The 56,701-nt window shown below is 73.6% G+C and carries 51 protein-coding genes (2 of these 51 running past the window's edge); 31 read left to right on the top strand and 20 right to left on the bottom strand.

Annotation, left to right across the window (positions count from 1 at the left end; all coding sequences use genetic code 11):
• The 3 genes from KSK32_RS09705 to eccCa all read right to left on the bottom strand — a co-directional run.
• Positions 1 to 430 carry the 5' portion of a phosphatase PAP2 family protein gene (locus tag KSK32_RS09705; RefSeq protein WP_216930561.1) on the bottom strand. Its footprint begins 365 nt before the window's first position, so the window shows 430 of its 795 coding nt (coding positions 1–430); it begins with the start codon at positions 428 to 430; its stop codon lies beyond the left edge, outside the window.
• A gap of 40 nt (positions 431 to 470) precedes the next feature.
• On the bottom strand, positions 471 to 1,763 hold the full coding sequence (mycP, locus tag KSK32_RS09700; RefSeq protein WP_254187746.1) for a type VII secretion-associated serine protease mycosin: 1,293 nt from the start codon (positions 1,761 to 1,763) through the stop codon (positions 471 to 473).
• Between the two features lie 109 nt (positions 1,764 to 1,872).
• Complete coding sequence (gene eccCa / locus KSK32_RS09695) at positions 1,873 to 5,811, bottom strand: type VII secretion protein EccCa (protein ID WP_216930558.1); 3,939 nt, start codon at positions 5,809 to 5,811, stop codon at positions 1,873 to 1,875.
• Between the two features lie 104 nt (positions 5,812 to 5,915).
• Here eccCa and eccD point away from each other — a divergent pair, with 104 nt between their 5' ends.
• Positions 5,916 to 7,298, top strand: a complete 1,383-nt coding sequence (eccD, locus tag KSK32_RS09690) for a type VII secretion integral membrane protein EccD (protein WP_216930556.1) — start codon at positions 5,916 to 5,918, stop codon at positions 7,296 to 7,298.
• A 55-nt stretch (positions 7,299 to 7,353) separates the two neighbouring features.
• Here the strand turns inward: eccD and KSK32_RS09685 are convergent, their stop codons facing one another.
• The gene (locus KSK32_RS09685) at positions 7,354 to 7,860 is read right to left on the bottom strand and encodes an inorganic diphosphatase (protein WP_013288994.1); all 507 of its coding nucleotides are present in this window, start codon (positions 7,858 to 7,860) and stop codon (positions 7,354 to 7,356) included.
• A 505-nt stretch (positions 7,861 to 8,365) separates the two neighbouring features.
• On the opposite strand from KSK32_RS09685, the gene dacB reads away from it, so the two are divergent.
• The 3 genes from dacB (at position 8,366) to tilS (ending at position 12,005) form a co-directional block, all read left to right on the top strand.
• A complete protein-coding gene (gene dacB, locus KSK32_RS09680) occupies positions 8,366 to 9,781 on the top strand; it encodes a D-alanyl-D-alanine carboxypeptidase/D-alanyl-D-alanine-endopeptidase (RefSeq protein WP_216935951.1) in 1,416 nt (471 codons plus the stop codon).
• Positions 9,782 to 9,847: 66 nt separating this feature from the next.
• Complete coding sequence (locus KSK32_RS09675; protein ID WP_216930554.1) at positions 9,848 to 10,915, top strand: zinc-dependent metalloprotease; 1,068 nt, start codon at positions 9,848 to 9,850, stop codon at positions 10,913 to 10,915.
• Between the two features lie 160 nt (positions 10,916 to 11,075).
• A complete protein-coding gene (gene tilS, locus KSK32_RS09670; RefSeq protein WP_216935950.1) occupies positions 11,076 to 12,005 on the top strand; it encodes a tRNA lysidine(34) synthetase TilS in 930 nt (309 codons plus the stop codon).
• 245 nt (positions 12,006 to 12,250) lie between these two features.
• Here tilS and KSK32_RS09665 read toward each other — a convergent pair whose 3' ends face one another.
• Positions 12,251 to 13,210, bottom strand: coding sequence for a GlxA family transcriptional regulator (locus KSK32_RS09665; protein WP_216930552.1), 960 nt, complete (start codon positions 13,208 to 13,210; stop codon positions 12,251 to 12,253).
• A 150-nt stretch (positions 13,211 to 13,360) separates the two neighbouring features.
• On the opposite strand from KSK32_RS09665, the gene KSK32_RS09660 reads away from it, so the two are divergent.
• The 4 genes from KSK32_RS09660 (at position 13,361) to folE (ending at position 17,326) form a co-directional block, all read left to right on the top strand.
• The gene (locus KSK32_RS09660) at positions 13,361 to 13,498 is read left to right on the top strand and encodes a hypothetical protein (RefSeq protein WP_018786602.1); all 138 of its coding nucleotides are present in this window, start codon (positions 13,361 to 13,363) and stop codon (positions 13,496 to 13,498) included.
• A gap of 99 nt (positions 13,499 to 13,597) precedes the next feature.
• Positions 13,598 to 14,173 (top strand): hypoxanthine phosphoribosyltransferase, encoded by a 576-nt coding sequence (gene hpt, locus KSK32_RS09655; RefSeq protein WP_013288988.1) that lies wholly within the window; start codon positions 13,598 to 13,600, stop codon positions 14,171 to 14,173.
• Positions 14,174 to 14,609: 436 nt separating this feature from the next.
• Positions 14,610 to 16,622 (top strand): ATP-dependent zinc metalloprotease FtsH, encoded by a 2,013-nt coding sequence (gene ftsH, locus KSK32_RS09650; RefSeq protein ID WP_018786603.1) that lies wholly within the window; start codon positions 14,610 to 14,612, stop codon positions 16,620 to 16,622.
• Between the two features lie 86 nt (positions 16,623 to 16,708).
• The gene (gene folE / locus KSK32_RS09645) at positions 16,709 to 17,326 is read left to right on the top strand and encodes a GTP cyclohydrolase I FolE (protein ID WP_018786604.1); all 618 of its coding nucleotides are present in this window, start codon (positions 16,709 to 16,711) and stop codon (positions 17,324 to 17,326) included.
• 51 nt (positions 17,327 to 17,377) lie between these two features.
• Here the strand turns inward: folE and KSK32_RS09640 are convergent, their stop codons facing one another.
• On the bottom strand, positions 17,378 to 18,079 hold the full coding sequence (locus KSK32_RS09640) for a hypothetical protein (protein ID WP_216930550.1): 702 nt from the start codon (positions 18,077 to 18,079) through the stop codon (positions 17,378 to 17,380).
• Positions 18,076 to 20,658, bottom strand: coding sequence for an FtsK/SpoIIIE domain-containing protein (locus tag KSK32_RS09635; RefSeq protein ID WP_216935948.1), 2,583 nt, complete (start codon positions 20,656 to 20,658; stop codon positions 18,076 to 18,078). Before KSK32_RS09635 ends, KSK32_RS09640 begins: the two co-directional genes overlap by 4 nt.
• A gap of 213 nt (positions 20,659 to 20,871) precedes the next feature.
• Between KSK32_RS09635 and KSK32_RS09630 the strand changes: the two genes are divergently transcribed.
• Positions 20,872 to 21,432, top strand: a complete 561-nt coding sequence (locus tag KSK32_RS09630; RefSeq protein WP_216935946.1) for a hypothetical protein — start codon at positions 20,872 to 20,874, stop codon at positions 21,430 to 21,432.
• A 3-nt stretch (positions 21,433 to 21,435) separates the two neighbouring features.
• Here KSK32_RS09630 and KSK32_RS09625 read toward each other — a convergent pair whose 3' ends face one another.
• Genes KSK32_RS09625 through KSK32_RS09595 form a run of 7 tightly spaced genes read right to left on the bottom strand, consistent with a single transcriptional unit; the run spans position 21,436 to position 29,850 of the window.
• Positions 21,436 to 22,035, bottom strand: coding sequence for a hypothetical protein (locus KSK32_RS09625; RefSeq protein ID WP_216930548.1), 600 nt, complete (start codon positions 22,033 to 22,035; stop codon positions 21,436 to 21,438).
• A 10-nt stretch (positions 22,036 to 22,045) separates the two neighbouring features.
• Positions 22,046 to 23,221 (bottom strand): M23 family metallopeptidase, encoded by a 1,176-nt coding sequence (locus KSK32_RS09620; protein WP_216930546.1) that lies wholly within the window; start codon positions 23,219 to 23,221, stop codon positions 22,046 to 22,048.
• The gene (locus KSK32_RS09615) at positions 23,218 to 23,778 is read right to left on the bottom strand and encodes a hypothetical protein (RefSeq protein ID WP_216930544.1); all 561 of its coding nucleotides are present in this window, start codon (positions 23,776 to 23,778) and stop codon (positions 23,218 to 23,220) included. Before KSK32_RS09615 ends, KSK32_RS09620 begins: the two co-directional genes overlap by 4 nt.
• Positions 23,775 to 25,754 (bottom strand): MFS transporter, encoded by a 1,980-nt coding sequence (locus tag KSK32_RS09610; RefSeq protein ID WP_216930543.1) that lies wholly within the window; start codon positions 25,752 to 25,754, stop codon positions 23,775 to 23,777. The genes KSK32_RS09615 and KSK32_RS09610 overlap by 4 nt, the downstream gene beginning before the upstream one ends.
• A 1-nt stretch (position 25,755) precedes the next feature.
• Positions 25,756 to 29,109, bottom strand: coding sequence for an ATP-binding protein (locus KSK32_RS09605; RefSeq protein ID WP_216930541.1), 3,354 nt, complete (start codon positions 29,107 to 29,109; stop codon positions 25,756 to 25,758).
• A 49-nt stretch (positions 29,110 to 29,158) separates the two neighbouring features.
• A complete protein-coding gene (locus tag KSK32_RS09600) occupies positions 29,159 to 29,521 on the bottom strand; it encodes a hypothetical protein (protein ID WP_013288977.1) in 363 nt (120 codons plus the stop codon).
• Between the two features lie 14 nt (positions 29,522 to 29,535).
• On the bottom strand, positions 29,536 to 29,850 hold the full coding sequence (locus KSK32_RS09595) for a hypothetical protein (RefSeq protein WP_216930538.1): 315 nt from the start codon (positions 29,848 to 29,850) through the stop codon (positions 29,536 to 29,538).
• Between the two features lie 358 nt (positions 29,851 to 30,208).
• On the opposite strand from KSK32_RS09595, the gene folP reads away from it, so the two are divergent.
• From folP to KSK32_RS09560, 7 genes are all read left to right on the top strand, one after another.
• Complete coding sequence (folP, locus tag KSK32_RS09590) at positions 30,209 to 31,150, top strand: dihydropteroate synthase (protein WP_289256526.1); 942 nt, start codon at positions 30,209 to 30,211, stop codon at positions 31,148 to 31,150.
• Positions 31,147 to 31,506 (top strand): dihydroneopterin aldolase, encoded by a 360-nt coding sequence (folB, locus tag KSK32_RS09585; protein WP_216930536.1) that lies wholly within the window; start codon positions 31,147 to 31,149, stop codon positions 31,504 to 31,506. Before folP ends, folB begins: the two co-directional genes overlap by 4 nt.
• Positions 31,503 to 32,030: a 2-amino-4-hydroxy-6-hydroxymethyldihydropteridine diphosphokinase gene (folK, locus tag KSK32_RS09580; RefSeq protein WP_216930534.1), complete on the top strand. Its 528-nt coding sequence runs from the start codon at positions 31,503 to 31,505 to the stop codon at positions 32,028 to 32,030. The genes folB and folK overlap by 4 nt, the downstream gene beginning before the upstream one ends.
• Before the next feature lie 85 nt (positions 32,031 to 32,115).
• Positions 32,116 to 32,604, top strand: a complete 489-nt coding sequence (locus tag KSK32_RS09575; RefSeq protein WP_216935944.1) for a DUF3180 domain-containing protein — start codon at positions 32,116 to 32,118, stop codon at positions 32,602 to 32,604.
• A gap of 113 nt (positions 32,605 to 32,717) precedes the next feature.
• Positions 32,718 to 33,944, top strand: a complete 1,227-nt coding sequence (locus KSK32_RS09570; protein WP_216930532.1) for an ABC transporter permease — start codon at positions 32,718 to 32,720, stop codon at positions 33,942 to 33,944.
• Positions 33,945 to 34,004: 60 nt separating this feature from the next.
• The gene (locus KSK32_RS09565; RefSeq protein ID WP_018786620.1) at positions 34,005 to 34,307 is read left to right on the top strand and encodes a hypothetical protein; all 303 of its coding nucleotides are present in this window, start codon (positions 34,005 to 34,007) and stop codon (positions 34,305 to 34,307) included.
• Between the two features lie 83 nt (positions 34,308 to 34,390).
• Positions 34,391 to 34,882, top strand: a complete 492-nt coding sequence (locus KSK32_RS09560; protein ID WP_216930530.1) for a hypothetical protein — start codon at positions 34,391 to 34,393, stop codon at positions 34,880 to 34,882.
• Positions 34,883 to 34,928: 46 nt separating this feature from the next.
• Here KSK32_RS09560 and KSK32_RS09555 read toward each other — a convergent pair whose 3' ends face one another.
• On the bottom strand, positions 34,929 to 35,522 hold the full coding sequence (locus KSK32_RS09555) for an NAD(P)H-dependent oxidoreductase (protein WP_216930528.1): 594 nt from the start codon (positions 35,520 to 35,522) through the stop codon (positions 34,929 to 34,931).
• A gap of 120 nt (positions 35,523 to 35,642) precedes the next feature.
• Here KSK32_RS09555 and KSK32_RS09550 point away from each other — a divergent pair, with 120 nt between their 5' ends.
• On the top strand, positions 35,643 to 36,023 hold the full coding sequence (locus tag KSK32_RS09550; protein ID WP_216930526.1) for a helix-turn-helix domain-containing protein: 381 nt from the start codon (positions 35,643 to 35,645) through the stop codon (positions 36,021 to 36,023).
• A gap of 76 nt (positions 36,024 to 36,099) precedes the next feature.
• On the opposite strand, the gene KSK32_RS09545 is transcribed toward KSK32_RS09550, so the two are convergent.
• Together KSK32_RS09545 and KSK32_RS09540 are read right to left on the bottom strand one after the other, a co-directional pair.
• Positions 36,100 to 36,801, bottom strand: a complete 702-nt coding sequence (locus KSK32_RS09545) for an SDR family NAD(P)-dependent oxidoreductase (RefSeq protein ID WP_254186991.1) — start codon at positions 36,799 to 36,801, stop codon at positions 36,100 to 36,102.
• Positions 36,802 to 36,905: 104 nt separating this feature from the next.
• On the bottom strand, positions 36,906 to 37,904 hold the full coding sequence (locus tag KSK32_RS09540; RefSeq protein WP_216930522.1) for an ABC transporter ATP-binding protein: 999 nt from the start codon (positions 37,902 to 37,904) through the stop codon (positions 36,906 to 36,908).
• Positions 37,905 to 37,906: 2 nt separating this feature from the next.
• On the opposite strand from KSK32_RS09540, the gene KSK32_RS09535 reads away from it, so the two are divergent.
• The 4 genes from KSK32_RS09535 (at position 37,907) to KSK32_RS09520 (ending at position 42,476) form a co-directional block, all read left to right on the top strand.
• Complete coding sequence (locus KSK32_RS09535) at positions 37,907 to 38,596, top strand: ABC transporter permease (protein WP_216930520.1); 690 nt, start codon at positions 37,907 to 37,909, stop codon at positions 38,594 to 38,596.
• Positions 38,593 to 39,315, top strand: a complete 723-nt coding sequence (locus KSK32_RS09530) for an ABC transporter permease (RefSeq protein ID WP_216930519.1) — start codon at positions 38,593 to 38,595, stop codon at positions 39,313 to 39,315. Before KSK32_RS09535 ends, KSK32_RS09530 begins: the two co-directional genes overlap by 4 nt.
• 154 nt (positions 39,316 to 39,469) lie before the next feature.
• Positions 39,470 to 40,474 (top strand): glycine betaine ABC transporter substrate-binding protein, encoded by a 1,005-nt coding sequence (locus KSK32_RS09525; RefSeq protein WP_216930517.1) that lies wholly within the window; start codon positions 39,470 to 39,472, stop codon positions 40,472 to 40,474.
• 124 nt (positions 40,475 to 40,598) lie between these two features.
• Complete coding sequence (locus KSK32_RS09520; RefSeq protein WP_216930515.1) at positions 40,599 to 42,476, top strand: hypothetical protein; 1,878 nt, start codon at positions 40,599 to 40,601, stop codon at positions 42,474 to 42,476.
• Positions 42,477 to 42,534: 58 nt separating this feature from the next.
• On the opposite strand, the gene KSK32_RS09515 is transcribed toward KSK32_RS09520, so the two are convergent.
• Complete coding sequence (locus KSK32_RS09515; protein ID WP_216930512.1) at positions 42,535 to 43,704, bottom strand: NADH-quinone oxidoreductase subunit D; 1,170 nt, start codon at positions 43,702 to 43,704, stop codon at positions 42,535 to 42,537.
• Complete coding sequence (locus KSK32_RS09510) at positions 43,701 to 44,783, bottom strand: SAM-dependent methyltransferase (RefSeq protein ID WP_216935942.1); 1,083 nt, start codon at positions 44,781 to 44,783, stop codon at positions 43,701 to 43,703. Before KSK32_RS09510 ends, KSK32_RS09515 begins: the two co-directional genes overlap by 4 nt.
• Positions 44,784 to 44,976: 193 nt before the next feature.
• Here KSK32_RS09510 and KSK32_RS09505 point away from each other — a divergent pair, with 193 nt between their 5' ends.
• The 7 genes from KSK32_RS09505 to KSK32_RS09475 all read left to right on the top strand — a co-directional run bounded on the left by KSK32_RS09505 (position 44,977) and on the right by KSK32_RS09475 (position 51,685).
• Positions 44,977 to 45,906: a Rossmann-like and DUF2520 domain-containing protein gene (locus tag KSK32_RS09505; RefSeq protein ID WP_216930505.1), complete on the top strand. Its 930-nt coding sequence runs from the start codon at positions 44,977 to 44,979 to the stop codon at positions 45,904 to 45,906.
• Positions 45,906 to 46,748 carry a pantoate--beta-alanine ligase gene (gene panC, locus KSK32_RS09500; protein WP_216930503.1) on the top strand — a complete coding sequence of 281 codons (843 nt, stop codon included), beginning with the start codon at positions 45,906 to 45,908 and terminating at the stop codon, positions 46,746 to 46,748. Before KSK32_RS09505 ends, panC begins: the two co-directional genes overlap by 1 nt.
• Before the next feature lie 30 nt (positions 46,749 to 46,778).
• Complete coding sequence (gene panD / locus KSK32_RS09495; protein ID WP_216930501.1) at positions 46,779 to 47,207, top strand: aspartate 1-decarboxylase; 429 nt, start codon at positions 46,779 to 46,781, stop codon at positions 47,205 to 47,207.
• Between the two features lie 170 nt (positions 47,208 to 47,377).
• Positions 47,378 to 48,271 (top strand): septum formation family protein, encoded by an 894-nt coding sequence (locus KSK32_RS09490; protein ID WP_216930499.1) that lies wholly within the window; start codon positions 47,378 to 47,380, stop codon positions 48,269 to 48,271.
• Positions 48,272 to 48,332: 61 nt separating this feature from the next.
• Positions 48,333 to 50,024, top strand: coding sequence for an L-aspartate oxidase (locus KSK32_RS09485; protein ID WP_216930497.1), 1,692 nt, complete (start codon positions 48,333 to 48,335; stop codon positions 50,022 to 50,024).
• Positions 50,021 to 50,917: a carboxylating nicotinate-nucleotide diphosphorylase gene (gene nadC, locus KSK32_RS09480; protein ID WP_216930495.1), complete on the top strand. Its 897-nt coding sequence runs from the start codon at positions 50,021 to 50,023 to the stop codon at positions 50,915 to 50,917. Before KSK32_RS09485 ends, nadC begins: the two co-directional genes overlap by 4 nt.
• Positions 50,918 to 50,926: 9 nt before the next feature.
• Positions 50,927 to 51,685: a type III pantothenate kinase gene (locus KSK32_RS09475; protein ID WP_013288955.1), complete on the top strand. Its 759-nt coding sequence runs from the start codon at positions 50,927 to 50,929 to the stop codon at positions 51,683 to 51,685.
• Between the two features lie 52 nt (positions 51,686 to 51,737).
• On the opposite strand, the gene KSK32_RS09470 is transcribed toward KSK32_RS09475, so the two are convergent.
• Positions 51,738 to 52,484: a class I SAM-dependent methyltransferase gene (locus KSK32_RS09470; protein WP_216930489.1), complete on the bottom strand. Its 747-nt coding sequence runs from the start codon at positions 52,482 to 52,484 to the stop codon at positions 51,738 to 51,740.
• 93 nt (positions 52,485 to 52,577) lie between these two features.
• Here KSK32_RS09470 and lysS point away from each other — a divergent pair, with 93 nt between their 5' ends.
• The 3 genes from lysS to KSK32_RS09455 all read left to right on the top strand — a co-directional run.
• Complete coding sequence (gene lysS, locus KSK32_RS09465; RefSeq protein WP_216930487.1) at positions 52,578 to 54,086, top strand: lysine--tRNA ligase; 1,509 nt, start codon at positions 52,578 to 52,580, stop codon at positions 54,084 to 54,086.
• Positions 54,087 to 54,206: 120 nt separating this feature from the next.
• Positions 54,207 to 54,557, top strand: a complete 351-nt coding sequence (locus KSK32_RS09460) for an Lsr2 family protein (protein WP_013288952.1) — start codon at positions 54,207 to 54,209, stop codon at positions 54,555 to 54,557.
• Positions 54,558 to 55,063: 506 nt separating this feature from the next.
• Positions 55,064 to 56,701: the 5' portion of an ATP-dependent Clp protease ATP-binding subunit gene (locus KSK32_RS09455; protein WP_216930486.1), read on the top strand. 900 nt of this gene lie beyond the right edge of the window; 1,638 of the gene's 2,538 nt are visible here — the first part of the coding sequence; it begins with the start codon at positions 55,064 to 55,066; its stop codon lies off the right edge, out of view.

Raw genomic sequence — 56,701 nt, 5'->3', positions numbered from 1 at the left:
CGAGCAGGTCCGGCCGGTCCCGGCCGACGAGCAGCTTGAGCAGCGCGCCGAGCAGCCCGCCGGCGACCATGGTCACCACCACCCAGACCGCGAGCCGGGGCGCCCCGCGCCGGACCAGCCAGACCACCAGCACGACCGCTGCCACCCGCAGCGGGCCGGGCCCGAACACGTGCGTCCAGACCGTCATCACACCGACCCAGGCGGGATGGTCCCGCGCGTACCCGTGGAACACCTCGGCGATCGAGGCGTCCAGCCGCTGCAGGGGCGGCCAGGTGCCGAGCACCAGCAGCGCGAGCAGGGCGAACGGCACCAGCACCAGGAACGCCGCGACGACGGTCAGGGTGAGCCGCAGGCCCAGCGAGTGCTCGGGGTCGAGGCGGCGGCTCCGCCACGACCGGTGCGCGACGGTCGCCCCGGTGCTGGTGTCCATGGGGCTTCCCCTACCCACGGCAGGGCGGGATCAGACCGGTTCAGCGACGGGTCTGCCGGAACCGGCGAACCATCAACGCGGTGCCGGTGACGAGCGCGACGAACAGGGCCAGGCCGGTCCAGAGCCGCTCCGGGGCGGAGGCGTCCGTCTGCCCGGCCGGCCGGGCGGTCCAGCCGTCCGAGGAACGCCCGACCGGGTCACCGCCCCGGCCCGCCGCGGCGGCCCGGGTGTCCCGCCCGTCCCCGGGCGCCGGGCCGAAGCCCACCACACCGGGAGAGGCGTTGTCGTCGAGCGGGTTGTGGCCCACCGCCGGCACGTCGCCGGTGAGCGCGGCCACCGGGTCGACCAGGCCGTAGCCGAACCGGTCGTCCCGGCCGGTCGGTCCGAGATCCCGGGCGGTGGTGATCAGCCGGTTCACCACGTCGCCGGCCGGCATCTTCGGATACCGCGCGCGGACCAGGGCGGCCGTCGCGGCGACGAGCGGCGCGGCGAAGCTCGTCCCCTGCACCCGCCAGTAGCCCTGCGGGCGCGCGCCGTAGAGCCCGGTGGCCGGAGCGCTGAGCACGGTCTCGTGACCCGTGATCGAGCCGGACCAGAGGTTCTCGGTCGTCCGCTCCAGCCCGGCGACCGCCAGCACACCCGGCTCGCGGGCCGGGTACCAGACCTCGGTGGTCGTCGAGGTGGCCAGGTTGCCGGTGCAGGCGACCACCACCACGTCCCGGGCGAACGCGTAGTCGAGCGCCGCGGCCAGGGCCGGGTTGTCGCTGCTGCCGCCGAGCGACAGGTTGACCACGCGGGCGCCGTTGTCGACCGCCCAGCGCACCGCCTTCGCGATGATCAGCGCGTCGTCGTAGCGGTTCTCGGCGTCGAGGACCCGCACCGGAAGAATCTTGGCGTCCGGTGCGAGCCCCACCACGCCCCGGTCGTCGTCGGCCCGCCCCGCGATCAGCCCGGCCACAGTGGTGCCGTGCCCCACCGGGTCCGGGCCGTCCGAGCCGTCCGGCGTCACCAGATCCAGGCCGGGCAGCACCTGACCGGCCAGGTCGGGGTGGGTGCCGTCCACACCGGAGTCGATCACCGCGACCACCACGCCGCGCCCGGTCGAGGTGCGCCACGCGGTCTTCGCCCGCAACTCCTCCAGTTGCCACTGCTCGTCGCGCACCTGACCGGTGCGAAGCAGGCGGTCGGGGGCCACCCAGGGACGCGCCACTGTGGCCGGGGCGGCGGGCGCGGCATGGGCCGGCGGCGCCAGCGGAGCGGCGACGGCGGCCACGGCCGACACGGCGGCGAGCAGCGCGCGTCCGGCGCGACGCCGGGGCGGCCCACCGGGCAGTCCCTGCCGATCCCCTGTCACATTCCCCAGCCGTTCGGTCGCGTCAGACACATGCTGCACGGAGATTACCGGTTGTCCCGACCGTCACGGGGCAACTCCGCGAGGCGGATCACCCGGGCGGGAGATGCGCCAACTGCACCAGGCGCACCCCCTCCCGGCGCGTGACCATCCGCGCCCGCCCCGGGGGCAGCGGCCCGGCCTTCACCTGACCGACGAGCGCGCCCTCCTCCGGGCCGCCCGACATCACCAGCCCGGCCGTCGACAGCTCGCGCAGCCGCTGCACGATCGGCTCGTACGCGGTCCGCCCGGCACCGCCGGTACGCCGCGCCAGCACCAGGTGCAGTCCGACGTCCCGCGCGTGCGGCAGGTGTTCCTCCAACGCCCGCAACGGATTCGTCGGGCCGCCCGCCACCAGGTCGTAGTCGTCCACGAGCACGAACAGCTCCGGCCCCTTCCACCACGACCGGCTGCGCAGCTGCGCCGGGGTCACCTCCGGCCCCGGCTGCCGCCCCTGGAGGTAGCCGGCGGCCGACTCGATCAGCTCGGCGGTGTGCGGCGCCGCCGTGCCGTACCCGATCAGGTGCGGCGTCTCGATCACGCCCATCAGGCTGCGCCGGTAGTCCACGAGCATCACCCGGGCCTGCTCCGGGGTGAACCGGTTGACGATCGAGGTGGCGAGCGCGCGCAGGAACGACGACTTGCCGCACTCGGCGTCGCCGAAGACCAGGAAGTTCGGCTCGGTGGCGAAGTCCAGCACCACCTGGGACAGGTCCGCCTCGGCCACGCCGACCGGGAACGCCAGCCCGCTCGTCGCGCTCTGGTCCAGCTCGGCGTACGGCAGCACCGGCGGGAGCAGGCGCACCCGGGGCGCCGGCGGACCGGTCCACGCACCGGCGACCACCTTGACCAGGTCGGCGGTCTCCGCGCCGAGCCCCTCGACGCGGGGTTCGGCGGTGAGGAAGTGCAGTCCGCCCGCCGTGATGCCGCGGCCCGGACGCTCGTCCGGCACGGTGGCCGCCAGCGCCCGCTTGACCACCACCGAGTCCGCCGGGTCGCCGAGACGCAACTCCAGCCGGGAGCCGAACAGGTCGCGGATCGCCGGGCGGAAGTCCGACCAGCGCAGCGCGCTCGCCACCACGTGCACCCCGTACGCCAGGCCCCGGGTGGCGAGCTCAGTGACCAGCGGTTCCAGGTCCTCGTACTCGCCGCGCAGCGTGTTCCAGCCGTCCACCACCAGGAACACGTCCCCGAACGGATCCGGCGCGCCCGCCGCCCGCCGCCGTCGCCACGCCGCCATCGACTCCACACCGGCCTCGGCGAAACGCCGCTCCCGCTCCGCCAGCAGGCCGGCGACCTCGCCGACGGTACGGCGCACGGCGGTGCCGTCGGTCCGCCCGCTGACGCCGCCCACGTGCGGCAGGTCGCGCAGCGTGCCGAGCGTCCCGCTGCCGAAGTCGAGGCAGTAGACCTGCACCTCGGCCGGGGTGTGGGTGAGCGCGAGCGCGCAGACCAGGGTGCGCAGCAGACTGGACCGGCCGCTACGGGTGGTGCCGACCACCGCGACGTGCCCGGCCGCGCCGTCCAGCGCCAGCCAGAGCAGGTCGCGCCGCTGCTCGAACGGCTTGTCCACCACCGCCACCGGCACCTGGAGCGCCCCGTGCAGCTCCGGATTCGCCACCGTGAGCCCGCGTACCGCGTCGGCGCCGACCGGGCCGAGCAGCTCGTCCAGGGCGGGCGAGGCGTCCAGCGGCGGCAGCCACACCTGGTGCGCGGGCGGGCCCTGCCCGGCCAGCCGGTCCACGAGCAGGTCCAGCAGCGTCTCGCCGCCGTCGTCCTCGGCGGGCGGCACGACGGGCGCGGGCGGCTCCGGCACCGGGACCAGGTGGGTGGAGAACGCGAGCACGCGTGCCTCACCGGCACCGGACGCGCCCGCCGCGCCACCGCGGCGACGGACCGCGCCGGACACGTACGCGGCCTTGAACCGGACCAGCGGATCGGTGCCCGAGCGCAGGTAACCGTGCCCCGGGCTGCGCGGCAGCTCGTGCGCGTCCGGCACGCCCAGCACCGTCCGGGACTCCAGCGCCGAGAACGTCCGCAACCCGATCCGGTACGACAGGTGCGTGTCCAGCCCGCGCAGCCGCCCCTCCTCCAGCCGCTGGCTCGCCAGCAGCAGGTGCACCCCGAGCGACCGGCCCAGCCGCCCGATCTGCACGAACAGGTCGATGAAGTCGGGCTTGGCCGACAGCAGCTCGGAGAACTCGTCGCAGATCAGCAGCAGCGACGGCAGCGGGGCCAGCGGCGAGCCGGCCGCCCGGGCCCGCTCGTAGTCGCGCACGCTCGCGAAGTTGCCGGCCCGGCGCAGCAGCTCCTGCCGGCGCATCAGCTCCCCGTTGATCGCGTCCACCATCCGGTCCACCAGCGGCAGCGCGTCGGCCAGGTTGGTGATCACGGCGGCGGTGTGCGGCAGCCGCTCGAACGGCGCGAACGTGGCGCCGCCCTTGAAGTCGACGAGCACGAAGTTGAGCTGCTCCGAGCTGTGCGTGGCGGCGAGCCCGAGCACGAGCGTGCGCAGCAGCTCCGACTTGCCCGAGCCGGTCGCGCCGATCAGCAGGCCGTGCGGGCCCATGCCGTCCTGCGCCGACTCCTTCAGGTCGAGGTCGATCGCCCCGCCGTCGGCGCTCACCCCGATCGGCACCCGCAGCCGGTCCCGCGCGGCCCGGGGCGCCCAGCCCTGCTCGGCGGTGAAGCTCTCCGGGTCGCCGAGACCCAGCAGCTCGGGCAGGCCCAGCTCGGCGCCGGGCGGCGCATCGGGCCCGCGTACCGTGCCGGCGAGCCGCAGCGGCGCGAGCCGCCGGGCCACCGCCTCGGCGTCGGCGGGCGCCAGTGCGTCGGCGGCGCCCACCTCGGCGTGCCCCTCGGCGGAGTGCGAGTGCAGCCGGCCGTCGACCAGGTCGAGCAGGAGCGCGTACCGGTCGAGCAGCCTGGGCGGCGGAGTGTCCAGGTCGAGCACGGTGACCGCGTCGATGCCGCCGTCACCGGCCAGGTCGGTCGCGCCGGTCAGGTCACCGCCGTCGAGCACCACCACGACGTGCGGCCCGTCGGTCGCCGTGCCGTGCGGGCTGAACCGGGACCGGGCGCCGAGCACGTCGTCGAGCAGCCGTTCCAGGTCGGCGGCGGAGCTGGTGACCAGCCGCACCGGGCCCAGCGCGTCGGTACGCGCCGGATGGTGGGCGTGCGGCAGCCACTTCACCCACTCCCAGGCGGTCCGGCGTTCCGGCCCGGCGCAGACCGCGATCAGCAGCTCGTCCGGCGCGTGGAAGACGGCGAGCTGGGTGAGCACCGCCCGGGCCAGTGCCTGCGCGGCGGGCGATCCGGCGCCGCGTACCGGGCCGGCCGGCCCGCGCACGAAGACCCGGGCGAAACTGCGCAGCGACAGCGCCACCGGCAGGTCCGGCACCACCGAGTACGCGTCCAGGAAGCGCCGCAGCGCCCCCGCCGTCATGGGTTCCAGCTCCTCCAGCGGACGGGTGACCGGCGGGACCAGCGGGGTGGCCAGCGTCTGCGGGCCCACGCCGACCCGGACCACGGCGAAGTCCGGGTCGCCCGGCCGGCGTTCCCAGACCCGGTGACTGTCGACTGTCGACCAGAGCCGCCCCGGCTCGGGATGGCGGTAGGACAGCCCGGCCCGCTGGGCGCCGACGGTCTCCCGCACCCGGCGGCGGAGCGTGGCCAGGTGGCGCAGGTACTCCCGGCGGGCGGCCATCAGCTCGGACTTCTTCGGCCCCGCGCTGCCCCAGGTGGTCACCAGCATCGCCAGCGAGGAGAGGCCGAACATGCCGCCCACCACGTACGAGTAGGCACCGCCGCCGCGGCCGAACATCATCGCCATGGCCACCGTCCCGCCGAGCATCGGCAGCACCATCAGCGCCTGCTGCCAGCGCCCACCGGCCGCGGCGGGGATCTCCGGCGGCGCCTCGACGGGCAGCTCACCGACCGGGATCTCCGGCGCCGGGCGGCGTGGTGGCCGCTTGATGACGACAGTGGACACTCACCCTCCCCGGAAGTGGCTCTGGGTAACCCGAGCCTGGCTCATGGTAGGTAAAGTCCTCTCGTCCGTCAGCCCACTCCCTCCGCCCATATGGAGATGCCTCGATGACAAGCGGGCTCGCCCGGGTCACGATCAGCGCGCCCAGGCGGCGAGTCGACGTGGCCCTACCGGAGCAGGTCCCCCTGGCCGAACTCTTGCCCGAGGTGCTCCGGCACGCCGGGGAGGGTCTGGCCGACGACGGGGAGCGGCACGGCGGGTGGGTGCTGCGCCGGACCGACGGCGCCGTGCTCGCCACCGCCCAGGCGCTGCTGCCGCAGGGCGTCCGCGACGGCGAGGTGCTGCATCTGGTGCCGGCTCGCGCGCAGTGGCCCGAACTGGAGTACGACGACGTGGTCGAGGCGATCGTGGACGGCGCCCGGCGTCGAGGCGCCGCCTGGTCGGGCCACGCCACCCGGGCCGCCGCGCTCGCAGGTGCCGCCGTACCCCTTGCGGTCGGGCTGGTCGCCGTGGTCGCGGGCGGGCCGGGCGCGCGTGGCTGGCCGGTCGCCGCGGCGGTCGCCCTGATCCTGGTGCTCACCGCCATCGCCGCGTCCCGGGCGTACGGCGACGGCCCGGTCGGCGCCACGCTCGGCGGGTACGCCCTGCCGTGGGCCGCAGTGGCCGGAGCGCTGGCCGTCACCTCCGGCGACCCGGTCGGCCCGATCCCCGGCCTGCGCTGGATGGGCGCCCCCGAACTGCTCGTCGGCTCGGTGGCGCTGCTACTGGCGGCGATGCTCGGCCTGCTCGGCGTGGCCAGCCGGTCCCGCGTCTCGGTGGCCGGGGTGACTGTCGGATCGACAGGCGTGGCGGCCGCGCTCGGCGGGCTGCTGCTCGACCCGGACGGCACCGCCGCCGTCCTGCTCGCCGTGCTGGTGTTCGCGCTCGGCGGGCTGCCGCTGCTGGCCATCCGGGTCGGCAAGCTGCCGCTGCCCCCGCTCACCCTGCCCAGTCCGGCCGGCACCCGGGACCTGCCGGACCGGGGGCGGGTGCACGCGGCGGTGGCCCGTGCCGAGGAGGTGCTCACCGGGATGCTGCTCGGCCACGCGGTGCTCGCCGTCGGCGCGGTCGCCGTGCTCGTCTCCGTCGGCCGGACCGCCGGGCTGCTGCTCGCCGCCGTCGCGTGCGGGGTGCTGCTGCTGCGCTCCCGCCTGTTCGTGGCGGTACGGCACCGGGCGCCCGCGATCGTCGCCGGGCTGACCGGGTTCGCCCTGCTCGGCGTGGTGCTGGCCGACCGGGCCGGTCCGGGTGGCCGCCTCGCGCTCACGGTGGGCGGGCTGGCCCTGGCCCTGACGGCGGTCATCGCCGGGGCCACGTACGCCCGGCGTCCGGTCTCCCCGTACCTCGGCCGGCTGGCCGACCTGACCGACACCGCGCTCGTGGTCGCGGTCGTGCCGGTGGCCTGCGCGGTGCTCGGCCTCTACGACCGGGCCCGCGACCTGCTGGTTTGAACACGCGCAGGCCCGGGTCGCGTTTCGCGACCCGGGCCTGCGGCAGGTGTGAGCGTCAGTGCAGCGTCTCGCCGCGCTCCTCGGCCTCCTTGGCGCGCCGGTACGACGCGGCGATCTCCGCCTCGGCCTCGACCCGGCCGACCCAGGTCGCGCCCTCGACCGACTTGCCCGGCTCCAGGTCCTTGTAGACCTCGAAGAAGTGCTGGATCTCCAGCCGGTCGAACTCGCCCAGGTGGTGGATGTCCCGCAGGTGCTCCTGACGCGGATCCTCGTAGGGCACGCAGAGAACCTTGTCGTCGCCGCCCTTCTCGTCCGTCATCCGGAACATGCCGATGGTGCGGCAGCGGATCAGGCAGCCCGGGAACGTCGGCTCCGGCACCAGCACCAGCGCGTCCAGCGGGTCGCCGTCCTCGCCCAGGGTGCCCTCGATGAACCCGTAGTCGGCCGGGTACTGCGTGGAGGTGAAGAGGGTGCGGTCCAGCCGGATGCGGCCGGTCGCGTGGTCTACCTCGTACTTGTTGCGGTGACCCTTGGGGATCTCAACCGTGACGTCGAAATCCATCTTCCACGCTCCCTCGTCTGCCCACGCTGGCTAACGGAAACCAGCGGCTCACCCCCGGCGCGGGGTGAACGCCCCCCGTCGGCTCCGGCCGCCGCATAGTGTTCGGACCGAAGTAGTGTCGCCCAAGGCGATTTCGAGCGGGGAGGAGGGGGCCGTGGGGAGGGAAGATTCACACTACCGCCCCGAGAGGGTTGACGGGCGTGGGTCCGCCGGTTCCGGTTCCGGCGGTGCCACCGGGCGGGTGTCCGTCCCGGGGGCGAACGTGCCTCATCGTCCCTCTCCGCCCGCCGGGTCCGCCCGCTTCGGCCCGCCGCACCACGGTTCCGGCCCGGCGAGCGGTTCGGCCCGCGTCGGCCCGCCGCACGACCCGACGGCGCCGGTGAGCCGGCCGGGCGCGCCCGGCCCGATCCCGGTCAGCCCGCCGGTCCCGCCGGTCGGCGCCGCGCCGCCCGTACCCTCCGGGCCGCCCCCGGGCCGACCGCGACGCGGCCGGCGGCTCGTCGCGGTGCTCGCCTGCGTGCTCGTGCTGGCCCTGGCGGTGGCCGGGCTCGCGGTGCTGCGCCCCGGCCCGATTGCCGGCTGGCTGGGCGACGACGACAGCACGGGCCCGGCGGCCGCCGCCTCGCCCGAGCCCTCCCCGCCGGCCGTGCTGGCCGGGCCGGACGGCAACGCCCCGCTGCCCACCGGGGCCGGCATCCGCTCCGCCCTGGACCCGCTGGTCCGCGCCGCCGCGCTCGGCGACCGGGTGCACGTGTCGGTGGCCGACGTGAGCACCGGCCGGGCGCTCTACGGCAGCGGCCAGGACACTGCCACAGTGCCCGCCTCGGTGACCAAGCTGGCGACCGGCGTGGCGGTGCTCGCGGCACGCGGCACGGCCCACCGGATCCCGACCCGGGCGGTGGCCGGGGCCAACCCGGGCGAGGTGGTCCTGGTCGGCGGCGGTGACCCCACGCTCGCCGTGGACAAGAACGGCTTCTACCCGGGCGCGGCCCGGCTGGACGACCTCGCCGCCCAGGTGCGCGACGCGCTCGGCGGCACCGCCCCGACCAAGGTGATCGTCGACTCGTCGCTGTTCAGCGGCCCGGTCTTCGAGCCCGGCTGGGACGCCGACATCCCCACCGGCGGCTTCGGTGCGGCGATCACCGCGCTGATGACCGACGGCGCCCGGAAGAACGCGGCGGAGGCGCGGCGCACCGCCGAGCAGACGAACCACGCCGCCGAACGGGTGCCGCAGCCCGACCTGACCGCCGGCCGGCAGTTCGCCAAGCTGCTCGGCCTGACCGGCGGCGCCGCCCAGGTCGCCCGGGGCACCGCACCGGCCGCGTCCGGCGCCACCGGTACGGCCCCCGGTGCCGAGCTGGGGAAGGTCGAGTCCCTGCCGATGATCCGGCTGGTCGACATCATGATCAGCGACAGCGACAACGTGATCGCCGAGGCGATGGCCCGCCAGGTGGCGCTCGCCAAGGGCAAGCCCGGCTCGTTCGCCGGTGGCGCGGCGGCCACCGATCAGGTGCTCGGCGAGCTGGGCCTGCCGGCTGGCGAGATCAGCCTGGCCGACGGCAGCGGGCTGTCCCGCACCAACCGGATCAGCCCGTCGCTGCTCACCGACCTGATCACGCTCGCCGGCAACGGCAGCCACCCCGAGCTGGCCGCGATCTTCGGCGGCCTGCCGGTCGGCGGCTGGTCCGGCACGCTCGACGAGCGCTACCGGGCGGCGGCGACCCGCGCCGGAGCGGGCGTCGTCCGGGCCAAGACCGGCACGTTGAGCGGCGTCAACGCGATCGCCGGCACGGTGACCACGGCCGACGGCCGGCTGCTCACGTTCGCCGTGCTCACCGACCGCACGCAGGGCTCGCTGGACGAGACCCGGGCGGCGCTGGACCGGATCAGCTCCGCGCTGGCCGGGTGCGGCTGCCGCTGACCGACGGGCGTCGATCGGCCTGCGCGAGCCCGGGTGGGGGTGTTCCGGCGCGGGTACGGTGGGTTCATGGCGCAGTTCGTGGACTGGGATCTGGCCGCCGCTACCGCGGGGGCGCTGAGCAAGTCGGGCCCCCGGGTGTCGTACGCCGAGGCCACCGACGTGGTCGGCGACCTGCGCCGGCTGACCGAGGAGGCGGCCGGTCACGTCGCCGACTACACCGGCCTGCGTGCGCAGGTCGCGCACCCGCCGGTACGCGTGGTCGACCGACGGGACTGGGCGGCGGCGAACATCGCCGGGCTGCGCGAGGTGGTGTCCCCACTGGTCGAGCGCCTCTCCGGCGACAAGCGGCCGGGCCCGCTCACCGAGGCGATCGGCTCCCGGGTGACAGGTGTGCAGGCCGGCACCGTGCTGGCGTACCTCTCCGGCCGCGTGCTCGGCCAGTACGAGGTGTTCGCCGGCGACCCCGGCCAGCTGCTGCTGGTGGCGCCGAACATCCTGGAGGTCGAACGGAAGCTCGGCGCCGACCCGCGCGACTTCCGGCTCTGGGTGTGCCTGCACGAGGTCACCCACCGCACCCAGTTCACCGCCGTGCCGTGGATGCGCGCGTACTTCCTCGGCGAGGTGCAGGCGTTCGTGGACGCCTCCCAGGGCGGCGAGCACCTGCTGGAACGGCTCCGCCGCGGCGTGGCCACGCTCTCCGACGCGGTCAAGGACCCGGAGAGCCGGGCCAGCGTGCTGGACATCGTGCAGACCCCGGCCCAGCGCGCCGTGCTGGACCGGCTGACCGCGCTGATGACGCTGCTGGAGGGGCACGCCGAGTTCGTGATGGACGGCGTGGGTCCGCAGGTCATCCCGAGCGTCGAGTCGATCCGGGCGGCGTTCAACCGGCGCCGCGAGTCCGGCAACCCGCTGGAGAAGGCGATCCGGCGGCTGCTCGGCATCGAGGTCAAGATGCGCCAGTACGCCGAGGGCCGCAAGTTCGTGCACGGCGTGGTCGACCGGGTGGGGATGACGGGCTTCAACAAGATCTTCGCGTCGCCGCTGACGCTGCCCCGCCTGGACGAGCTGGGCGACCCGGACGCCTGGGTGAACCGCGTACACGGGCCGGCCGGTGCCACCCCGCCCGTCGGCTGATCCGCCCGGTCCGGCTGATTCCGCTGGTCCGTCCGGTCCGGCTGATTCCGGCGCGGGCCGGGCCGGTTCCGGCGCGGGCCGGGCCGGTTCCGGCGCTCGATCGCGCCGCTCTCCGTCGCCCGCTCCCGCCGTCGCCGCGGTGCGGCTCGCCGTCCGCCGGATGCTGACCGGCCTGCCGGGCGCCGGTCCGGTGCTGGTGGCCTGCTCCGGCGGGGCCGACTCGCTCGCGCTCGCCGCCGCCACCGCGTTCGTGGCCCCCCGGCTCGGGCGGCCGGCTGGCCTGGTGACAGTCGACCACGGCCTGCAAGCCGGGTCCGCCGAACGGGCCGAGGCGGTCGCCGGCTGGGCCCGCGCCGAAGGGCTCGACCCGGTCGAGGTGCTTCCGGTACGCGTGGACGGCCGGCCCGGTGGCCCCGAGGCGGCCGCCCGGGAGGCCCGGTACGAGGCGCTGGTCGCCGTCGCCCGCCGGTACGACGCCGCCGGGGTGCTGCTCGGGCACACCCGCGACGACCAGGCCGAGACCGTCCTGCTGGCGCTGGCCCGGGGCGCCGGACCGCGCGGACTGTCCGGGATGCCGCAGCGGCGCGACGTCGACGGGGTGCCCCTGCTGCGCCCGCTGCTCGACGTCCCGCGCGCCGGCACGCGGGCCGCCTGCGAAGCGCTCGGGCTCGACCCGTGGGCGGACCCGCACAATGCCGATCCCGCGTACGCCCGGGCCCGGGTCCGTACCGGCGCGTTGCCGGCGCTCGTCGAAGCGCTGGGGCCGGGGGTGGTGGCGAACCTGGCCCGTACCGCCGGGCTGCTCGCGGCCGACAACGCCGCGCTCGACGCGCTCGCCGACACCGCCCTCGCCGACGTCCGGACCGAGGAGGGCGGGCTGTCCGTCGCCGGGCTCGCCGACCTGCCGGCCGCCGTCCGCACCCGGGTGCTGCACGCCTGGGCCCGCGAGCTGGGCGCGGCGCCGGCCGCGCTGTCCCACAGTCACGTGGCGGCACTGGACGCCCTGGTCACGGCGTGGCACGGACAGGGCCCGGTGCACCTCCCCGGCAACCACCAGGTACGCCGCCAAGCCGACCACCTCCTGCCCTGACCGGCGCGCCCCCCCGGGGCCCTCCACCCCGTTGATCAAGGACTTTTGGCCACGTTCCGACCCTCCCCAGCCCTCAAACTCCTTGATCACCGCCGGGAGGGCGGGGCGGTGCACGCCTGGAGGCGGGCCTGAGGGCGTCGATCATGAAGTTGACGGGGAGAAAACGGGCGGAACGCGCGGTCAACTTCATGATCGACGGGGCGAACCGGGGCGAACCGGGGCGAGTCCGGGGCGGGGGCGGGGTGTCAGGTGGGTTGGCGGTCTCGGAAAGTCGTGCGGTAGGCGAGCGGGGTGGTACCCACCCGGCGGGTGAAGTGGTGCCGCAGCGCCGCCGCGTCGCCGAAACCGGCCTGCTCGGCGACGCCCTCCACGCTCAGTGAGGTGTCCTCCAGCAGGTGCCGGGCCAGCAGCACCCGCTGGTTGGTCAGCCAGTCGTGCGGGGTGGTGCCGGTCTCGGCGCGGAACCGGCGGGCGAACGTACGCGGGGCCATCCCGGCGCGGGCCGCCAGCTCGTCCACAGTCACCTGTCGGCGCAGGTGCCCCATCAGCCACTCCAGCACCGGTTCCAGTGTGGGTGCCTCCGGCGCCTTGGGGATCGGTGCCTCGACGTACTGCGACTGGCCGCCGTCGCGGTGCGGCGGCACGACCATCCGGCGGGCCAGCCTGGTCGCCACCGCCGAGCCGTGCTCCTGGCGCACCAGATGCAGGCAGGCGTCGATGCCGGCGGCGGTGCCGGCGCTGGTGAGCAGCCGGTCGTCCTGCACGTAGAGCGAGTCGCACTGGACCCGGGCGGCCGGGAAGCGCTGCTGGAGTTCGTCGGTGTACCGCCAGTGGGTGGTGCAGTCGCGCCCGTCGAGCACGCCCGCCTCGCCGAGGACGAACGCGCCGGCGCAGACGCTCAGCAGCCAGGCGCCCCGGTCGGCGGCGCGGCGCAGCGCGGCGAGCACCGGCTCGGGGATCGGGGTGCCGTCGGCGTGCGCGGGCACCGCCACCAGGTCGGCGTCCTCGACCGGGCCCAGGCCGGCGGTGGGAGTGAGCAGGAAGCCGGATCGGCTGCGGACCGCGCTGCCGTCGGCGGTGCAGACGTCGAACCGGTATCCGGGGAAGCCGTCGGCGGTGCGGTCGGTGCCGAAGACCTCGGCGAGCACGCCGAGTTCGAACGCGGCGATCTGGTCCATGGCGATGACGGCGACGGCGCGGAGCATGTGACGAGGGTAACCCGACAGGTGGCAGGAAATCGATGCTCAATGACATTCCGGCCACTGTCCGGATCGGTCGGTGGGTCGCAGAATCAATGGTGTCCGGTGCGCACCGGCGGCGAAAACAGTCTCCATCATGCGAAAGCGAGCGCCGCCATGACCGTTCTGCTGCTCCTGCTCTTCCTGCTCCTCCTCGTCGGCGCCAGCGCCTTCGGGTTCACCGCCGACACCCGCGACTCGGCCGACTGGAAGCCGAGCGACGACGGGCAGCGCTGGCGCTCCCGTACCTGCTGAGGTGATTTATTCAGTTCGCGCCGAAAATCCCCGGCGGGACCGCGCCAAAAGGGGCGGCCCCGCCGACGGCGGCGCGGGGGCGTACGGCAGGCTAGGAGCATGGCTGACGGCTCCTGGTACGACGCCGACATCGACCACGTGATCATCTCGGAGGCGCAGATCCGCGACAAGACCGCGGAGCTGGCCAAGCAGGTCTCGGCGGACTACGCCCACGTCGAGGACGGCCTGCTGCTCGTGTGTGTGCTCAAGGGAGCGGTCATGTTCATGGCCGACTTCGCCCGCGCGCTGGGCCGCCAGGGTCCGCCCGCCGAGCTGGAGTTCATGGCCGTCTCGTCCTACGGCCAGGGCACCACCTCGTCCGGCGTGGTCCGCATCCTCAAGGACCTGGACCGGGACATCGCCGGCCGCCACGTCGTGGTCGTCGAGGACATCGTCGACTCCGGCCTGACGCTGTCCTGGCTGCTGCGCTACCTGGAGTCGCGCTCCGCGGCGAGCGTCGAGGTGGTCGCGCTGTTCCGCAAGCCGGACGCGGTCAAGGTGCAGGTCCCGGTCAAGTACGTCGGGTTCGACATCCCCACCGAGTTCGTCGTGGGCTACGGGCTCGACTTCGGCGAGCGGTACCGCGAGGTGCCCTACGTCGGGGTGCTCAAGCCCGAGGTGTACGCGCGGGCCTGAGGGGGTCTGCCGAGCCCGTCGTCAGCTGACATTCAGCGGGCTCTCAGTCTTCCGGTCTACGGTAGGGGCCGGTGACGTGGAGGCACCCTCCACGCCTGGCCCCTCGCACCGCTGACCGTGCGGTGTGGGCGGACCGGGTGCGGAGCTCCCCGCCACGCCGGCTCAGAACCCGGGTTCGCCCTACGCGTAAGTGCCGGGCTCGCAAGCTCACTCGTCGCGCGCGCCGAGGTTTCGAATGTGCGCGACTGCGGGGCTCGCAAGCTCACTCCTCGCGCGCACGGTGTACCGTCGAATGACCGTGGTGCGGCAGTTTGCGTGCCCCGGGGGTCGGGCCGGCCCGCACGGCGGCCCCGGCCGCCGCCCAAGGCGGCGACACCATTCAGACGGTCAGGACGTCGATCAGGAGGATGCGGGCGCCTCGGCACCCGACTACAGCATGGAACGTACGCGTTTCTTCCGCCGACCGGTGGTCTGGATCATCCTGGTCATCCTCGGCGCCGTTGTGCTCAGTCAACTGTTCACCGCTGGTCCCAGCTACCACCGGGTGGACACGTCCGTCGCGCTCGACCAGCTCAACAAGGGCGGCATCGAAAAGGTCGTCTTCCAGGACAAGGAGCAGACGCTCCAGCTCGACCTGAAGGACAAGGCCAAGTTCGACGGCGACACCACCACTGACAAGATCGAGGCGCAGTTCCCGTACGAGGTCGGCGGCCAGGTCTGGAACCAGGTACGCGAGGCCGAGGCGGCGGACCGCATCACCGGCCCGGTCGACACCAAGGTGTCGTCGGACAGCATCTGGGTCAGCCTGCTGGTCAACCTGCTTCCCATCGCGCTGCTCGTGCTCCTGCTGCTGTTCTTCATGTCGCAGATGCAGGGCGGCGGCTCCCGGGTGCTCAACTTCGGCAAGTCCAAGGCGAAGATGATCACCAAGGACACGCCGAAGACCACCTTCGCGGACGTCGCGGGGGCGGAGGAGGCAGTCGAGGAACTGCACGAGATCAAGGACTTCCTGCAGAACCCGGCGAAATACCAGGCCCTGGGCGCCAAGATCCCGAAGGGCGTGCTGCTGTTCGGCCCGCCCGGTACCGGTAAGACGCTGCTGGCCCGCGCGGTCGCCGGCGAGGCCGGGGTGCCCTTCTACTCCATCTCCGGTTCCGACTTCGTCGAGATGTTCGTCGGTGTCGGCGCCAGCCGTGTCCGCGACCTGTTCGAGCAGGCCAAGTCGAACGCCCCGGCGATCGTCTTCGTCGACGAGATCGACGCGGTCGGCCGCCACCGCGGCGCCGGCATGGGCGGCGGCCACGACGAGCGGGAGCAGACGCTCAACCAGCTCCTGGTCGAGATGGACGGCTTCGACACCAAGGGCGGCGTCATTCTGATCGCCGCCACCAACCGGCCGGACATCCTCGACCCGGCGCTGCTGCGCCCGGGCCGGTTCGACCGGCAGATCCCGGTCGACGCCCCCGACATGGAGGGCCGCAAGGCCATCCTGCGGGTGCACGCCAAGGGCAAGCCGTTCACGCCCGACGTCGACCTCGACGCGGTCGCCCGGCGTACCCCGGGCTTCAGCGGCGCCGACCTGGCCAACGTGATCAACGAGGCCGCGCTGCTCACCGCTCGTAAGGAGCAGCGGGCGATCACCAACGACTCCCTGGAGGAGTCGATCGACCGGGTGATCGCCGGCCCGCAGCGCCGGACCCGCGTGATGAGCGACCAGGAGAAGAAGATCACCGCGTACCACGAGGGTGGGCACGCGCTGGTCGCCTGGGCGCTGCCGCACGCCGCGCCGGTGCACAAGGTGACCATCCTGTCCCGGGGTCGCTCGCTGGGTCACACGCTCGTCCTCCCGACCGAGGACAAGTACACGCAGACCCGGGCCGAGATGATCGACACCCTGGCGTACGCGCTCGGTGGCCGGGCGGCCGAGGAGCTGGTGTTCCACGAGCCGACCACCGGCGCCGGCAACGACATCGAGAAGGCCACGCAGCTGGCCCGCGCGATGATCACCCAGTACGGCATGAGCTCCAAGCTCGGTGCGATCAAGTACGGCACCAGCGGCGACGAGCCGTTCCTCGGCCGCAACATGGGCCACGAGCGGGACTACTCCGACGCGGTGGCCGCCGAGATCGACGGCGAGATGCGCGCGCTGATCGAGCTGGCCCACGACGAGGCCTGGGAGATCCTGGTGGAATACCGGGACGTCCTGGACAACATGGTCCTGGAGCTGATGGAGAAGGAGACGCTCTCCACCGCCGACATGGCCCGGATCTGCGCGCGCGTGGTCAAGCGCCCGCCGATGGCGCCGTACCACGGCTTCGGCAAGCGGCAGCCCTCCACCGAGCCGCCGGTGCTCACCCCGGCCGAGAAGGAGGCGCTGGCCACGCAGGCCCGCGCCGACGCCGCCGCCTCGATCGGTGGTTCCAGCAACAACTCGGACGGTACGCACTGAACAGCGATCCGACGACGGCCGGCTCCCACCACAGGGAGTCGGCCGTCTCCGCGACCGAGCCCGACGGCGACGACGCGCTCGACTACGTGGCCGCGCGCCTGATCAGCGGCAAGCTCACCGGTGGCCCGGTGGAGGACAGCGTCGACCTCGCCCGGATCGAGAAGGCGGTCCGCGAGATCCTCATCGCGGTCGGCGAGGACCCGGACCGCGACGGCCTCCAGCAGACGCCGGCCCGGGTCGCCCGCGCGTACGCCGAACTCTTCGCCGGCCTGCGGGTCGACCCGGCGCAGGTGCTCCGCACCACGTTCGAGGCCAACCACGAGGAGCTGGTGCTCGTCCGGGACATCGACGTGATGAGCCTCTGCGAGCACCACCTGCTGCCGTTCCGGGGCAGCGCGCACATCGGCTACATTCCCGGCCCGGACGGCCGGATCACCGGCCTGTCGAAACTGGCCCGGCTGGTCGAGGTGTTCGCCCGCCGCCCGCAGGTGCAGGAACGGCTCACCTCGCAGATCGCCGATCTCCTGATGTCCAGCCTCGCCCCGCGCGGCGTGATCGTGGTGCTGGAGTGCGAACACATGTGCATGGCGATGCGCGGCATCCAGAAGTCGGGCGCGAAGACCATCACGTCCGCCGTACGCGGCGGTCTCCAGAACGACGCGAAGTCACGGGCCGAGGCGATGACGCTGATCATGGCCCGCTGACCCGACCGGCACCCACGGCCGCATACTCCCGCCCGGGAGGCGCGGCCGTCGTCAGCCGGGCAGCATGGCCAGCAGCAGTCCGGCGGCGGTGAGCACCGCCGGAACCAGGCAGACCAGGGCGCCGAAGCGGGGCGTCCGGTCCACCCGGTCGGTGGGCCGCGGGCGGAAGACCCGCCCCACCGCGAGCCAGCCCAGCATGAACGCGACAGCCGGCAGCGGCAGCCCCACCAGCAGCGCCAGCACAGTCACCGGTCCCGGACCGGCGACCGCGTACAGCAGAAGCTGGAGCAGCGGCACCACGAGCGCCAGCGGCCCGTACACCAGCAGGTTGCGGGGCCGGGCCGGCCACCGGGCCAGCCGCGGCAGGCCACGCGCGCTCATCGTGTCGTCCGCCGCGTCCGCCCAGTCCCCGGCCGCGCGCAGCGCCGCCAGCACCGCCGACGGCCCGCCCGCCATCGACCGGGCCGCCTCGGTCACCTCCGGCGGCGTCGGGACCAGCGACATCGCCGGTACGCCCAGATCACGCAGCCGGGACTGCTGTGGCGCCAGCCGTTCCCGTACCGCGGTCAGCTCCTCGCGGGCCGCGGCCACCGACCGCGCCTGTTCCCCGGCAGCGGTGGCCGCCGCCCGGCGTACACCGTCGAGCGCCCGTGCGGCCGCGACGTACTCCGCCCAGGCCGACTCGGCGGGGTCCGCCACAGTGGCCGGACCGCCCGAGCGGGGCCCCGGTACGGCCGTGCCGGTCTCGCTCATGCGGCCCCCTCCCCGGCGCGGTCGGTGGCCCGCGGATCCGGCTCGATCTGCGCGGTCGCCACCTCGGCCGCGCCGAACGGCACGAAGACGGTGCCCTGCTCGTCCGGGCCGTCCCAGAGCACCGCGCGTCCCGGCCGGGGCCGCCACCAGACCGGGCGGTCGAAGAGCTGCTCCAGCCGGCCACCCGGTACGTCGGTGACCGCCACGGCGGTGAGCTTGTCCACCTCGCCCTCCGGGCCGAGCAGCCCGGCCAGCGGTGCCGGTGTCCGCCACCAGCCGAGCAGGTGCCGGCCGGCCGGCGGACCCTCCAGCAGCAGCGTCCGCAGCAGGTCGGGCGGCAGCTCGGTGGCGTCCGGGACGTCCAGCCCGAAGACCACGAGGTAGCCCGGCTCGTCCGACTCCATGGCGGTCCGCAGCCCGGCCGCGTCGACGGTCTCCACCCGGTGGCGTCCCGCCAGCTCGGCGGCGAGCACCCCGGCCGGCTCGGCCGACCCGTTCGCCAGCGGCGCCAGCACGAACCGGGCCGCGCCCGGATGCGCCGCCGCCGCGCTGCGAACCGCCGTGACCAGCAGCCGCTCGGCCTCCTCGTCCCGCCCCAGGACGGCCAGGTTCCGCCCCGCGCCCGGCCCCAGCGGCACCGTCACAGTGGACCGCCGCACGTCAACCGCCCGGCCCAGCAACGCGGCGGGCGCGTGGGCCCGCCCCGCGAGCGCGGCCCGGTGCCGCGGATCGTTTGCCAGCAGCGGGCGGGCGTACCCGGCGAAGACCACCGGCGGCGCCGCCGACTCGCCCCGCGCCTCCCAGAGCCGTCGACGCAAGCCGGTCAGGACCTCGGGATCCTCGTACGGATCAGGGAAGCGGATCATCCGCTCGTGTCCCCGGGTCGCGCCGCGCGGACCGCCCAGACCACCAGCCGTGTTCACCACCGCGCTGCCCACCGGCAGCCCGGCCGCCGAGTCGTTCGCCGGCTCCAGCACCGCCGAACCACCGGGCAGCGCCACCCGAACCGGGAACTGGCCGAGCAGCGGGTCACGCGGACCGCCGATGCCCAGGTCACCCTCGCCCGCCAGCACCAGGTGGATCCCGTACGACCGGCCGGCGCGGGCCAGCGCGTCCAACCGGGCCAGCAGGTCGGCGGCGAGCCGGTCCCGCTCGCGCAGCGCCAGCGGGAAGTTGTCGACCACGCAGACGATCCGGGGCAGCGGCTGGTGCTGCCGCAGCTCGGCGTAGCGCTGCCCACCCGCCCGCCAGGACGCCTCCTCGCGGCGGCGCAGCTCCGCCTCCAGCTCGCCGAACAGGTCGGCCACGTACTCCCGGTCGGCCGCCATCCCGGCGGCGCGCACCTGCGGCACCCAGGAGCGGTCCCGCTCGGTCTGAAGGAATTCCACGAAGGACTCGCCGTCGGCCAGGTCGGCCAGGTAGAGCACCAGCTCGTCCGGGCCGTACCGGGCGGCGAGGCCGAACAGTGCGTCGGTCAGGAACGCCGACCGGCCCGCCTGGCCCCGGCCGCTGACCAGCCAGTGCGGGGTCAGCTCGGAGAAGCCCAGGCTGACCGGGCGCCCGGCGGCGTCACCCACAGTGGTGCTCAGCCCGTCCGCCGAACCGGCCGTCCAGAGACCGTCGGCCGGCAGCAGATCGCCCAGGGACAGGCGGGAGCCGTCCTCGATCTGCCGGGCCAGCCGCGCGCACACCTCCGCGACCAGGCCGGGGGGCGGATCCTCGTCGAGGAACACGGGCGAGTTCAACCCGCCCGGCGGTTCGGCCCCGGGACTGCTGAAGCCCGCGCCGTGCGGGTCGCCGACCAGCGCATACGCGGTGCGGACCGTGACCGCCGTGGCGCGCGGCAGCTGACTGCCGCCCGGCCAGCCGGCGAGCACCAGATGCAGCCCGGCACGTGGCCCGCCCTCGGCCAGCCCGGCGAGCCGGGTGAGGTCGGCGGTGGTCGTACCGTCTGGCAGCGCGGCAACCACGAGCAGCAGCGTCCGGTCGTGCCCGCGCTGCCGGGCCGTCCCGGCGGCCACCCACTGTTCCGCCTCGGCGAGCACCGCACGCATCCCGGTGAGGTCGGTGGCGGGCGGCGGCAGCAGGCCGGCGTCGGCGAGCGGCGCGTACCCGGTGAAGGTCGCACCGGAACCGCCATCGATCGCGCGCGCCAGCAGCGCGCCCGCCGGTGTGGCAGCGAAGACGCGCAGCAGCAGCGCGCGGAGCAGCCCGGCCACCCGGGCGTCGGAGGCGTCGGCGTCGAGACTCACGTGGCCGCTGCCGAGCAGCGGCACCAGCGCGGGGAAGCGGGCGTCGTCGAGCGGCGCGGCGGTGCCGACCCGGACCAGCGGCGGCAGGCCGTCACCGGGAGCGGTCGTCGCGCTCAGCGTTTCCAGCGGCCCGCCGGCCCAACCGGGCGCAGCTACTTCGGCCGCCGCCCGCAGGCGCTCGGCCAGCTCGTACTGCCGGTGATGATCGGCCGGCGCGGGCCGGATCTCGTCGAGGATGCCCGCCGCCGCCGTCGCGGCGGCCTCGGCCCGGCGGTGCAGCGCGGCGGCCCGGCCGGCGCGCGCCCTCGGAGTCGCCACCGCGTCCACCTCTCTTTCCGAGGCCGACATGTCCTCCCCGAGGTGTGACGGTAACCCAGGCGGCGTCCGTCCACCGGGATGTCGGTCGGCGCGGTGAGCTGGTCGCCGGTGAGCAGCCTCACCCCACCGCCGGTCGGCGTCCGCCCGGCGGTTCGCCACGATCCGCCGGTTCCAGGCATTGGGTACGCGAGGCGCAGCCGATAGCCTCAGGAGGTGGAATCAGTGCAGCCCCCCGCCGGTTCCCAGGTGTCCCGAGTCCCGGCGCAGCGGACCCCGCCGGAGCAGTTGGCGCCCCCCGCGCCCGCTCCCGCCCCGGTACGCCCCAAGCGCCCGGTGCGCACAGTTCTCGCGGTCGTCGCGGGGGTGCTGGCGGTGCTCTGCACTGTCGGCGGGGTGGCCGGGTTCGTACTGTACGACCGCGCGACGGCCCCGGACCGAAGCGCCCCCGACGTCGTGGTGGACAACTATCTCCGAGCCTTCCTCGTGGACCGCAACGACACGAAGGCGCAGGAGTTCGTCTGCGAGTCCGGGGGGGATCCTGATGCGCTCCGAAGCCTCCGCGCGGAGATGGAACAGCGGGAGGCCAACTTCAACGTCGTGGTCCGAGCCAGCTGGGGGCCCCTGACCAGGGTCGAGAACGGCGACGGTGAGTCAGTGACCACGACGCTGACCATCTCAAGCTCGGCCGATGGTCAGACGCGAAGCAGTCGCCGCGAGGACTGGCAGTTTCGGGTCGTCGAGCGGAACGGATGGCGCGTCTGTGGGGCAAGTAAGGTCGGCTGAGACCTACTCGAGCCAGAGCAGGTGTACCGGCACCTCCAACGTGGTCGGCGCCTGGCCGCGCCAGGCCCACCGGTACCACTCCAGCTCGGGGGTCACCCGCACGCAGATGTCGCCGTCCGCGCCGGAGTAGGTCTCGGTGACGGCACGCAGGTCGCGCCGTTCCACGCCGTTGTCCACGTGCACCACGCGCCGCCCGGTCACCGCGTCGGCCTCGAACACCGGCGTGGGCGGCCGGCGTTCCGGCACGTCCAGCGAGACCAGCCGGAGTCCCGGGGCGGTCGCCCCGGTCACCGGTCGCCGTTCGCCGATGGTCTCCACCCAGACCCGTTCCACGGGCACCAGCGGCGCGAACACCTCCACCTGCTCGGCCTCGGCCCGGTACCACTCGTGTTCCGGGATCACCGGTACGTAGGTGCGGCTGCCCTGCACCACCCGCTCGTCGGCCCGCAGGTCGCCACGCCAGCCGAGGCCGGGCAGGCCGACCAGCACGCGGCGGCCGCGCAGTTCGGTCCCGCCGGTGGCGGGCACCGTCTCCACCGGCCGGGGCAGCAGCGGCGCCCAGTCCGGCCGGTCGGCGAACGGGTCGGGCAGGGGATTGCTCATCCGCGCGGCCTCACTCGGTCTCGCCGAGGGGCGCGCCCCGCTTGCGCATGAAGGGCACCGGGTTCTCCGCCCCGTTGCTGGACCGGTCGCCGTCCTTGTGCACCTCGAAGTGCAGGTGGGGACCGGACGAGTTGCCGCTGCTGCCGGAGAGCCCGATGACCTCGCCCGCCTCGACCGTCTGCCCCGGCACCACGCGGGGTCGTTCGACCATGTGGCAGTAGCGGGTGATGAACCCGCCGGCGTGCAGGATGTCCACGAACCATCCGCAGCCACCCTTGTTCGGCCAGCCGTCCCGGTCGCAGTCCCGCCGCCCGGAGCGGTCGGGGTCGCAGCGGGCCACCAGCACCCGGCCCGCCGAGGCGGCGTGGATCGGGGTGCCCTTCGAGGCGGCCAGGTCCACGCCGTGGTGGCTGGGACGGGCCGTGGTGCGGAAGCCGGAGACCACGCCGCCGGGCAGCGGCGCGGTCCAGCCGGAGGCGGCGATCCGGTCTCCGGCGGCGGCGTCGCACACCGCCTTGCCGGCGATCTCCACCGTCCGGGCGGCGCCGCCGGCCAGCGCGTCGACGATGCGCCCGGCCAGCTCCTCGTGCTTGGCGTAGGCGTCGGGGTAGGCGCTGACCTGGACCTGCTGGGCCACGACCGTGAGCGGGCGCTGCTGCCAGTTCGGCACCTTCTCCATCTTCTGGTAGAACTTGCGGGCCGCATACGAGGGCGTCATCCGCTGCTCGACGCTGCCCCATCCGGGCCGCTGCTGGAACAGGCCGAGCGAGTCGTGGTCGGCGCCGACTCCCTCGTGCGGCAGCGCGAGCGACGCCGGGACGGTGCTGTTCGCGAGGTTGCGCAGCGCTGATTCCTGCATCGCGGTGGCCAGCGCGATCACCCAGCCGCGTGCGGGGAGCTTCATGTCCTGGCCGACCTTGATGATGACCGCGGCGTTGCGCAGCTGGCGCTCGCCGTACTCGGCGAAGCGCGGCATGTCGCCGGTCAGGTTCACCTGGTAGGCCGGGTCGCAGTTCAGGGCCGCGAGCTTCGGGTCGTCCTCCTCTCCGCCCAGTTCGGTGAGGAGAAAGGCACCGGCGCCGCCGACGCAGCAGAGCAGGGCGAGCACGCTCGTGACGGCGGTGGCGATCACGCCCAGGCGCAGTTTGCGCCGGACCTGTCCGGCGACGGCCGGACCGGCGGTCACGACCGCTCCCAGTCGACCGCGTCCACCAGCCAGGGCCCGTCCGGTGCGACGAGTTCGAGCCGGAGCGTGCCGTTGTCCAGCGGAACCACCGCCTCCACGAAGGACTCGGTGCGGGGCCGGAGCGTCGGGGCGCCCGTCGTCCTCCGTGCGGGCACGGTCTCCGGGTCGGCGCCCGTCATCTTCTCGGCCAGCGCCGGGGTGGAGAGCGGCCGCAGGCGGGCCTGCCAGGCCTCGCCGCTGCTGCCCGGGCCACTCAGCCATGCGGTGGTGAACCGCCCGGCGACCTGCTCCGGCGTGTCCTCGCCCGGCCGGGTCTTCGGGGCGACAGCGGCCGGCGGGCTGGCCAGCACGCCGTCGTCACCGGCCTCCGGGTCCGCGGTGCTGATCGGCTGGGTGGGGCGGCTGGTCAGGCCGAGGCCCGGATCGCCCGGACCGGCGACGAGGCGGGCCGCGCCGATCACGCCGAAGACCAGCACGGCGATCACGAGGGCGACACCGATCCGGGACCGGAGAACCCGGGTGAAGAGGAGTTCCAGCGCGCGTCGCACCGGACTCACCGGGCCTCGGAGCGGATGCGCGGCGCCGGCCGGGCCGGGGAGGTGCCGCGGCCCGCCGAGTCCGGCCGGTAGACGGCGTAGGAGGGCGACTCCTCCGGCACGTCCGGTTCGGTCCAGGACGACGGCGCGCGCCGGGGCCGGGGTGTGCCGGTGGGGCGCCCGGTCGCGGGCGCCTCCTCCGGCCGTTCCCGCCCGTCCGGCCGTTCCCGCCCGTCCGGCCGTTCCCGCCCGTCCGGCCGTTCCCGCCCGTCCGGCCGTTCCCGTTCGGCGGGCGTGGCGCTGTGCGCCGGATCCTCGTGCCGGGCCTCCGGCCGCAGGCTGCGCTGGTCGGCAGTGACGGTGCGACGCTTGCCGATCGCCGGTTCGTTGGTGCCGCCGGGCTCGGTCACGTCCAGCCGGGCGGCGATCCGCATGTCCCGGAAGAACCGCCGGTGCCAGGATCCGGCCGAGCTGACCGCCTCGCTGCTGTCCTTGCCGCCGAGCTGGGTGATCCGGCGGTACGGCCGCAGCAGCAACCAGCCGACCACCCCGCAGAGCCAGACCAGCACCACCTGGAGCCAGCCGGGCAGCGTGGCGGTGTTCATGATCAAATCGACGGCGAAGAGGTAGATGGCCGCTCCGGTGCCGAAGATGGCGATGTTGAAGACCGCGGCGACCACCGCGTTCGCCAGCCGCCGGAGGCCGGCGCTGGCCGGGCGCATCAGGCCGACCGTGCCGAGGATCGGCGCGGCGATCACCGCCCAGCGGAAGATCAGGAAGCCGAGCAGCACCAGCAGCGACGCGGTGAGGTCGAACATGGCGAACAGCACCGAGGCCAGCACCGCGATGAACCCGGCGCCGATCCGGTCCATGTCCCGGGTGCCCTGGAGATACTCGTACGCCTCCGGGTCCTCGGTCTTGATCTGCTCGGCGACACGAGCCCACTGCTGTTGCTTGGCCTTGATCGTGCCCTCGCGGGTCGCCGGGTTCTGGCGAAGCTTCTCCGCTTCCTCCCAGGTCAGGGACTTGGCGTCGTACAGGGCCGGGCCGTACTTCTTGGCGGTCTCGCTGTCCGCCGAGCCGAGCACACCACGCAGCCAGTTCCGGTAGAGCATCGTCTCGGTGGCGGTGTCGCTGGCCCGCACGGCGGGGGGACGATGATCCTTGCACGCCTGCGGATTCGGGTCGTCACACTGGCCCGGCGGTGTGTCCTTGGTGGATGGACCGACCGCGTCGTGCACGACGCCCAGCGTGGTGATCAGCGTGTTGTCGGCGATGTTCGCGGACTTGACCGGCCAGGCGGCCAGCGCGGTCACCGCCACCATCACCAGCAGCGCCCAGCCCGCAGTGGTCATCGCGTTGCTCATGTCCGACTGGCGGGACCGCCAGAGCAGGTAGAGACCGACCACGCAGACGGTGATGATGCCGAAGACGCTGAAGACCTTCTGGTAGACGGCCTTCGTGGCCTGCTCCACCAGCGGGTCGGCCCAGCTCCACATCGTCCGCGGATCCCAGGCGCGCTCGCGCAGCGCGTTCGAGGCGCCGATCACCGCGTTGGCGAACATGAACTCGCCGTTGGCGACCATCGTGGTGAAGCGGTAGTCCGGATGCAGCACCGAGGAGGCGCAGCCGCCGTCGATGTCGTACGTGTTGTAGCTGTATCCGGCGTACCCGTAGTCGCTGTAGAGACCCTTGGGGCCGGGCTCCTTCGCCGAGTCGGGCCGGGACGCGAACCAGCCGGCCAGGCCCGAGTCCGGCGCGGCGGGCACCGGCGCGTTGCGGCACTCGACCTGGTCCTCGCTGACGGCCTTGAGCCTGCCGACGCAGGACCGGAAGTCGGCCTGCCACTCCTTGGTGGTGCACAGCTCCGCGCGCGCCTGGGTGACCGGCGCGGCGGCGTACGCGGGTGTGGCCGCCCCGATCACCGGCCAGGAGATCGTGGCCCCGGCGAGTACGCCGAGCGCGAGGAGGAGCGCCGCGATCCGTGCCCGGGCCATGTCACGCCTCCAGATCAGCCAGGACGGTCGGCAGTATCCCGGCGGCCTGGGCGACCGCGGCGGGGGTGGTGTCCAGGTGCTCCAGCAGCCCGTCGACGTACGACACGTCGACCCGGACCTTCTGCACGCGCCCGTCGACGTCGCGCATGACGAACTCGCGGAAGCCGAGCCGGTTGGCCGATCCGCTGTCCGCCTGGGAGAGCGAGGCGAGTGTCGCTTCGTAACCGTCGTCGACAGGCACCCGCAGCAGGCGCAGCGCCTCGGAGGCGATCTCGCTGTCCTCGGCGATCCGGCCGACGAAGACGGTGGAGACGAGGTTCTGCACGTCGAGGCCGAGGATGTCCTTCGGGTTCTGCGAGGCGACGAGCGCCGCGAGGTTCCACTTACGGGAGTCGCGGGCGAGCCGGACCAGGAACGACCGCCCGGACCGCCAGCCCTCCATGAAGTGCGCCTCGTCGAGGCCGACCAGTTTCCGCGAGGACATCGACCCGCCGTAGCAGCGGCGCACCGCGAGCCGATGCGCGGTGTGCAGCATCGGCAGCGCGAGCGCCTCCTCGGCCGACCAGTACTCCCGCTCGATCTTCAGGTCGGGCAGCCGCAGACCGGCCATGGTGATGACGGTGAGCGCGGCGTCGGCGCCGAGCAGCCCCTCCGGCGGCCGGCCGAAGAAGAGCATGGCCAGCGGCATCTCGGCGGTGTCGAGCAGCAGGTGGGCCAGTTCGCGTCCGGCGTCGTCGTCGAGCCCCTGGAGGCATGTCACCACGTCGTCGAGCGTGGAGGTCTCCTCGGCCGGCACCTGGCGTACGGCGTGCCGGAACAGCGTGGCGGTGGACGCCTCCCGGGCGACCTGTGGCGGCACCAGCATCATGCAGATGTCCTGCACCAGCATCCGGCGCTCGGCGCGGGCGTTCGACACGGCGATCTCGAACTCGCGGTCGCCCGTCGCCCCGGCGCCGAACTCGCTGCGCAGCGGCGTCGGGATCAGCGCGTACGGCGCGAGCGTGCCCTGTTCCGAGCCGGTCAGGTTGAGCACCCGGGAGTACGGGGCCAGTTCCGGCATGGCGCAGAGCCGGGCCAGCGGGCCGGACGGGTCGAGCAACGTCACCTGCACGCCGCGGCGCGCGGCCAGGTAGCCGAGGGCGCCGAGCAGCGTCGACTTGCCACCGCCCGGTTCGGCGACGAAGACGGCGAGGCCGGAGCGCTCGCGTACCTCCATCGGGAAGTGCAGGTCGAGGAAGACCGGGCGGCGGCAGGTGCCGGCGGTGCGCCCGATCAGGTCGCCGCGCCGGTCGCCGACTGTGGAGGCGGCCTGCGGCAGCGCGGCGGCGAGCAGGTTGACGGGCATCCGCCGGACGTAGCCGGTGTTGGCGATCGGCTCGCCGGGGATGAACTCGCGGGCCAGCCAGTCCTGGTTCTTCGGGTGCTGGAGCGAGATGCGCAGCTCGCGGGAGTAGAGCTGGATGAGCCGCCGGGCCCGTTCCAGGCACTCCTCCCGGGTGCGGCCGCCGACTGCGATCCGGTGCCAGCCGTGTGCCCGGGCCGAGTCGACGGGCAGGCCGGTGGTCATCTCGTCGCCGATCACCAGCGCGCGCTTGGCCAGTCGTTCCAGCTCCGGCGGCGCGTCGATGCCGTGCTCGGCGTAGTCGAGCTGCTGGGAGCGGATCATCCGGAGCCGGTGTTCGAGGTTCCGGAAGGAGTCGTTGGGGCCGAGGATGTCGACCCGGGTGGACAGCTCCATCGGCCACGGCAGCCGCTCGTGGAAGTGCAGCCAGGGCTCGTGCCGCTCGGGGATCTCCAGCGGTTCCATCCGGCCGACCGCGAGCACGGCGACGTGGCGTTCCTCGCCGGTCATCCGGTTGACGAGCTTCACCGTCGAGCCGTACGGGGTGCGGTAGCGCTCGACCTGCTCGGTGAGGGCCAGCAGGTCGCCGCGTTCCCACCGGCCGTTGGTGATCGGGGACAGGACGCCGGGCGGCGCCATGCACAGCGCCACCGAGCGGTAGAGCAGCCACTCCAGTTCGGGGGCGGTGACCCGCCGCCCGCGCATGCCGAACGCGCCGAGGACCTCGTCGAACTGCTCGACGGTACGGCTCAGCCGGCGCCGCTCGCCGTCGGCGGTGCCTCGGCCGAACGTGCGCAGCAGGCGTTCGGTGAGCGAGTCGCCGAGTGACCGGCGGGCGAACGTGACACCGAGGTAGGTCTGGCCCTCGGCATGGTTGACCGCCATCAGGTGCCGCTGGGCGGCGACCAGGTGGTCGGCCCAGCCGGTGGTGCCGGGTACGTCGGGCAGCGGGGTGGCGGTGTGCGCGTCGATGGTGCGGGCCCACTCGTCGGCCGGGAAGGGCCGGGTGGTGCGGCGCAGGTGCAGCCGGAACCCGGCGAGTCCGGCGTACTGCTCGGAGATCGCCGAGAGCAGGGCCTCGCGTTCGGCGTCCGGCCGGAACGCCCACCGCACCTCGGGCAGCCAGTACCAGGCGGTGACCGTGTTCGGGGTGAAGGTGAGGTGGCCGGCGATCTCGGTGACGGCCAGCTCGACCGACGGATCGCGGTCGCCGAACTTGATCTTCGGGGCGCGGACCCGGACCGGCTTGGTCGGCCGGTTCCGGCGTTCCGGCGTGCGCTGCCGGGGCGGCGCCACCTCGCGGTGCGCCGGGCGGCCGACCTCCCGGGACGGGACTGCGCCGGCCGCGAGCGGGTCCGCCGGAGCGAGATCCGGCTCCCGGTGGTCGGCGGGCGCGGGGATCGGCGGGGGCGGCGGGAGCGCCGGCTCGGGCTCGGCCGGGGGCCGGAGCGCGGGCAGCCGGTCACCGGCCTGCTGCGGCACCCGGCTCCGCGACGGCGGCGGGGCGAGCGCGGCGGGCGGGTCGGGCAGGGGCGGCTCGACCGGCAGCGGCACGGGCTCGGGCCGAGGGCGCCCGACCGCGCGTACCCCAGGGGTCTGCTCGCGGGCCGGTGGTTCCGGTTCGGCCCGGGGCGCGGGCTCGACCGGCACGGCGGGCTGGTGCGGGATCGGGAGGGGCTCGCGGCCGACACCGCGGCGGGGCGGCGCCACCACCGGCTCGACCGGTGCGGGCGGCGGGGACGCGGCGGGACGCCGCCGGGGCTGTGCGCCGCCGAACAGGTCGAGGAAGGGCGAGTCGATGTCGCCGTCGGGGCGTACGGGCTCACGCGGGCTGAGCGGTCGCGGCGGCTGGAAGACGCCGACGCGGCCGTGCCCGGGGCTCGTGACGAGCGCGCTGTCCAGGACGACCTCGTCCAGATCCTCGTCCGGTGGGTAGTCGAACGATCGCGCACGGTTACCGGTGGGCCCGGCCGGGCGCCCGGCCGGGGAACCCGGCGTGGAAGAGCGACTCATGCGACCGCCTCACCCGCGTCGTTCGTCTGCACGGTTGTCGTACGCCCGGTCATGCCAGTTCCTCCCGGATCCTGATCCGGCTCGCGACGAGCCGCGGATCCCGCTGCTCGGTGGCCGGTTCCCGGGTGCGTCGCCAGTCGGTCAGCGCGGTCCGGATGACCATGCGCGCGGGCCGGTCCGGGTCGACGTACCGGAAGATGAACGAGGTCGTCACGATCGCCAGCGAGATCTCCCAGGCGGGGAACAGTTCGACCTGGAGCGTGAACAACCAGTGGATGAACATGTAGAGGGGTACGAGCAGCATGAACAGGCCGTACTGGGCGTACGGCAGGTGAACGGGAAGGGTGTACCCGGGCGGCCCCAGGTAGACGAGGCGTGCCCGGTAGATGTCGTCGTCGGTGCGCAGCCGCATCGTCGCCCAGCGCCCTACTCGAAGATCAGGTTGATCAGGTAGTCGCCGACGAAGAAGAGTGTTGCCGCTCCGGCGATGAAGGCCAGGCCGATGATGGCGATGGCCGAGCTGGTCAGCACCTTGGAGATCTCACCCCGGCTGGCCCGGCCGATGAAGATCACCCCGAGGACCGCGAGCAGGATCGGCGCGATCTTGCTGGCGAAGAAGGTGACGACGTTGTCGGTGTCGATGCCCTTCGGGGCCGGCTCGGCGAGTGGAGTCGACGCCAGGGTCTGGAGCGCGTGGTCCACGGCACTGGACGCCGTTGCCATGAGCTCGATGGCGATCACTGGAAACCTCCCCAAGGTCGCGGCCGGCGGCGCCGCGTTGGTGCAAGTAGGCAAGCCTGGCGGGATCGTGCTCGTCAGAGACAGCGCCGTCAACGCTGCGTCCGTCACCCACCACGCAGAGTGGTGAGTTTTGGGGGGATTCTTCCCGCTTCGGCCCTCCCTCCAGGCTTCGCCATCTCGATGCTGGGCAATTCCAAAGCGTACGGCCCGGCCACCTTTGCGACAAGCCGTGAAGAGTCGACCCCCGACGACCCGGATGACCGATCGTACACCTGTTCCAATGCGCACGTCAGGGGTGCCGCATCGTCCGCTCGCCCGGTAGCCGGAAGCCCTGCCGGGGAACGGTACTGTCGGGTCCGTGACCGATCTGGTACGGGCGGAGACCCCGGTGGTGATGGGCGTCCTCAACGTCACGCCCGACTCCTTCTCCGACGGCGGCAGATACGCCGATCTGGACGCGGCCGTCGCACACGGGGTGCGACTGCGCTCCGACGGCGCCGACCTGATCGACGTGGGCGGCGAGTCCACCCGGCCCGGCGCCGACCGGGTCGACGCGGAGACGGAGACCGCCCGGGTGCTGCCGGTGGTCCGCGAGCTGAGCGCCGCCGGCATCCGGGTCAGCATCGACACCAGCCGCGCCCGGGTCGCCGAGGCGGTCCTCGCCGCCGGCGCGTACGTGGTCAACGACGTCTCCGGCGGCCTCGCCGACCCGGACATGGCCCGGGTGGTCCGCGACGCCGGCTGCCCCTGGGTGCTCATGCACTGGCGGGGACACTCGCGGGGGATGCGTGAGCTGGCCACGTACACCGACGTGGTGGCCGAGGTCCGGGACGAGCTGAGCCGGCGCGTCGACGCCGCGCTGGCCGCCGGGGTGGCCGCCGACCGGATCATCGTCGACCCGGGCCTGGGTTTCGCGAAGACCGCCGCGCACAACTGGGCGCTGAGCGCCCGCCTGCCCGAGCTGGTCGCCCTGGGCTTCCCGGTGCTGTTCGGCGCCAGCCGCAAGTCCTATCTGGGCCGGCTGCTCGCCGATCCGGCCGGCGAACCCCGGCCCACCGCCGGGCGGGAGGCCGCGACCGTCGCGACGAGCGTGCTCGCCGTCGCGGCCGGCGCCTGGGGGGTACGCGTGCACGACGTCCGCGGCACCGCCGACGCGCTCGCCGTCTGGCGCGCCACCGGCAGCCCCCGGCTCGCCACCGCGCACGGCGCACGGCCCGCGACCGCGCCGCGGACGGAAACACCGACCGGCGGCAAGCGGCCGGCGGAAGCGGCCACCGGCACGAGCGGAGGCGACCGATGACCGACCGGATCGAGCTGACCGGCCTGCGCGCGCACGGCCGCCACGGCGTCTACGACTTCGAGCGCGCCCAGGGGCAGGAGTTCGTGGTCGACGCGGTGCTCGAACTGGACCTGGGACCGGCCGCGCGCTCGGACGAGGTGACCGACACCGTGCACTACGGCGAACTCGCCGAACGCCTGGTCGCGGTGATCACCGGCGAGCCGGTGAACCTGATCGAGGCACTCGCCGACCGGCTGCTCGCGGTCTGCCTGGCCGAGCCGCTGGTGGCCGCCGCGACGGTGACAGTGCACAAGCCGGAGGCCCCGATCCCGCACGCCTTCCGGGACGTCGCGGTCACGATGCGGCGTACCCGATGACCCGGGCCGTGCTGTCGATCGGCAGCAACCTCGGCGACCGCCTCGGCCACCTGCGCGGCGCGGTGGCCGCGCTCGGCGACCGGGTGCTGGTGGTCTCGGGTGTCTACGAGACTCCACCGTGGGGGGACGCCGACCAGCCCGCGTACCTGAACGCGGCGGTGATGGTCGCGGACCCGGCGGCGGCGCCGGAGGACTGGCTGGCCCGGGCCCGGGCCGCGGAGGCGGCGGCCGGGCGTGCCCGCGACCCGCAGCGGCGGTACGGGCCGCGCACGCTGGACGTGGACGTGATCGCGGTCTGGGACGACGCCGGAGAGCCGGTGCTGCGCGACGATCCCGAGCTGACGGTGCCGCATCCCCGGGCCCACCTGCGCGCCTTCGTGCTGCGCCCGTGGATCGACATCGAGCCGCACGGCCGGCTGCCCGGGCACGGCTGGCTGACCGACCTGCTCAACGCCGAGCCGCTCGCCGGGGACGCCCTGGAACTGAGCCCGCGGCCCGATCTGACGCTAGAGTCGGACACATGACCCGGTGGATCGTGGCCCGGCAGTGGCGAGTGGAGGAGGTGCGGTGAGCACCGACCGCTCCCCGCAGGGGCCCGACCGCTTCCGGATGGGGCCGACCCGGGCCTCCACGCTGGTGGTGGCCGGTCTGGCCGCCGCCGCGGCGGCCTGGCTGCTGATCAGCGGCTTCTACTACGACTTCGCGCCCGACGTGCCCTGGCTGCCGGTGATCACGCTGGCCGGACTGGCCGTGCTGGAGGGCTACGCGGCGGTGAACACCCGGGGCCGGATCGAACGGCGACCCGGCCGGGAGCCGGTGAACCCGCTGCTGGTGGCCCGGTTCGTGGTGCTGGCCAAGGCGTCCGCGCTGGCCGGAGCCATCTTCGCCGGCTTCTACGCCGGGCTGACCGGCTGGCTCTTCGTGGAGCGTACGAACGCGGCTGTGGGTGACCGGCCCGCCGCGCTCGGCGGCCTGATCGCCGCGCTGGCGCTGGTCGCGGCCGCACTCTGGCTGGAACGCTCCTGCCGCGTCCCCGAGCAGGAGGACGACGAGGACCGCGAGCCGGGCGACCGGGAGACGCCCCGCGGGCGTCTCTGAGGGTTCCCCCCACCCCGGCCCGGCGGTACCGTCCCTGGCGACCGGAGAGCGACGGCCGCCACCGGTCCGCCCGCCCGTGGGCCGGACGCGGCCACCTGGGGAGGCGCGAGCCAATGGCGTACGACGATGCGGGCCGGACAGCGCCGCCGGAGACGTCGTCCGGGGTGCCCGCTGCCGTACTGGAGAACGTCTTCGACGACCCGGCGCACGGCGAACCCGGCCGGGACCGGATCGCGGTGCACGTGCTCTGGGAGTTCGTGCTGCTCGCCGGGCTGGTGACGATGGCCTGGCTGCTGTGGCGGGAGGACGCGGACGCGCTGCGCGGCGGCGCGCTGAAGACCCTGCTCGTCGACGTGGCCGCGCTGGGCCTGCTCACGCTCGCCGCCGGCCTGAGCCTGCGGGCCGGCGCGGTGAACCTGGCGATCGGCCCGGTCGCGCTGGCCGCCGCGCTGCACTTCGCCGAGCAGGGCGACCGGGGGATGCGGGAGGCGCTGCTGCCGGCGCTGGCGGTGGCGGCGGTGGCCGGGCTGGCGCTCGCCCTGGCCGTGGTGGTGCTGCACGTACCCGGATGGGCGGCGAGCCTGGCCGGGGCGGCCGGCGTGATCGTCTACCTGGAACGGCGGACCGGTCCGGTGACGGTGCAGGGTGACTACGACCCCAGCCGCAGCGCGCTGTACTTCTTCGTCGGCTTCGCCGCGGTCGCCGTCCTCGGTGGCCTGTTCGCCGCGATGAAACCGGTACGCCGGCTGATCGGCCGGTTCCGCCCGGTCGCCGACCCGGCCCGGCGGCGCGGCGCGGTGGCCGCCACGGTGACCGCGCTGGCGCTCGCCGGGTCCACGGTGCTGGCGATGCTCGGCGGCGTGCTGATCGCGGCGAACGGGGACGGTGCGGTCGCGCCCGGCACGGGTCTGGACTGGACCGTGCTGGCGGTCGGCACGGTCATGCTCGCCGGCACCAGCGCGTACGGGCGGCGCGGCGGCATCTTCGGCACGCTGTTCGCGGTCTGCCTGGTGGTGGTGTTCCTGGCCTGGACCGTGCCGTACGGCTGGACGGTCAGCCGGTGGGCGCTCGGCGGCGCCGTGCTCGGCGCCGGGCTGCTCGTCACCCGGCTGGTCGAGACGTTCGGCCGGCCCCGTCCGGCGCCGGCGGCCGGACCCGCCCCGATCCGCCCGGCCCGGGACGGCGCGTTGAGCGGCGGCTGGACGATGACGCCGCCGCCCGAGCCGGCCGATACCTGGCCGTCGGTCCTGCCGGTACGCCAGGACGACACCCCGGTCCAGGCGTGGGAGGCCCCGCGCTGGGACAGCGAGCCCCGGCGCTGGGACGCCGACGAGCGCTGACCACGGTGGCGGCCGTGCGTCCGGCGCGCCGAAGCTGATCTCGCCGGTTAGGCTCGCGGCATGAGCGAGACTCCTGCCCCCGGCGGCCGCACCTTCGACGAGCTCGACAAGCTCTCCACCGAGGAGTTGCGTGAGCAGGCGTTCGACCTGGCGCGCGAGCGCCGCGACGTGAAGTTCTTCTGGTCGGTCCTGCGGCACCTGCCCAACGCCGACGAGGCCGCCGCGCTGGACGGCGCGCCGAACTCGATCGGCCCGACCATCGACGAGGCGAACGCGCTCTGGCGTGAACTGACCGGGCACGGCTACGACGAGTCCGCGCCGCTGCTGCGTGCCGCCTTCATCGACTACCTGATGAAGCACTGAGGTCGATGACGGCCCGCCGGCCGGCGGCGGCCGGCCGGTTGCGCAGGTTTGCCCGGCGGGACCGGCCGGGAACTGACCGCCGCATGGCTCTGAGCAACCGCCCCCGCACCGTCTCCCGGTACGGCACGGCCGCCGGCACCGGCACGCTCGCCGCGTTTCTGCTCGTCGCCGTCGGCGGCAGTCCGATGTACGTGGACTGGGCGCAGCGCGGCACCGACCCGACCGGCGCCGGTGGCTGGTTCCTGCGGCTGCTCGCCTGGCCGTCCTGGCGGTGGCAGGCCGACGAGGGCGTGTTCGCGACCAACCTGCGGGCGATCCTGCTGCTCGTGCTGGCCGCGGCACTGCTGTACCTGCTACCCGGCCCGCAGGTCGACCGGGTGACGTCCTCGGGCAGCCAGTTCCTCTCCGGCTGGGGCGCGTACGCGCTCGCCGGCGGGCTCAGTGCCCTGCTCGCCACGCTCCTCGGCCCGCAGGGCTCGCTGTTCGCCGCGTTCCAGGCCGCAAGCACCGGCGTCACGTACGGCTTCTTCGCCGGCTGGATCGTCGGTCTGGCGAGCCTCGGCGGCCGGGCCTGAGCGAGCGCCGGGGAACTAGGTTTCCTGGTCGGGCTGGGGAACCCGCTCACGACAAGCGAAGAACGGCCTGCAGGTGCTCGCCGAAGCGTTTGAGGTCGGCCTCGGCCTCGGGGTTCTTCATCACGTCGAAGGCGGCGAACGTCGGTAGCGGCGAGAGACCGAAGAAGCGGGCATTCAGGTGTACCGGGCGCAGCAGGTCGTCAACCGAATCGCCCCGGAAGAACGGTTCTGCCGGGTCGTCGAAGGCCTCCCGGGGAGCGTTGAAGGTCACGGACAGCAGGTAGTGGGACCCACTCAGCGAACCGCCACTGCCGTAACCGACCTTCGGTCGCTCAGCGCTGCGGCCATCGCCGGCGCAGAGCCGGCCGTCCATCCCCGCGGTGTACACCTCGTCCATGTACTTCTTGAACGACCACGGCACGCTCATCCAGTTGACCGGGAACTGCATGATGATCATGTCAGCCCGCTGATGGTTGGCAACTTCGGACTCGATGTCGTAGCCCTGTGCGACCTCGGTCACCCGCACCTCGTACCCATGGTCCCCGAGTTGGCCCCTGGCCTGTTCGACGAGAGCCGCATTCAATGTTCCCGGCGCGAAGTCGTACGGGTGGTGCCCGTTGACGATCAGGGCGTTCGGCATTGTTCTTGGTCCTTTCCCACGACAGGAGCCAGCTTTTCGACCGGCCGGACTCAAGGGTCGCTCGGGCGGGAACCAATGACAACCAGTATACTTTTAGTAACCTTAGGAGGTGGGTCGGCTGTGGAGGCGAGGGTCACGCGGGACGATCAAGGCCGGGCGACCGTGCAGAACGCGTGCGCAATTCCCTGCGCCGTCGAACGGGGGATGCGCATCCTGGGCGGCAAGTGGACGGGCTCCATCCTGTGGCACCTGAAGGACGGGCCCGTGCGATTCAACGACCTGTCCCGGATGATCGGCGGTGCCAGCAAGAAGATGGTTACCGACCGGCTGCGACAGTTGGAGCGGCAGGGGCTGGTGACACGCGAGGTGCAGGACACCTCACCGGTTTCGGTGCATTACCTGATCACTCCCTTGGGGCGGACCGCCCTGGGCTTCCTCGACGAGCTGCGTCGCTGGGCGGAAGACCTCCCGGAAGCGACACTGGCCGGGCCGGCGAGCTGATCCGCGGGGCCCTCGACGCCGAGCCGGCACCACCGTCTCGGGTCGGTCGGGGCTGGCAGTGCCGGTCGGGGAGGCACTACCCGAGGGTCCAGCCGCCGTCCACCGGGATCACCGCGCCGACGACGTAGGACGCGGACGCTGAGGCGAGCCAGGCGATGACGTCCGCGGCCTCGTCCGCGCCGCCGAGGCGCCGCGCCGGCACCACCCGCCGCAACTCCTGCTGGAACTCTGGGTCGGCGGCGGTCTCCGGAGGAAAGTAGGACGGGTTCTCGATGAAGTTCGGGGCGATGCCGTTGACCCGCACACCTTGACCGGCCACCTCCCAACCGACGCTGCGCACGATCGCCACCTGGGCCGCCCGGGCCGCCTCGTACGCGACGATGGGATGCGAGGACGTCCGCAGGGCGGTGGCGGAGGTCGGGACCACTACCGAGCCGCCGCCGGCCTGGATCATGCCCGGTAGGCATGCCGCCAGCAGCCAGAACAGGGGATGAACGAGTTCGTCGAACGCGGCCGACCACTGTGTGTTCGTGTGGGCGGTGGTAGGTGCGACCGTGATCGCTGTCTCCAGGTTCGCCACCACAACGTCGAACGGGCCGTGTTCCGCCGCGAGTCGGTCGGCCTCCGCCCGTGACCGCAGTCGACTGGTCACCGCGGTTACCTCCGCGCCGTCATGCCGAAAACGCCGCACGACCGCCGGGCCGAGGAAGTCCGCCGCATCGGTGACCAACACACGTCGCCCTTGCACCGGGTTCCCGTCCTCCCGCCCGCCGCGCATTTCCCGTCAGCGGCAGATCGTCAGTCAGCCTACCGCCTGCGCCGGCGGCTCGACGGCAGATCGCGGACGGTTCGGTGAACGTCCGGGCCGATGGGTCGGTTCGGTCAGGCGCTGTCCACCGCGCCGAGGCTCAACACCCGGTTCCGGGCGATCAGCCCCACCGGGCTGCCGTCCTCGGTGACCAGCGCGTGGTCGGTGCCGGAGGTGAGCAGCGCGCCCAGCGCGTCGTAGGCCGAGTCGCCGAGCGCCACAGTGGGCAGGCCGGTGCCGCCGTCGGCCGGGAGCGGATCGAGCACCGCGCGGGTCACCGGGGTCACGGCGAGACGCCGGATGCCCCGGTCGGCGCCGACGAACTCGCGGACGAAGTCCGAGGCGGGCGAGCCGAGCAGCGCGGCGGGTGCGTCGTACTGCTCCAGCCGGCCGCCCTCGGACAGCACCGCGATCCGGTCGCCCAACCGGACCGCCTCATCGAGGTCGTGGGTGACCAGCACGATCGTCTTGCGTACCTCGGCCTGCAACCGCAGGAACTCCTCCTGGAGGCGGGTCCGGACGATCGGGTCCACCGCCGAGAACGGCTCGTCCATCAGCAGCACCACCGGATCGGCGGCGAGCGCGCGGGCCACGCCCACCCGCTGCCGCTGCCCGCCGGACAGCTCGTGCGGGTACCGCCGGCCGAACTGGGCGGGGTCGAGACCGACGAGTTCCAGCAGCTCGCCGACCCGGTCCCGGGTCCGCTGCTTCGGCCAGCCCAGCAGCCCCGGCACGGTCGCCACGTTCGCGGCGACCGTCTGGTGCGGGAACAGGCCGACATTCTGGATGACGTAGCCGATACGGCGGCGCAACTCCACCGGATCGACCCGGGTGACGTCGTCGTCGCCGAGCAGGATCCGGCCGTCGGTCGGCTCGATCAACCGGTTGATCATCCGCAGCACGGTCGACTTGCCGCAGCCGGAGGGGCCGATGAGCACCACCAGCTCGCCCGCCTTGACCTCCAGGCTCAGCTCGCGGACCGCCTCGGTGCCGTCCGGGTAGCGCTTGCGGATGCGCTCCAGCGTGATCGACGCCGCGCCGCCTCCGGCGGTGCCTCCCGGGGTACCGTCCACGTGTGTCCCTCCACCTGAGCTACCGGGCCGACCCGGGTAATCCGTGGTTCTCCTGGCAGTACGTGCGGGACAACTCTGACACGATCCTCGCCGCGCTGCGGGAGCACACCTCGCTCACCGCCCGAGCCGTGGTGATCGCCGCGCTGGTGGCGCTGCCGCTCGCGGTGCTCGCGTACTGGTTCCGGTCACTGTCGGCGCCCATCCTGGCGGTGACCGGGGTGCTCTACACCGTCCCGTCGCTGGCGTTGTTCGCGTTCCTCGCGCCGTACCTGGGCATCGGCGCGATCACCGTGCTCACCGTGGTGGCGCTGTACGCGTTGCTGGTCATCGTGCGCAACGCGCTGGCCGGGCTGAACCAGGTGCCGCCGGAGGTGCGCGAGGCCGCCGAGGGCATGGGGTACGGCAGGTGGGGCCGTCTCTTCCGGATCGAGCTGCCGCTGGCGCTACCCGGCATCCTCACCGGCGTACGGCTCGCGACCGTGTCGACTGTCGCGCTCGTCACCGTCGGGGTGGTGGTCGGCCGGGGCGGGCTCGGCCAGCTCATCTTCGGGGGCTTCCAGAACAACTTCTACAAGGCGCAGATCATGACCGGCACGGTGCTGTGCGTGCTGCTGGCGCTGGTGCTCGACCTGGTGCTGGCGGGCATCGGACGCCTGCTCACCCCCTGGCTGCGCGGGAGGTCCGCCCGGTGAACCCCGTCGAGCAGGCAGTGGTCTGGCTGAACGACCCGCTGAACTGGACCAATCCCGGCGGCGTGCTGGACCGCCTCGGCGAGCACCTCAGCATCTCCGCGCTGGCGGTGCTGCTGGGCTGCCTGGTGGCCTGGCCGATCGGGCTCTGGCTCGGGCACAGCGGCCGGGGCGGCGGGCTGGTCCTGCTGGTCTCCAACGTCACACTGGCGATCCCGACGTTGGCGTTGCTGACCATCCTGCCGCTGACGTTCCTCGGCTTCGGCCGCCCGGCCGTGGTGGTGGCGCTCGCGGTCTTCGCGGTCCCGCCGCTGCTGGCGAACGCGTACACCGGGGTGCGGCAGGCCGACCCGGAGGCCCGGGACGCGGCCCGGGGGATGGGTCTGTCCGGCGGGCAGGTGCTGCGCCGGGTGGAACTGCCGCTCGCCGTGCCCTACCTCGCGGCCGGCTTCCGCACCGCGGCGGTGCAGGTGGTGGCCACCGCCGCGCTCGCCTCGTTCGTCAACGGCGGTGGGCTGGGCCAGATCATCCGGGCCGGCTTCGGGCTCGACATCGCCGCCGGCGGCGGCCAGATCATCGCCGGCGGCGTCCTGGTGGCCGGGTTGGCGCTGCTCGTCGAGGGGATCCTCGCCCTGGTGGAGCGGCTGGTGACGCCGCGCCCGCTGCGCCGCGTACGCAGGCGGGCGAACCGCCGCGCGACGGCTGCGACGACCGGCGGTTGAGCCGTCGGTGACGATCGGGTGACGAAAACCGCTCCGAGTTTGTCGGTCGGGTGCGGAGGATATTGGCTGGAGTCGCGGGTGGCCGTCCGGATCGCCCGTCGGACACGCGGCCGGCCCGAGGGGGCCGCGCCGGGACACGGAAGGCGGGCACTGAATGCGCGCGCGTACGACACTGGCCGCGGGGGCGCTCGGCGCACTCACCGCTGCTGTTCTCCTCACCGGCTGCGGGGACGCAGGCTCGTCCGGCACCGACGCGCCCGAGCAGGGCGCCTCGGGTGCGGGCTGTGCTCCGGTGGCGGGTGACCAGCTCGTCGTCCTGACCGACGACAAGAAGCTCCAGAACACCGACAACGTCATCCCGGCGATCAACGCGAAGGCGGCCACGCCGCAGCTCGTCGCCGCGCTGGACAAGGTCTCCGCGAAGCTCGACACCCCGAAGCTGATCCAGCTCAACCGGGCGGTCGACGTCGACCGCAAGACGCCCCAGGTCGCGGCGCAGGAGTTCGCGTCCGCCAACGGCGTGACCGACGGGATCGAGAAGGGCCCGGGCGGCCAGATCACTGTCGGCGCCGGCAACTTCAGCGAGAGCCAGACCATCGCCGAGCTCTACAAGATCGCGCTCACCGCCGCCGGCTACGAGGTCAAGGTGCAGACCATCGGCAACCGGGAGCTCTACGAGCCGGCCCTGGAGAAGGGGCAGATCCAGGTCGTCCCGGAGTACGCCGCCACCATGGCGGAGTTCCTCAACACCAAGGCCAACGGCAAGGACGCCCAGCCCGTCTCCTCGCCGGAGCTGGACAAGACGGTCGCGGCGCTGAAGACCGAGGGTGACAAGGCCGGCCTGGTCTTCGGCCAGCCGTCCCAGGCGCAGGACCAGAACGCGTTCGCGGTGACCAAGGCGTTCGCCGACAAGTACGGCGTGTCCACGCTCTCCGAGCTGGCGGAGAAGTGCTCCGGGCAGGCCACCGTGCTGGCCGGGCCGCCGGAGTGCCCGCAGCGGCCCAAGTGCCAGGCCGGCCTGGTCGAGGTCTACGACTTCAAGGCCGGCTCGTTCAGCTCGCTGGACGCGGGCGGCCCGCAGACCAAGAACGCGCTGAAGACCGGCTCGGCGAGCGTCGGCCTGGTCTTCTCCTCCGACGCGGCGCTGGCCGCGAGCTGACGCACCACCGCCGGCCGGCGCCACGCGTGCCGGCCGGCGGCACGGCTGCCCGGTTCGACGGGCCGCTCATCGAGTGGCGCCGACCCGTTCCCCTCGGGTGGAACTCTCGGTACTCTGCTCAGCCATGCCCGCCTCGGTCGCGCCCGCCGAAAAGAGCACGCCCACCCTGCTCACCGTCCTGTTCTGGGTCGGTGTGGGGCTGGCTCCCCTGGCGGCGCTCATCCTGCTGATCGCCGACGGCAACGGCTCGCTCCGGTTCGGCGCCGTCGTGGCGATCCTCGCCGTCGTGCTCATCGGTCTGTCCATCGCGCTGCGGCCGGAGAGCGGTTCCGGGGGCGCGGCGTCCGAGGAACTGCGCGAGGAGTTGGTGCAGCTCCGGCGGGAGCTGCGAGCCGAGATCGTGGCCGCCGCCCAGCGCGGCAACCAGGCGCTCGACCAGGCACGCCGGGCCGAGGAGGTGGCCGGCGCGGTACGGCACCGGCTCGACGCGGCCGCGGCCGGACTGGCCTCCGCGCCCGCGTCCGCCTCGGCGTCGACCTCCGCGTCGGCGCCGGAGCGCCCCAGCGGTGCGGCCCGGGTGCCGGTCACCGGCACGCCTGACGCCGGCCGGGCGCACCCGGCCAGTCGGGACGACGACGAACCGGCCCGGCCGGCGTACTCCGGCGGCCGCTACGGAACCGACTACGACACGGATCCGCCCCGGACCGGCCACCACGACGCCGACCCGTCCCGGGGCGGCCACTACGAGGCCGAGCCGTCCCGGGCGGGCCGCTACGACGCCGAGTCGTCCCGGGCTGGCCGCTACGGCGCCGAGTCGCCTGGAGTCGGCCGCTACGACTCGGAACCGGCGCGGACCGGCCGGCACGACGCCGAGCCGGCGCGGGCCACCGTACGTCCGGACCGGCCGGCGAGCGGGGTGTACGGCGCGGGGCGGGTGCCCGAGCGGGTCGATCGGCCGGAAACCCGCCCGGTCGGCGTGGTCCACCACACCGAGACGGTGCACGTCACCACCCGGCACACGATCGTCGGCGGTGGTGAGCCGACCGGCACCCGGTACGGCGGATTCCGCGGCGGCTGGCAGGACGAGGACCGGTCCCGGGGCGCGGACGCGGCCGACCACTGGCGCACGGGACACCGCGACCCGGGCCGGGACGACCGGTCCGGCCGCCGGGCCGGGTCCGACGAGGGTGGCCGGGGTGCCGCAGCCGACGGGCACTCGTGGACCGACCCCGGGCGTCCCGGTACCGAGCATCCGTGGGCGGGTGTCGGCCGGGCCGCCGCCGGGGAGCACGGCTGGTCCGGGCCTTCCGCCGGGGACCAGGGCTGGTCGGGGCGTACCGCCGGGGGTGGGTGGTCGAGCGACCAGGGGCGGACGGATGTGGAGGAGCAGCGGCACTGGTCCGGCGGCGATGCCGACCGGGCCGGTCGGTCGGCGAGCGACTGGCCCTCAGCCGCAGCGAACGTACCGGCGGACGGCCGGGCGGGCACCGACGGCGACCAGTGGTCCGAGATGCGTGCCGGCAACCGGTGGGCCGCGGTCCGCGACGACGGTGCGGGCCGGGAGATCCGGCTCGGGGAACGGCGGGCCGCCGTGCACGCCGACGGCGGCGGCACCGAGTACCGGGTCGAGGACCGGTGGGCCTCGGTACGCGGCGGCGGGCCGGACGCGAACGGGCCGGGCGGACCGGACGCCCGCTGGTCCGGGGAGAGCCACCCGGGGCTGCCTGCCGGTGGGGTGCCGGTGCCGGACGAGTGGCGGCCGCCGACGCAGCGCAGCGGCCAGGCGGAATGGCGCCAGCCACCTCCGGAGTGGCGTCAGCCCGGATCGGAATGGCGTCAGCCCGAATCGGAGTGGCGCCAGGCCGAGCCGGAGTGGCGTCAGCCGGACCCGGAGTGGCGTCGGCCCGAGCCGGAACGGTGGCCGGCGGAGCCGGAGTGGCGCAACCCGGAGCACGGTGGACACGGCCGGCCACCCCGGGACACCGGCGACCGCTGGCGCTGACCGTGCCCCGCTGAGCGCGGCCGCCGCGACTGCTACCCGTTCACGGCCGCCGCGACTGCTACTTGTCGATGTCGCCCACCACGAAGAACATCGAGCCGAGAATGGCGATCAGGTCCGGCACCAGGCAGCCGGGCAGCAGCGACGACAGCGCCTGCACGTTCGCGTACGAGGCGGTGCGCAGCTTGAGTCGCCACGGCGTCTTCTCGCCCCGGGACACCAGGTAGTAGCCGTTGATGCCGAGCGGGTTCTCGGTCCAGGCGTACGTGTGCCCCTCCGGCGCCTTCAACACCTTCGGCAGCCGCGTGTTCACCGGCCCGCTGATCCGGTCCACCCGGTCCAGGCACTGCTCGGCGAGGTCGAGCGAGACGTACACCTGGTCGAGCAGCACCTCGAAGCGGGCGTGACAGTCACCGGCGGTCTTCGTCACCACCGGCACGTCGAGCTGGTCGTAGGCCAGGTACGGCTCGTCGCGACGCAGGTCGAGGTCGAGCCCGGAGGCGCGGGCGACCGGCCCGGACGCGCCGAACGCGGCGGCGTCGGCGGCGGACAGCACGCCGACCCCGACGGTACGGGCCAGGAAGATCTCGTTGCGCCGGATCAGGTCGTCCAGGTCGGGCATCCGGCGGCGTACCTCGGCGATGGCGGCGCGGGCGCGCCCGGTCCAGCCGGCTGGCACCTCCTCCTTCAGGCCGCCGACCCGGTTGAACATGTAGTGGATCCGGCCACCGGAGACCTCCTCCATCACGGCCTGGATGGTCTCCCGTTCCCGGAACGCGTAGAACATCGGCGTGATCGCGCCGATCTCCAGCGGGTACGAGCCGAGGAACATCAGGTGGTTGAGCACCCGGTTCAGCTCGGCCAGCGCCATCCGCAGCCAGGTGGCGCGCTCCGGCACCTCCATGCCCATCAGCCGCTCGACAGCGAGCACCACACCCAGTTCGTTGGAGAACGCCGACAGCCAGTCGTGCCGGTTCGCCAGCACGATGATCTGCCGGTAGTCGCGTACCTCGAAGAGCTTCTCCGCCCCCCGGTGCATGTAGCCGACGATCGGCTCGGCGGCGACCACCCGCTCCCCGTCGAGCACCAGCTTCAGCCGGAGCACGCCGTGCGTGGAGGGGTGTTGCGGCCCGATGTTGAGCACCATGTCGGTGCCGAGCTGCTCACCGCCGGCGCCGGTACCGACTGTCAGCTCGCGGAGGTCGGCGGCGTCCGTGGTCATGCCCGTCATCGTGCCACGACCGCGTCGAGCGCGACGCCGACCGGCTGCCGCAGCCACAGGTGCCCGCCGAGCCCGGCCGGGTCGGTCAGCTCGGCCGCCGCCGACGCCGCGGCCAGCGCCCGCAGGTAGCCGGCCGGGTCGCGGGAGGCCAGGCTCAGCGGCGGTCGCCCGCCGTCGGCCCCGAGCGCCCGCAGCGCCTCCCGCTGAGAGACCAGGGAGTACGCGCACCGCGCGACCCGCTCACCGGCGGAGGCGACCGAGTCCATGGCGACGTGCGCCGTCACGTCGCACGACCCGTCCGGGACCGGCGGCACCTGTCGCCCACCCCGATACCCGGTCAGCGTCCCGTCAAGGGGACGCGTGCGACGCAGATGCCCGTAGTCCACCGCGAGCGCCAGCCCGCGCGCAACCTTCCCCACTGCCCCGGCCCAGGCTTCATCCCGCGACCACCCGATCTCCGCCCTCACCCCGCCCCCGCCCTCGGCGTTGATCAAGGAGTTTGTGTCCTGATCCGGGCCCTCCGCGGCCACAAACTCCTTGATCACCGGGGGCGACAGGGTGGGAACGGGGGTGGGACGCAGGGTGGGGTCGGGGGGCCACCAGTGGGCCAGCCAGGTGGTTTCGGAGAGGGAGAGGGCAGGGCCCACCGTCTCCACGCCGGTTGCAGGGTCCACCACGAGGAGGCGCCAGCCCGCCGGGGTGTGGACCGCCACGTCCACCGGGACGTTGTCCAGCCATTCGGCAGCCAGGAGCAGGCCGGTTATCCCGTCGGGGATGTCAGCCTGCCAGTCGATCTCCGGCGGCAGGTCAGCAGGGCGGGGCGACAGCTCCACTGCCACCGGGTGGATTCGGGCGGCCAGCTCGGGTGCGGCCTGTGCCAGCAGCGCCCGGAGCAGCTCGCCCCGGCCCGCGCCCACGTCCACCACGTCCAGCCGGGCCGGGTGCCCCAGCGCCGCGTCCACCGCTTCGAGCTGCCGGACCAGGCAGGCGGCGAAGACGGGCGAGGCGTGCACGCTCGTCCGGAAGTGCGCGGCGGGCCCGGCGCCGGAGACGAAGAAGCCGTCCGGCCCGTACAGCGCCCGCTCCATCGCGTCGCGCCAGCGCAGCGGGGAGGTCACCGTGCCGACCCTACGGGACGTACCCGAACGGGCGGTTTGCCCGCCACCGCAGCTGCGGCTTCCGGCGGCCCGTGAAGGTTTTCACACCTTCTTGTTTCGGGTCTGTCACCCGGGCGCATACTTGCCATCGACCGGTACCCCCTTCGAGGACTGGATCGCTGCCATGAGCGCACCGCTGCGCCCCCGGGCCACCACTGCCCCGCCCGTCTTCCCGCGTACCCTCACCGTCGGCGTCCTCGGCGCCGGCCGGGTCGGCGCCGTACTGGGCGCGGCCCTCGCCGCCGCCGGTCACCGGGTGGTCGCCGCGTCCGGCGCCTCGGGCGCGACGAAGGCCCGGCTGGCGCTGCTGCTGCCCCAGACCTCGCACCGTTCCGCGCCCGCCGTGGCCCGCGCCGCCGCCGACCTGCTGATCGTCGCGGTCCCGGACGACGCGCTCGCGGGCATGGTCGCGGACCTGGCCGCGAGCGGCGCGCTGCGCCCCGGCCAGGTGGTGGCGCACACGTCCGGCGCGCACGGGCTCGCCGCGCTGGCCCCGGCCGTCGAGGCGGGCGCCCGGCCGCTCGCGCTGCACCCGGCGATGACTTTCACCGGCACGCCGGACGACCTGTCCCGCCTGCCCGGCATCTCCTACGGGGTGACCGCCCCGGCCGAGTTGCGCCCGTTCGCGGCCCGGCTGGTGGCCGACCTGGGCGGCGTACCGGAGTGGGTCGGGGAGAACGACCGCCCGCTCTACCACGCGGCACTCGCGCACGGCGCGAACCATCTGGTGACGCTCGTCAACGAGGCGGCCGACCGGCTGCGTGACGCCGGGGTGGAGCGGCCGGAGAAGGTACTCGCCCCGCTGCTGCGGGCCGCGCTGGAGAACGCGCTGCGGCTGGGCGACGACGCGCTGACCGGCCCGGTGTCGCGAGGCGACGCGGGTACCGTACGCCGGCATCTGGACCGGCTGGCGCGGACCGCGCCGGAATCAGTACCCGCGTATCTGGCGTTGGCACGACGGACGGCGGACCGTGCCGTCGCGGTCGGCCGCCTCCGCCCGGCGGACGCGGCCGCGCTGCACGACGTGCTCGACGGAATCGAGGTGGCGGCCTGATGGCCGAGGTGCTGCACACACGCAAGGAACTGGCGGCGGCCCGCGAGGCGATGGCCGGCCCGGTCGGCGTGGTGATGACCATGGGCGCGCTGCACGCCGGGCACGAGGCGCTGCTGCGGGCCGCCCGCGAGCGCGCCGGCCACGTCATCGTCACGATTTTCGTGAATCCGCTGCAGTTCGGCCCGAACGAGGACTTCGACCGCTACCCGCGCACGCTCGACTCCGACCTGGAGATCTGCCGCCGGGCCGGGGTGGACGTGGTGTTCGCGCCGTCGGTCAGCGAGATGTACCCGGAGGGCCGCCCGACGGTGCGGCTCGACCCGGGGCCGCTCGGCGAGGACCTGGAGGGCCTGAGCCGTCCCGGCTTCTTCCACGGCGTGCTCACCGTGGTCATGAAGCTGCTCCAGCTCACCCGCCCCGACCTGGCCTTCTTCGGCGAGAAGGACTACCAGCAGCTCACCCTGGTCCGCCGGATGGTCCGCGACCTCGACGTGCCGACCGAGGTCGTCGGCGTGCCGACCGTACGGGAACCGGACGGGCTGGCCATGTCCAGCCGTAACCGGTACCTGTCGGCGGAGCAGCGGCAGATCGCGCTGAGCCTGTCGGCCGCGTTGCGGGCCGGCGCGGCGGCGGCCGAGCGGGGTGCGGACGCGGGTACTGTGCTGGCCGCCGCGCACCGGGCCTTCGACGTGCCGGACGCCCGCCTGGACTACCTGGTGCTCACCGACACCGAGCTCGAACCCGGCCCGGTCGCCGGTCCGGCCCGGCTGCTGATCGCGGCCTGGGTCGGCGCCACCCGCCTGATCGACAACACGGCGATCCACCTCGCGCCGCGTCCCTGAACCCCATCACGAAAGCGGAAAGGCACCCCGATGCTGCGGACCATGCTCAAGTCGAAGATCCATCGGGCCACCGTGACCCAGGCCGACCTGCACTACGTCGGCTCGGTGACGGTGGACGAGGACCTGCTCGACGCGGCGGACCTGCTTCCCGGCGAGCAGGTCGCGATCGTGGACATCACCAACGGCGCCCGGCTGGAGACGTACGTGATCCCGGGCCGGCGGGGCAGCGGCGTGATCGGCATCAACGGCGCCGCCGCGCACCTGGTGCACCCCGGTGACCTGGTCATCCTGATCTCGTACGGGCAGATGGACGACGCCGAGGCCCGCGCGTACCACCCCCGCGTGGTGCACGTCGACGCCGACAACAGGGTCGTCGACCTCTCGGCCGACCCGGCGACGGCGGCCCCCGGCACGGCAGGCGCCCCCGTCCCCAACCCTCTCGCCGCCTCTCGCCGTTGATCTTGCAGTTGCGGCCCCTCCGTCACCCCTTCACGGCGGTTTGCCGGGGCGGCTAGTGCAAGATCGGCGGGGCGGGCGGGCGGGGAACGCGGTCTGTCACCGGAAGGTCATTTTCGGCTACCCTGGGCAGACCGTCGGGGACCGACGGTCGTCGGCTGGGGGAGGCCGCGATGCGCCGTGCGATGAGCTTCCTGGTCGCCGCGATGGTCGCGGGCGCCGCCCTGACCGGCTGTGCCGACGCCGGCGGGCTGGACGGCGACCTCACCGACGACTGGGCCGCGATGGCGGCTCCCGGGCCGTTCACCCCGGCCGCCGGGGTCTGCCAGGTCGCCGACTTCACCCCGAGCGTCGGCCTGACCGCGTACGCGCCGGTCGGCTGCGAGCTGCCACACCGGGTGGAGACCGTGCACGTCGGTGCGTTCACCGCCGACCGGCCCACCCCGCCGCCGCTCACCTCACCCGACCTGCGTACCGCGTTCGCCGACTGCGACAAGCGGGCCACCGGGTACGTGGGTGACGACTGGCGTGCCGGGCGGCTCCGGCTGGCGGTGGCGGTGCCGACGGGCGCGGGCTGGACGGCCGGCTCCCGCTGGTACCGGTGCGACCTGACCGAGCTGACCACTGTCGAGGCGGCGGCCACCGTGGTCACCCGGACGGGCAGCCTGCGCGACGCGCTCAAGACGCCGTCCCCGCTCCGGCTCGGCTGCCAGCGCACCGGGCGGGACGCGGGCCGCGTGCAGCGGCTCACCCCGGTCGACTGCACCGTGGCGCACGACGCCGAGTTCGTCGGGGTGTGGGTCGCGCCGGACCACCCGTATCCGAAGAAGCCGGAGGACTGGGTGCCGCTCTACGACGGCTGCTTCGGCGTGATCGCCCGGTACGCGGGGGTGCCCGCCGACGCCTTCCTGCGCTACCGCAGCGACGTGGTGGTCCGCCCGCCCGCGGCCGGTCGCTGGGCGGTCGGCGACCGGGGCGTGCGCTGCTACCTGTGGCTCAGCGACCGGACGGTGACCACCTCGCTCAAGGGCGGCGGACCGGCCGCCCTGCCGCGCCGGACGAGGTAGCGGACCGCACTCGTCACGCCCCCCGCGCCCGAGCCGAGTTCGCTTCGGGTTGACTGTGCTCATGGACCTACCGACCGTCGACCTGCCGGCGCTTCCCCGGCTGCTCGCCGCACCAGCCCCCGGCTGGGTGGAGACGACAGACGTGATCGTCGTCGGTTCCGGTGTGGCCGGGCTGACCGCCGCGCTGCACCTGCGCGAGGCGGGCCTGCACGTCACGGTGGTCACCAAGGTCGACATGGACGAGGGCTCCACCCGCTGGGCGCAGGGCGGGATCGCCGCCGTACTGGACCCGGCGGACACCCCGGACGCGCACGCGTACGACACGCAGGTCGCCGGCGTCGGCCTGTGCGACCCGGCGGCGGTCCGCGCGCTCGTGGCCGAGGGTCCGACCCGGCTGCGCGAGCTGATGCGTATCGGGGCGGAGTTCGACCGCAACCCGGACGGGTCGCTGATGCTGACCCGGGAGGGCGGCCACCGGGCCGACCGGATCGTGCACGCCGGCGGCGACGCCACCGGCGCGGAGGTGCAGCGGGCGCTGCACGACGCGGTCCGCCGCGATCCGTGGATCCGGCTGGTCGAGCACGCTCTGGTGCTGGACCTGCTGCGCGCTCCCGGCGACGGGCCGGGCGGGCTCGGCCCGGCCTGCGGCATCACGCTGCACGTGCTCGGCGAGGGCAGCGAGGACGGCGTCGGGGCGATCCTCGGCCGCGCGGTGGTGCTGGCCACCGGCGGGATGGGGCAGATCTTCGCCGCCACCACCAACCCGGCGGTCTCCACCGGGGACGGGGTGGCGCTGGCGTTGCGCGCGGGCGCGGCGGTCACGGACGTGGAGTTCGTCCAGTTCCACCCGACCGCGCTGATCGTGCCGGCCGGCGGGCCGGGCGCGGGGCTGGCCCAGCAGCCGCTGGTCTCCGAGGCGCTGCGCGGCGAGGGCGCGCACCTGGTCGACGGCGACGGCAAGCGGTTCATGGTCGGTCAGCACGAGCTGGCCGAGCTGGCACCCCGGGACGTGGTCGCGAAGGGCATCCACCGGGTGCTGCTCGCGTCCGGCGCCGACCACGTGTTCCTGGACGCCCGGCACCTGGGCGGCGACTTCCTGGCCCGGCGGTTCCCCACCATCGTGGCGTCCTGCCTGGCCATCGGCGTGGACCCGGCGACCGACCTGATCCCGGTCGCGCCGGCCGCGCACTACGCCTCCGGCGGCGTCCGGACCGACCTGCGCGGGCGCACCTCCATCCCCGGCCTGTACGCGTGCGGCGAGGTCGCCTGCACCGGCGTGCACGGCGCCAACCGGCTCGCCAGCAACTCGCTCCTGGAAGGGCTGGTCTTCTCCCGCCGGATCGCCGAGGACATCGCCGCCGGGCTGCCCGAGCAGGCCCGCCCGGCGGAGACCGGCGCCTGGGTGGGCGGTCCGGGCGCGCTGGTGCCGGCGACGGGCACGGCGGAGCTGCAACGGGCGATGACCCGGGGCGCGGGCGTGCTCCGGTCGGCGCGGACGCTGGAGGCCACCGCCGCCACGCTCACCGGGCTGGGCGCGGGCCGGGGCGTGCCGCGTACCGCCGACTGGGAGGCGACGAACCTGCTGACAGTGGCGTCGACGCTGGTCGCGGCCGCGTACGCGCGCCAGGAGACGCGGGGCTGCCACTGGCGGGAGGACTTCCCGACGGCCGACGAGAGGTGGCTGGGCCACCTGGTGGCCGAGGTGGGTACGGACGGCATCGTGGCCGAGCGCTGGGAGGAGAACCACTCATGAGGGAGTCGACGGAGCGGGCGCTGCGGGACGGCGGCCTGGACCCGGAGCGGGTCCGGCACGTCGTCGTCGACACGCTGCGCGAGGATCTGGGGCCCGGCTTCCTCGACGTCACGAGCGTGGCCACCATCCCGGACGAGCAGCACGACACGGGCGATCTGGTGGCGCGCGCCGACGGCGTGGTGGCCGGACTGCCGGTCGCCGCCGCCGTGTTCGAGCTGGTCGGCGAGGTGACCGGCGCGGGGCGTACGGTCGAGGTCTCGCTCGTGGCCCGCGACGGGCAGCGGGTGGCGCGCGGCGACGTGCTGGCCACCGTGACCGGGCCGACCCGGCTGCTGCTGACCGCCGAGCGGACGGCGCTGAACCTGCTGTCCCGCATGTCCGGGGTGGCGACGCACACCCGGGCCTGGGCCGACGCGCTGGCCGGCACGAAGGCGACGGTGCTGGACACCCGCAAGACCACGCCGGGCCTGCGGGCGCTGGAGAAGTACGCGGTCCGGGCCGGTGGCGGCACCAACAAGCGGATGGGCCTGTACGACGTCGCCATGATCAAGGACAACCACAAGGTCGCCGCGGGCGGGATCGGTGCCGCGTTCCGCCGGGTGCGGGAGGCGTTCCCCGACGTCGCGGTGCAGGTCGAGGTGGACACGCCGGCCGAGGCGGTGGAGGCGGTCGAGGCGGGGGCCCGGTTCCTGCTGCTGGACAACATGACCCCGGCGCAGCTGCGCGAGGTGGTGGCGTCGGTGGGCGACCGGGCGGAGCTGGAGGCCACCGGCGGGCTGACGCTGCCGATGGCGGCCGAGTACGGCGCGACCGGCGTCGACTTCCTCTCCGTCGGCGCGCTCACGCACTCCTCGCCGATCCTGGACATCGCCCTCGACCTGCGCGACGTCTAGGCTGCCGCTGTGCTGCTCTGCATCGACATCGGAAACACGAACACCGTGCTGGCGACCTTCGACGGCGACAAGCTGGTGCATTCGTGGCGGATCAAGACCGACGCCCGTTCCACTGCGGACGAGCTGGGTCTGATGTTCCGGGGACTGCTCGCCGGGGACGCCGTGGAGATCACCGGCGTGGCCGCCTGCTCGACGGTGCCGGCCGCGCTGCGCTCGCTGCGCACCATGCTCGACAGGTACTACGCCGACCTGCCCAGCGTGATCGTCGAGCCGGGTGTGCGGACCGGCGTGCAGCTCGCCATCGACAACCCGAAGGAGGTGGGCGCGGACCGGGTGGTGAACACGCTGGCCGCGTACACGCTCTACGGCGGGCCGTCGATCGTCGTGGACTTCGGCACCACCACCAACTTCGACCTGGTCAGCAGCCGGGGGGAGTTCCTCGGCGGGGCGTTCGCGCCCGGCATCGAGATCTCCTTCGACGCGCTGGCCGCCCGGGCCGCCCAGCTGCGCAAGGTGGAGGCGACCCGGCCGCGCTCGGTGATCGGCAAGAACACCGTCGAGTGCCTCCAGGCCGGGCTCTACTTCGGCTTCGCCGGGCAGGTGGACCGGATCGTCGAGCGGATGTCCGAGGAACTGGGCGGCGTGAAGGCGGTCATCGCCACCGGCGGCCTGGCCTCGCTGGTGCTCGGCGAGTGCCACACCATCACCCACCACGAGCCGATGATCACGCTGATCGGCCTGCGGATGGTCTACGACCGCAACGTCTGAGGTGCAAGGAAGGGCCCCCTTTTAACGCCTCCGGTAGAGGAAGGGCCCCTTCTTAACGCCGCCGCGCCCGGAGCACCATCGTGCGGTACGGCAGCTCCACGGCGTCCCGGCCGACCAGGTCCGGGTGGGCGGCGAACAGCTCAGCCAGCTCCGCGTCGACCCGCCGCCGCTCGCCCGCGTCGGCGGTCAGCCAGTACGAGCGGGTGTGCAGCATGCCCACCACCTCGTCCGGTGTGAGCGTGGTGGCGTGCGGGAACTCGCCCACCTCGACCTCGGTGAAGGCGGCGCCGAAGTCCGCGTACCGCTGGGTCACGTCGCCGGCGTTGTCACCGAGGTGGGCGATCCTGGTCAGCTCCGCCACCCAGCCGACCCGCTCGTCCCGGATGTTCCAGACCGGCGCGAACGTGCCACCGGGGCGCAGCACGCGGGCCACCTCGGCGTGTGCGCGCTCCCGGTCGAACCAGTGGTAGGCCTGCCCGACAAGCACGGCGTCCGTCGATGCGTCAGGCAGCGGCACCGCCTCGGCGCTGCCGGCGAGCGCCGTCGCACCCGGCGTCACGGCGGCCAGTTGCGCCCGCATCCCCGGATCCGGTTCCACGGGTACGACATGAGCCACCGGCCCGGTCAGCGCCAGCAGCCCGCGGGTGAGGATGCCGGTGCCGGCGCCGAGGTCCACCACCCGGGCGGCGTGCAGCCCGTCCAGCGCCCAGCGCAGCGCCGCCTCCGGATAGCGGGGACGAAAACGGTCGTACTGGGCCGCGGCCGCGCCGAACGAGAGTGCCGTAGTGGGGTCGGTCATGGCGGGCAGGTTATCCCGTAACGGCTGCCACGGCGCTTGAGTACGCTCATGTGCTGACCCCGCCGATGTCCCCAAGGCCTGAGGAAGCGTGCCGTGACCGAGCAGAACGCCCTGCCAACAGACCCCGCCGACGACCTTCCCGAGCAGATGAAGGTCCGCCGGGAGAAGCGGGACCGGATGCTCGCCGAGGGCGTCGAGCCGTACCCGGTCGGTTTCCCGCGGACCACCACGCTCGCCCGGCTGCGCGAGCGCTACGCCGACCTGCCCACCGATACCGCCACCGGCGACCGCGTCTCGGTCACCGGCCGGGTGATCTTCATCCGCAACACCGGCAAGCTCTGCTTCGCGACGCTCCGGGACGGTGACGGCACCGAGGTCCAGGCGATGCTCTCGCTGGACCGGGTCGGCACCGAGCGGCTGGCGGACTGGAAGCGTCTGGTCGACCTCGGCGACCACGTCGGTGTGACCGGCGAGGTGATCACCAGCCGGCGCGGCGAGCTGTCCGTTCTCGCCGAGGAGTGGGCGGTGACCGCCAAGGCGCTGCGCCCGCTGCCGGTGGCGCACAAGCCGCTCAGCGAGGAGTCCCGGGTCCGCCAGCGCTACGTGGACCTGGTGGTCCGCCCGCAGGCCCGGCAGATGGTCCGCACCCGGGCCACCGCCGTCCGCAGCCTCCGCGACACCCTGCACGGTCAGGACTTCCTCGAGGTCGAGACGCCGATGCTGCAACTGCTGCACGGCGGCGCGGCGGCCCGCCCATTCGTGACCCACAGCAATGCGCTCGACACGGATCTGTATCTGCGAATCGCACCGGAACTGTTTCTCAAGCGCGCCGTGGTCGGTGGCGTGGACCGCGTCTTCGAGATCAACCGCAACTTCCGTAATGAGGGCATCGACTCTTCGCACTCGCCCGAGTTCGCGATGCTGGAGGCCTACCAGGCGTACGGCGACTACCACACGATGGCCGAGCTGACCCGAAATCTCGTACAGCAGGCCGCGGTGGCGGTCTCCGGCTCGACGGTGGTGACCCACGCCGACGGGCGTGAGTTCGATCTCGGCGGCGAGTGGCGGTCGGTGACGCTGTTCGGTGTTCTTTCCGAAGCGCTCGGTGAGGAGGTCACCGTCCGCACCGAAAGGGCGCGCCTGGTCGAGTACGCGGACAAGGTGGGTCTCTCCGTCGACCCGAAGTGGGGACCGGGCAAGCTGGCCGAGGAGTTGTTCGAGGAACTGGTCGTGCCGTCCCTTCAGGCGCCGACGTTCGTCATGGACTACCCGGAGGAGACCAGCCCGTTGACCCGGGCCCACCGCAGCGAGCCGGGCCTGGCCGAGAAGTGGGACCTGTACGTGCTCGGATTCGAGCTGGGCACCGCGTACTCGGAGCTGGTCGACCCGGTCGTGCAGCGGGAGCGGCTGGTGGCCCAGGCGCAGCTCGCGGCGCGCGGCGACGACGAGGCGATGCGGCTGGACGAGGACTTTCTCCGAGCGATGGAGTATGGAATGCCGCCGTCCGGCGGCATGGGAATGGGAATCGACCGGCTGCTGATGGCACTGACGGGCCTCGGAATTCGGGAAACGATCCTGTTCCCGTTGGTCCGGCCCGAGTAGGCGCTCCCCGCAAGCCTTCTCCGGCTTGTTACCTCGTCCTATTGACGGAACAAGCGCCGGGCGGGTTATCGTGCTCGGTGTATTGCAGGAGTACAACCCTGCTCGAAAGGAATGTGGGACGTGGCCAAGCAGATCATTCACAAGCTGGTCGATGACCTGGACGGCGGGGACGCTGACGAGACCGTCAAGTTCGCGCTCGACGGCGTGCAGTACGAGATCGACCTCTCCGCTTCCAACGCCGGGAAATTGCGCGACGTATTCGCGCCGTACATCGCGAACGGAACGAAGGTCGGTCGCGGGGGCGTGGTCGTGGGTGGCCGGGCCGCTCGGGGCCGGGGCGGCGCGACCGCCGACCGCGAGCAGAACCGGGCCATCCGCGAGTGGGCCAAGAAGGCCGGCAAGGACATCTCCGACCGGGGCCGGATCCCGCAGGAGATCGTGGACGAGTACCACGCGAAGGCGGGGCACTGACCCCACCCTCGTCACTGGCGACCCGACGCCGGACCGGAGTGCCACTCCGGGCCGGCGTCGCCGTTTCGGCTCCCGGGTCACGGTTGGCCCCCGTCGTCCCCGGTGGCGCCGGATGTCCGGTCCGGCCCATCCGGCGTGGGAGGCGGCGCCGCGGGGGAAGAAATCCCCGCCCGGGGCGGTTGTCCACAGGCGGTGGAGATTTCATCCACAGGCTGTGGACGACCTCGGCGGACGCATCGGTGCCGCCTCCGGTCCACTCGACCGGCCGTTCGGGTGCCGGTCGAATTTCGCTCTGCGCGTACAGGCAGGGGCCCCGGAACACCTCCTGAGCGTGGACGGTTGTCAGAAACGACGCCGGAACGGTCATTCGCGGGGGCACACGACCTCAGCGGAGACGGTCCGCGGCGATAGAGTAAGGAGGCACGGACGCCCGTCCCGGACGTCCGCGCACCGGCCCCGCCGAGATCTGACCATCAAGGCGCACGGCACGTGAGGAGCACGAGGGCATGTTCGAGCGGTTCACCGACCGAGCGCGACGGGTTGTCGTCCTGGCCCAAGAAGAGGCCCGGATGCTCAACCACAACTACATCGGTACGGAACACATCCTGCTGGGCCTGATCCACGAGGGTGAGGGTGTCGCGGCAAAGGCCCTGGAGAGCCTCGGCATCTCCCTGGAGGGCGTGCGTCAGCAGGTCGAGGAGATCATCGGCCAGGGCCAGCAGGCGCCGAGCGGGCACATCCCGTTCACGCCGCGGGCCAAGAAGGTGCTGGAGCTGTCGCTGCGCGAGGCGCTGCAGCTCGGCCACAACTACATCGGCACCGAGCACATCCTGCTCGGCCTGATCCGCGAGGGCGAGGGCGTCGCCGCCCAGGTCCTGGTGAAGCTGGGCGCCGACCTGAACCGGGTGCGCCAGCAGGTCATCCAGCTGCTCTCCGGTTACCAGGGCAAGGAGCCGGCCGCCGCCGGAGCCGCCCCGGGTGAGGCCGCGCCGTCGACCAGCCTCGTGCTGGACCAGTTCGGCCGCAACCTGACCCAGGCCGCCCGCGAGGGCAAGCTCGACCCGGTCATCGGGCGCGAGAAGGAGATCGAGCGGGTCATGCAGGTGCTGTCCCGCCGCACCAAGAACAACCCGGTGCTGATCGGCGAGCCCGGCGTCGGCAAGACCGCCGTGGTGGAGGGCCTGTCCCAGAAGATCATCAAGGGCGAGGTGCCCGAGACGCTCAAGGACAAGCAGCTCTACACGCTCGACCTCGGTGCCCTGGTCGCCGGTTCCCGCTACCGCGGTGACTTCGAGGAGCGCCTGAAGAAGGTGCTCAAGGAGATCCGCACCCGCGGCGACATCATCCTGTTCATCGACGAGATCCACACCCTCGTCGGTGCGGGCGCGGCCGAGGGCGCGATCGACGCCGCCAGCATCCTCAAGCCGATGCTGGCCCGCGGCGAGCTGCAGACCATCGGCGCCACCACGCTCGACGAGTACCGCAAGCACCTGGAGAAGGACGCCGCTCTGGAGCGTCGTTTCCAGCCGATCCAGGTGGGTGAGCCGTCGCTGGCCCACACCATCGAGATCCTCAAGGGCCTGCGGGACCGCTACGAGGCGCACCACCGCGTCTCCATCACCGACGCCGCCCTGGTCGCCGCTGCGACGCTCGCCGACCGGTACATCTCCGACCGGTTCCTGCCGGACAAGGCGATCGACCTGATCGACGAGGCCGGTGCCCGGATGCGGATCCGCCGGATGACCGCGCCGCCGGACCTGCGCGACTTCGACGAGCGCATCGCCCAGGTGCGCCGCGACAAGGAGTCCGCGATCGACGCGCAGGACTTCGAGCGGGCCGCCCAGCTGCGCGACACCGAGAAGCAGCTGCTGGGTCAGAAGGCGCAGCGGGAGAAGGAGTGGAAGGCCGGTGACCTGGACGTCGTCAGCGAGGTCGACGACGAGCAGATCGCCGAGGTGCTCGGCAACTGGACCGGCATCCCGGTCTACAAGCTGACCGAGGAGGAGACCTCCCGCCTGCTGCGCATGGAGGACGAGCTGCACAAGCGCGTCATCGGCCAGGAGGACGCGGTCAAGGCGGTCTCGAAGGCGATCCGGCGTACCCGGGCCGGCCTGAAGGACCCGAAGCGCCCCTCCGGCTCGTTC

Source organism: Micromonospora sp. WMMB482 (assembly GCF_019038635.1).
GTDB classification, from domain to species: Bacteria; Actinomycetota; Actinomycetes; order Mycobacteriales; family Micromonosporaceae; genus Micromonospora; species Micromonospora marina.
The sequence above is the reverse complement of the archived record's forward strand: the minus strand, read 5'-3'. Positions and strand labels throughout refer to the sequence as shown.

Excerpts from the sequence above, each read along its gene's own strand:
- eccD (WP_216930556.1), top strand. The coding sequence starts at position 5,916 with ATGACAAGCGGGCTCGCCCGGGTCACGATCAGCGCGCCCAGGCGGCGA.
- KSK32_RS09685 (WP_013288994.1), bottom strand. The coding sequence starts at position 7,860 with ATGGATTTCGACGTCACGGTTGAGATCCCCAAGGGTCACCGCAACAAG.
- KSK32_RS09675 (WP_216930554.1), top strand. The coding sequence starts at position 9,848 with ATGGCGCAGTTCGTGGACTGGGATCTGGCCGCCGCTACCGCGGGGGCG.
- tilS (WP_216935950.1), top strand. The coding sequence starts at position 11,076 with ATGCTGACCGGCCTGCCGGGCGCCGGTCCGGTGCTGGTGGCCTGCTCC.
- KSK32_RS09665 (WP_216930552.1), bottom strand. The coding sequence starts at position 13,210 with ATGCTCCGCGCCGTCGCCGTCATCGCCATGGACCAGATCGCCGCGTTC.
- KSK32_RS09660 (WP_018786602.1), top strand. The coding sequence starts at position 13,361 with ATGACCGTTCTGCTGCTCCTGCTCTTCCTGCTCCTCCTCGTCGGCGCC.
- hpt (WP_013288988.1), top strand. The coding sequence starts at position 13,598 with ATGGCTGACGGCTCCTGGTACGACGCCGACATCGACCACGTGATCATC.
- ftsH (WP_018786603.1), top strand. The coding sequence starts at position 14,610 with ATGGAACGTACGCGTTTCTTCCGCCGACCGGTGGTCTGGATCATCCTG.
- KSK32_RS09640 (WP_216930550.1), bottom strand. The coding sequence starts at position 18,079 with ATGAGCGAGACCGGCACGGCCGTACCGGGGCCCCGCTCGGGCGGTCCG.
- KSK32_RS09625 (WP_216930548.1), bottom strand. The coding sequence starts at position 22,035 with ATGAGCAATCCCCTGCCCGACCCGTTCGCCGACCGGCCGGACTGGGCG.
- KSK32_RS09610 (WP_216930543.1), bottom strand. The coding sequence starts at position 25,754 with ATGGCCCGGGCACGGATCGCGGCGCTCCTCCTCGCGCTCGGCGTACTC.
- KSK32_RS09605 (WP_216930541.1), bottom strand. The coding sequence starts at position 29,109 with ATGAGTCGCTCTTCCACGCCGGGTTCCCCGGCCGGGCGCCCGGCCGGG.
- KSK32_RS09600 (WP_013288977.1), bottom strand. The coding sequence starts at position 29,521 with ATGCGGCTGCGCACCGACGACGACATCTACCGGGCACGCCTCGTCTAC.
- folB (WP_216930536.1), top strand. The coding sequence starts at position 31,147 with ATGACCGACCGGATCGAGCTGACCGGCCTGCGCGCGCACGGCCGCCAC.
- folK (WP_216930534.1), top strand. The coding sequence starts at position 31,503 with ATGACCCGGGCCGTGCTGTCGATCGGCAGCAACCTCGGCGACCGCCTC.
- KSK32_RS09575 (WP_216935944.1), top strand. The coding sequence starts at position 32,116 with ATGGGGCCGACCCGGGCCTCCACGCTGGTGGTGGCCGGTCTGGCCGCC.
- KSK32_RS09570 (WP_216930532.1), top strand. The coding sequence starts at position 32,718 with ATGGCGTACGACGATGCGGGCCGGACAGCGCCGCCGGAGACGTCGTCC.
- KSK32_RS09565 (WP_018786620.1), top strand. The coding sequence starts at position 34,005 with ATGAGCGAGACTCCTGCCCCCGGCGGCCGCACCTTCGACGAGCTCGAC.
- KSK32_RS09560 (WP_216930530.1), top strand. The coding sequence starts at position 34,391 with ATGGCTCTGAGCAACCGCCCCCGCACCGTCTCCCGGTACGGCACGGCC.
- KSK32_RS09555 (WP_216930528.1), bottom strand. The coding sequence starts at position 35,522 with ATGCCGAACGCCCTGATCGTCAACGGGCACCACCCGTACGACTTCGCG.
- KSK32_RS09545 (WP_254186991.1), bottom strand. The coding sequence starts at position 36,801 with ATGCGCGGCGGGCGGGAGGACGGGAACCCGGTGCAAGGGCGACGTGTG.
- KSK32_RS09525 (WP_216930517.1), top strand. The coding sequence starts at position 39,470 with ATGCGCGCGCGTACGACACTGGCCGCGGGGGCGCTCGGCGCACTCACC.
- KSK32_RS09520 (WP_216930515.1), top strand. The coding sequence starts at position 40,599 with ATGCCCGCCTCGGTCGCGCCCGCCGAAAAGAGCACGCCCACCCTGCTC.
- KSK32_RS09515 (WP_216930512.1), bottom strand. The coding sequence starts at position 43,704 with ATGACGGGCATGACCACGGACGCCGCCGACCTCCGCGAGCTGACAGTC.
- KSK32_RS09510 (WP_216935942.1), bottom strand. The coding sequence starts at position 44,783 with ATGGAGCGGGCGCTGTACGGGCCGGACGGCTTCTTCGTCTCCGGCGCC.
- KSK32_RS09505 (WP_216930505.1), top strand. The coding sequence starts at position 44,977 with ATGAGCGCACCGCTGCGCCCCCGGGCCACCACTGCCCCGCCCGTCTTC.
- panC (WP_216930503.1), top strand. The coding sequence starts at position 45,906 with ATGGCCGAGGTGCTGCACACACGCAAGGAACTGGCGGCGGCCCGCGAG.
- panD (WP_216930501.1), top strand. The coding sequence starts at position 46,779 with ATGCTGCGGACCATGCTCAAGTCGAAGATCCATCGGGCCACCGTGACC.
- KSK32_RS09490 (WP_216930499.1), top strand. The coding sequence starts at position 47,378 with ATGCGCCGTGCGATGAGCTTCCTGGTCGCCGCGATGGTCGCGGGCGCC.
- KSK32_RS09485 (WP_216930497.1), top strand. The coding sequence starts at position 48,333 with ATGGACCTACCGACCGTCGACCTGCCGGCGCTTCCCCGGCTGCTCGCC.
- nadC (WP_216930495.1), top strand. The coding sequence starts at position 50,021 with ATGAGGGAGTCGACGGAGCGGGCGCTGCGGGACGGCGGCCTGGACCCG.
- KSK32_RS09470 (WP_216930489.1), bottom strand. The coding sequence starts at position 52,484 with ATGACCGACCCCACTACGGCACTCTCGTTCGGCGCGGCCGCGGCCCAG.